Origin of the sequence: Streptomyces sp. NPDC001717, from assembly GCF_042892775.1 — a bacterium.
GTDB lineage: Bacteria > Actinomycetota > Actinomycetes > Streptomycetales > Streptomycetaceae > Streptomyces.
In genome coordinates, this window is record NZ_JBIAUK010000026.1 from 55,276 (window position 1) to 112,946 (window position 57,671).

Here is a 57,671-nt window from a genome sequence, read left to right on the forward strand (position 1 = left end):
GGATGGGCCGGACCGTGTGCCGGAGGTCTTCGACGTAGTCCTCGACGCGGGCGGCGGCGTCGTTGGGGCGGGCGGCCGGAAGCATGAGCCGGGCCAGGGCGACGATCACCGCGTGCAGACCGCGGTCCCGGGCACGCACCGAGAAGGGGGTCACGCTGGTGGACTCCACCTCCCGGTACAGGGCCGAATGGAAGTGCTGGAAGTCCTCGTAGTGGGAACGGTCGCGCGAACGCGCGGAGTTGAGCATGACCGCGACGAGGCCAGGGTGTCGGCGGCCGACGCGGCTCGTCGCCTGGATGTACTCGGCGGTCGTCTGCGGCTGGCCCATCACGGCCATCAGCCCGAGCCGGTCCACGTCCACGCCCACCGAGATCATGTTGGTGGCGAGGAGGACGTCCAGCACGTCCGACATCGGCAGGTGCCGCTCGACTTCCTTGAGGCGCCTGGAGATGTCGCTCGCGTTGGCCCGGCTGCTCAGCTCCGTGAGACCGGTGACCGGCCTGGGCTTGGTGCCGTCGCGCGAGGCCAGGTGTTCGAGGCGGTCCTGGACGTCGTCGAGGACCTGGAGTTCCGCGGAGGACAGGAGGCGCAGGCTGTTGAAGTACCCGACCAGCGTCCAGTAGGCGTCCTTCACCTCGGGCGTGGCCTCGCAGGTCATCGCCCGGTGCAGCAGGGCCGCGTACACCCGGATCAACAGCGTGGACTGGCTGGTGCTCGACGTCAGCAGTCCGACGTACCGGCGCGCGGCCTTGCGTTCGCGCGGGGTCTCCACGGCGAACCAAGAGTCACGCGCGTCGATGCCGGCGGGCGGGAACTGGTCGACCGAACGGGCGAAGAGCCGGGTTCCCTGCTCATCGGCACGACGGATGGTGGCGGTCGAGGCAATGATCTTCGGGCGCTCCGCGAGCGCGTCCACCGCCGTCTCGTAGAGCCCCGTCAGCGTGCCGAGGGGCCCCGAGATCAGGTGGAGTTCGTCCTGGACGATGAGCTCGGGCGGTCGCGTGCCGTCCTCCCGGTCACGGTTGAAGAGGGCCGCCGTCGCCGGCCGCCACGGCATCGACGCGAACTTGTCGACGGTGGCGATGACCAGGGTGGGACGGGCCCGGTAGACGGCCTCGTCGACCAGATGCACGGGAAGGCCCGAGCCGAAGTCGCAGGACGCCGCCGGACAACGGATGTCCATGCGTTCGGCGGCCTCGTCGACCGCGTACGCGTCCGGGGAGAGGGACTCGCCGCACCAGGGGCAGCTGCGCAGCTGGACCGGGTTCTCCGTCTGGATGCCCTTCAGCGGATTGGCGCGGAGCTCGGCGATCCGCTCGGCGGCGACGGCCAGCGTGTTGGGCGTCGCCGACCGTCCCACCCACATGCCGATCGAGATCTCCTCGCGGCCGAGGGCGGCCGGGTCGGCCGCCCGCAGCCGCTCCATGGCACAGATCAGCGCCGCGGCACGCTCGAACTGCTGCAGGGTCAGCAGCCGCAGCGTGTAGCGCATGAGCACGGTCACCCCCGCCCCGGCCTCCCCGTCGCGCAGGCGACGGTGGAAGGCGGTGAAGGCGATCAGTCCGAGGTAGGCCTCCGTCTTGCCGCCACCGGTGGGGAACCAGAGCAGGTCGGACACGTCGCGGTCCTCGTGGCCGGGGTCGACGATCCCGGCGAGGCACAGCAGTACGAAGGACACCTGGAACGGTCGCCACCGGCCCGCGTACACGTCGGGCGTCCCCTGCCTGCCGTCCTTGATCCAGGACGTTCGGGCTCGCTGGTCGGCCATGGCGATGTTCGCCAGCCGGAAGGCCTTCAGGATCTCCGGCCGATCGCCGTCCGCCAGCAGGTCCACACCGGCGCGCATGCGCTCCAGGGCCCGGCGGCAGCGCCGGATCTGGTCCCGGGCGACGGCCTCGTGCTCCGTGCCCGCCAGCAGGTCCGTCTGCCGGGCCTGGTCCTCGATCCACCGCTCGTAGTCGGACAGCAGCCGGCGCAGCGCCCCGACCACCTCCTCGGCGGGGTTCGTGCCGAGCCCGTACATGGTCAGGGCACGGTCGTCGATGTGCGGATTGGAGTCCGTCAGGAGCACTTCGTGGGACGGTACGAACTCGGTGCGCACGGACGTGACGGCCGGCGGCCGCGGGTCGACGGTGCCGACGGCGGGAGGCGTCCAGTCCCAACGTGCCGCGCAGCCGTGCCCGGTGGCGAAGCTCGGTGCGTGGCGGTGCAGGAGCCGGCTGAGGGCCTGCTCCGCGTCGACGGCGCCGAGGGACACGGGCCGTACGACGAAAGCGGCGCGATCGGCGTCCTCGGCGGTCACCTCCAGTGTCGGCTGGTAGAAGCAATGCGCGTCGCGGAGGTCGAACAGGCCGACCTGGAGGCTGTTGACGACCGTGGCCGTCACGGAGACGGTTCCGTTCGGCCCGGATGCGGGACGGACCAGCACCCTCAGTTCCAATCCCGGCTCGTGCAGTGTGACCGCTTCACGCGAGCCCGGATCCGAGACGTCCACGAAGACCGGTTCCGGACGCAGCGTGACCCGACGCCAACGCTCCCGCTGGGCCCGGGTGCTGCGTGCCTCGGTCCGCTTCGCGGCGATCGGGTTGCCGTCGGCGTCCTCGGGCAGGTAGACGGCGGCCCGGACGTCGAAGCGGATCCGCCGGGACACCGCGGGATCCACGGCGAAGGTCAACCCGAACGACGAGGGCATGCGCACGTTGGCCAGGGAGACGCCCAGGTCGCCGGCGTCCTCCTCGCCGCCCCGGCGGGCGGGCTCCGGAGCGGAGTCCTGCCCGTCGCGTACGGATTCCAGCTCGCCCGGTTCGGCCGCGAGGTTCTCGGGCCCGGGGCGCGGGAACAGGACGCCGACGGGATACACGGTGATCGGGGCGTCGTCGACGAGGATCTCGTCCTCGCCGCCCACCGGACCCATCAGGTCGTCGCGCAGGGACTCCACCAGCGCGTCGCGCACCTCGTAGTGCGCGTGGTGGACCGTCCTACTCATCGTTCTCCCCCTCGGTGCCGCCGAGCTCGGTGGCCTCGTCGTCGTACCAGTGGAACCGGCCCAGTCCGCACAGGCGGGGCGCCAGCCACACCCCGTGGGGGCCGAGGCCGGCCCGCTCCGTCACCGCGGGGCTCCCGGCCACGCTCTCCACGCCGTCCACGCGCAGCCCCGAGATCCGAAGCGGCCAGCGGTCGACCTCGCCGTGCGCCGGGCGGCGCAGCATGCGGTGCAGGTCCGTGCGGAACCGCTCCGAGACGACGGCGACGGGGTGCCCGTCGACCAGCACCGCGTACGGCGGGGACTGGTCGGCCGCGACGGGGATGCCGTGCAGCAGCTCCAGCTCCGCGGGCATCCCCCGCTCCACCGCGACGGTCAGGTGGTCCAGCAGGGCCGCCGGGTCCGGGGCGATGTCATCGACGCCGGGGGGCTGTTCGTGGCACACGTCCGGTGCGAGCAGTTCGATCCCGTTGCGCGCCCATGCGCTGCGTCCCCCGACGTACCAGCGGTCGAGGCGCTTGTCCTTGCGGACCAGCCAGGAGTTGGGCGCGTCCAGCACGTACAGGTCGTCCCGGGCCCGGGTCATGGCGACGTAGAGCAGGCGGGCCTCCGCGGCCGGGTCGTAGTCGTACCGCTTCCTGTCCACCCGTCGGGGTTCCTTCAGCACGCGCGGCTCGACGAGCAGGACCCGGTCGAACTCCAGCCCCTTCGCGCGGTGCACCGTGGACACCACCAGGGGTGACGGCTGCGCCGCCGTGAGTTCGTCGGGCAGCCGTCCCTCGGCGACGGCCCGGTGCAGCGCCGCGACGTCCACCGTGGCGCGCGTGCCCCGGGCGACCTTCCGGATCGAGCGCCACAGCGCCTCGGGGGTGCTTCCCTCCGGGACCGGGAGACCGGCCGCCAGCTCCAGGAACCGGTCCTGGCCGAGCATCGAGGCGCCGGTGGCCGCCAGCAGGCCCGTGATCCAGGCGGGTGCCGAGCGTTCGCGGGCGGAGCGTTGCAGGGTGTGCGGGACATCGGCGTCCGCGAGCATCCCGGAGAGCGTGAGGGCCTGCCCGTTGTCCCTGCACAGGATGGCGGTCGTGCCCGGGAAGTCGCGCAGCGCGGACCGTACGTACTCGTCGTCCAGGCTGCCGAAGTTCGGCTCCTCCAGCAGGAGCGAGCGCAGATCGCCGTGGATCCGCTCCGCCTCGCCCGCGGCCTCGGCCGGGTCGCGGGACACCCGCTGCAACCGGGGGCCGTAGGGGAGCGCGACCCGGGCCGCATCCGTACGCGCCCGGAAGTTGTCCCCCAGGTGCAGCTCGACGAGGTCATCGCCGAAGGTGGCGCGGACCCAGTCCAGGAAGCGGTCCGTCTCCTCGGCACGCCGGTCCGGGTCGGAGACCTGGAAGCCGTAGACGGCCTGGGCGGAATCCCCCACGACGGTGAAGCCGCTGTTCTCCTGGAACCGGTCGAGCAGCGACTCGACCATCTCCCGGCGGACCCCGACCAGGTCCTGGACCTCGTCGATCACCACGTGCGCGGGCACGCCCTGCTCGCCGACCTCGACGGCGCCGCGGTCGATGGCGGTCGTGGCCGCCTCGATCCGCTCGTCGAACGTGTACGCGCGCCAATCGGTGTCCGGGTAGGCGCGCGTCAGCAGCGACGACGCCCAGGCATCGAACGTCTGGGCCCGCACCCGCTGCGCCGCGGCGGCGTGCCGTTCGATCCGCTCGCTCAGTTCGCGCACGGCCGCCCGGGAGAAGCTGAGCACCAGGATCTCCCCGGCCTCCAGCTCCTCCCGTTCCACCAGCGCGTCGAGACGTCGCACCAGGGTGTGGGTCTTGCCCGCTCCGGCGCCGGCCGTGACCAGGACGCGGGCGTCCCAGGGCTGGTCCACGACGGCCTGCTGCCCGGCGGTGAGCCGGTGCTGCGCCAGTACCGGTGACGTCATCGGTTCTCGCTCCACAGGTACTCGAACTCGGTGAAGGCGAGCTCCTCGCCGAAGTTGGTGACGTTGTCGCGCACGTTGAGGATCAGGCAGGTCGGCTTGCCGCCGTTCTTCGGCCCGCGCAGGCCGCGTCCGATCATCTGCTGGTAGACGTTCGGGCTGTAGGTCGGCCGGGCGACGACCACGACGCGGGTCGCCGGCGCGTCGAAGCCCTGGGTGAGCACGCCGTAGTTCGTGAGCACCTGGATACGACCCTTGCGGAAGTCGTCGATCCGCTTGCGTCGCTCCGCCGTGGGCGTGGCCGAGTCGATCGCGGCGGCCTTGATCTCCCGGTCGCCGAGCTTCGCGGCGAGGAACTTGGCGTGCGCCACCGACGTGGCGAACACCAGGACCGGCCAGTCGTCCGGCATCGCGGCGATCTCGTCGACGATGCGCTGGTTGCGGTCGTGGTCGTCGGCGAGGCGCTGTTCGGCCCCCTTGGGCAGGGTGGCGAACCGTTCGGAACGCTTCAGCTCGTCGGGCGTCAGCACGATCTCTCCACCGTGCAGCTCCCGGTGCTTGACCTGGGCCAGTACGCCGATGTCCTGCAACTGCCGGATCGCGTCGGCGAGGTCGCCGTCGAACACCCCGGTGTCGAGCCGGTTGCCGAAGCGCTGGACGAGCAGCCGGGTGAGCTCCTCGTTGTTCCGGTAGGGCGTCGCGGTGAGACCGACCAGGTGCCGGCTCGTGCGGTGGTGGGTCAGGTCCAGGTGCGCGAGCAGTTCCGTGTACCGGGGGGACATCGCGGTGTGGGCTTCGTCGACGATGATCAGCGACGCCGTGTCGCGCAGCCAGGCGTAGTCGTCCGTGCCCAGGCAGTGTTCGAGCTTGGCGTCGGTGGCGACGACGAGGTGGGGCCTGCCGTCGACGGGCGTGGCCTCGTTGGTCGTCCAGAGCCGGTTGATGACGAGCGGCATCTCGGGTCCGACCTTGTTCCAGACGAACCTCCAGCTCTGCACCGCCTGCTCGCACAGTTCCTCGGTCTGCGCGATCCACAGGACGGGGCCGGGGAGCTCGTCGCTGTCGCGCATCCAGCGGATGACGCCCTCGGCCGTCACGCGCGTCTTGCCACCGCCGGTGGGCAGGCTGAGCATGCCGCGCTGCGGCACCGGGTTCGTCAGCAGGCCGAGCAGCGCCTGGGCGAGCTGCTCCTGGTACGGGTGCAGGGCGGGGAACTCCGACGGCCCCTCGACCTCCAGCCGGGGTTCGAGGGCCGGTACCCGGGAGCCGGCGAAGGAGTCGGGGAAGCCCAGGTCGGTGACGAACCTGAGCGCCTTGTCGTTCCCGGTGAAGGAACTCGGGGCCCGGGTCGGGAACTCCAGGGAGAGGTCACGCGTGTGGACGCGCAGGATCGACTCTCCGTGGGCGTTGAAGGCCATCTCCGCGACCCGACGCGCGTCCGGCTCGGAGCCCTGTTCGTTGAGCTCGCTCTCCATGAGGCCCGGCGGAAGCTCGCCGCGCAGCGCCTCCTCGCCGATCAGCAGGGCGATCTTGTCGATGATGCTCTCGCTCTCGCGGACCGCGCGCAGCCGGGCCTGGAGCTCCTTGTCCTGCGCCTGGCGCTCCTGGAGCGCGAGCGCCTGCTCGCAGCCCTTGACGCCGAAGCCCCATTTGAACTCCTCGTCGGCCGCCCGCAGGACCTGCAGGCTGTTCAGCGAGTCCAGAACGTAGAGGGTCTGGCCCTTGCGCGCCCACTGGAGGGGGTTCGGCTTCACGCCCATGGGCGTGCGCACGACCTGTTCGAGCTCCGAGCAGCGCTGGATCTTGATGCCGCTCCCGGTGTTGCCGATACGGGTGCGGACGGTGGTGAACTCGTCGAAGAGCGGAGTCGACGGGCCCGCCTTGACGTGGGAGATCTCCTTGGCGATGACGTCCGAGACCTTGAGCATCCCCCATTCCTCGACCATGGCCTTGGCGCTCGCGGCGTCCGACTTGTCGGCGACGAGCAGAGCGGGCAGGCGTTCGCGGACGAGCTCGTTGAAGTCGGCCGCGGTGGTCGCGACGGCGATCTTGGAGTCGGGCTGCTCTTCCCAGGTGCCGCCCACCCGGCACCGGGTGGCGACGCCCTCCGGGAACTCGAACTCGACCCGGAGCAGCAGGGCGTAGGCGCGCCCGATGAACGCGTCGTCCTCGCTCTCCAGGACCCGTTCGAGCAGCTTGCCCCAACGCGCAGCGGGGACCCCCTCCGGCGTCGTCGGCATCCTCAGCCCCTTGGCGATCTCCGGGCCGACCTCCGCGACGGGGAGGATCGCGGCGAACTCCTTGAGCTGTGGGCCGACGGCCTCGGAGACCCGGACCAGCCCCAGGGACGTCCTGACCAGACCGTGCTTGGAGATCATCCAGCGCAGCGGGGAGACGATCGCCTGCCGGGAGGCGGCGGCCGTGCCGTACTGGCTGCTCCAGTTCTGTACGACACCGGACTCGGGCAGCGCGGCGACGAAGGCCGCTCGGCCCTCCTCCGAGAGGCTGGGGAGCAGGTGGAGCGGGCCCGCCGTCGCGGCGCCCTCGACGGTCAGCCGAGCGATGCCGGGGCGCGGCGAGTTCGGGGGGAGCGAGCGCAGGTGCCGTGCGTGGACGGCCTCGCGGTACTCCTCGAACCACCACTCGTTGCCCGGCCGGTGACCGACCGTCGGTCGGTCGGCGAGTCCGAGGTCGCGGAAGACCGGCCGGTCGCCCTCGTGGAACCCGAGGTCGACCGCGATCGACGCGTCCCGGCTTCCGTCCCCGGGCACGACGGGGCCGGGCAGCATGCAGTCGCGCATCGGTCGGTAGCGCCCGTCGACGGTCCGGACGTGCAGCACCTCCGCGTGCCGGGGGACCTTCGCGCGGATGCGGTCCACCTGGGCGTTGCCGCCGGCGCCGCGCAGCAGGAGCCAGAAGTTGGACCAGGCCTGGTCGTCGTAGTGCGCGAACCCCTGGTCGAGGACGCCTTCGAAGCGGCCCTGGGCGTCCGCGACGCGGATGCCGATGTTGTGCAGGTGCCGTCCCATCTCCGGGCGTTCGGAGATGCGGGGGTCGACGTAGTCCATGTCGTCGCGCAGCGAGTCCGCGGCGGTCCGGTGGAAGATCTCGCCCGCGGCGGGGGCCATCATGCCGTTCTTCTCGGTCAGCACGATCTTCGCGAGCCGGGCCTCGGCCGTGATGTCGGAGTCTCCGCGCAGGCGGCCGGCCTGGTCCTTGATCACCATGGAGGAGAGGATCTCGATGGCGTGGCACGAGGACTCGGGGGTGCCGTCGGCCACCAGGGCCTCCAGCCAGTCCTTGACGCTCTCGGGCTTCTTCCCGGCGGCCTCCAGTATGTGGTTCACCTTGCCGCGGCGGAGCCCCTGGGCGTCGGCGTCCACGGAGGGGTGGAGCCATCCGGCGGGTCGGCCCTCGTACTCCGACCAGATCTGCAGCCACTGCTTTTCGAGGCCGGCCGGCGTGACGAAGAGCTCCTTGGGGCGCTGCAGCCGGCCGTCCTGGTCCGGCAGGGAGGGCAGCTCGGCCGCCAGGGCCCACACCTGGCGCAGGAAGTAGTCGTCGGCCCAGTTCAGCCGCTCCTTGCTGCGGCCCGGGAGCAGCGGAAGGTAGGCGGCGGGGTCCTCGGCGGGCGCGAGCGCGGGCAGGGTGTCGACGACCAGACGGGCCGCGGCGTGGAGCAGCTCCCGGTTGAACGGGCTGCCGTCGAGCAGGTGTTGACGGTCCTCGTTCGTCTTCCACGGGGCGTTGAGGATGCCGGTCAGCGACACGTCGTACTTGGTGGGGAAGAAGGCCCAGAAGGCCCCCTTGCCGACGGGCACGGTGTGGAGGCCGTTGCGGATCGTGTATTCCGGCACGGCCCAGGAGATGTCGAGCACCGGGCGGTTGTGCAGCTCGCCGGCACTGGCCTCGACCTCGGCGGTGGGCGCGTGGGCGACGGTGAAGACCTTCCACTCCTCGATGGCCTGCTTCGCGCCGGTGGCCACTTCCTTGAGGGTGCGGTGGACTCCGTCGGACTCGACCGAGATGTCACGCCGGACGGGGGGAAGCGTGCGCTCGTCGTGGAGGAGGACCTGCCCGACGTGCGAGGAGAAGAGCTGGAAGTGCGAGGGGAACGCGTCCGTCTCCCGACCGTCGCGGGCCTTGTGGCCCTTGATGTCGCGGGCGAGTCGGGCGGCGGTGCCGGGGAGGAGCGGGAGGCGGACGACCGTCGTGGCCCACCGGAGCAGCCGGTCCAGATCGGCGTCGTCCGCGCGCTCCTGCTCGACGTCGAGGGGGCGGGCCATGCGCAGCACCGGGGTGTCCATGTCGATCTTGCCCTCCGCGCCGAGGGCCTGGGCGATCTCGGCCGCGGACCAGTCGCGGTCGAAGCCGAAGCTGCCGCTGCGGCTGAAGAACTGGGGGGTGTCGCTGACCGAGAGGACGGACTTCACGCCGACGCCGAAGCGGCCGATCTGACCGCCGCGCTTGCGGGAGACGCTCATGCGCAGGATCGTCTCGGCTCCCTCGGGGGTGACCGGCGAGCCCTCGTTCGCGCAGTAGAGGTGCCGCTCCGTGAGGACGACGTGCAGCTTGCCGCCCGGGCTGGCGGCGATCTCGTCGGCGGCGTTCTGCACGAGCTCGAACAGCTGACGCTCGCCGTATCCGCCCTGGGTGATGCGGCGTTCGCCGTTCGCGTGTTCCTGCACCAGCCCCGGATCGACCTTGTACGTCTGCAGGACCACCGAGGACTGGCGCAGAACGGTGGCGATCACGGGGGACAGCGAGGGGTCGGCGAACTGCCGGTCAGTCATGGAGCACCTGTCTCGAGAAGAGGATCCGAACCGATGACGAACTGCGTTGGATGGGTGGCGGGTTGCGGAAAGCCGGCCCCGGGGTCCGGGCGTCCGCTTCTATTGGGACGTGCGCTCCCCTCCGGAGCACGTACTTCACGATGTGGAATTCGGCATGGCTCCGCCCCGACCGAATTGCCGCCGAATTCGTCCAGCCGCTCGAAAGGGCGACTGCCACTGGTGCCAACTCGCTGTGGTGCGGTCGAGATCCCCTTGGCCCAAGGGGTGTTGGTAGGGAGAACCGGCCGTGGCCGACATGTGGACATGGCTCCGCCCGGTGGGATTGTGTCCCCTCTGTCCGCCCCGCGACAAGGAGGGACGTGACCGAAGGTATGTCGACGATCATGGTCGCGTCCACCCACTTCGCGGAATCGCTCTCCGCCCGGGCATTCCTTTCGAATCGACGTCTGCTGGCGCGGACCGCAGGGGTGTCGTCAAATGGCGTTTGACGTGATCTTGATCGTCAAATCCTGCTGATAGGCTGGCCGTTGTTCACATGGGACGGACTGGGAGGGGCCGCCATGGACGACATCGAGGACTTCGGAGCCTGGCTCGGACGCCAGCTCCGGCGGAGCGGACTGACGCAGGCGGAGTTCGCCGAGAAGCTGGGGCTGACGCGTGCCGCCGTGTCCGCGTGGGTGACGGGGAGGGCGCAACCGCGGACCGAGATGGTGCTCCGGATCGCGGAGTTGCTCGACACCGACGTCTCCACGGTCATCAACCGGCACACCGACGCCGGGTCCGCGCGACCGATCGGATGGCACCACCGCCTCGCCCACCGCGACGGCGGGCGCGAGTACGGCAACGCCGCGGCGTTCGCGTTCGAAGCCGGGCTGGCCGTGCTCGCACGCGAGACCGTACAGAACTCCCTGGACGAGCGGCTCGATCAGACCCGCCCCGTGCGCGTCCGCTTCACCCTGCACGAACTGACGGGCGAGACCCTCGCGGCGTTCCTGGCAGCCTTGCGGTGGAAGGAACTAGAGGCCCACTACGAGGCGGCGGCGCGGTCCCGGCAAAAGGTCGGCCGGGTACTGGAGGAGGGGCTGCGGGCCCTGCGCGACGAGTCCTCGCTGCTCCTCCTGAGGGTGGACGACTACAACGCGGCCGGGCTCACCGGTCCGGAATACGGGGACGGCCGGTTCGCCGCGGTGGTTCGGCGCCAGCTCGACAGCCACAAGCGGAACGATCGCGCGGGCGGGTCGTTCGGACTCGGCAAGGCCACTCTCTGGGCGGCCAGCCGGCTCGGTCTGGTGCTGATGAACAGCACCCTGTCGGAGAGCCACGAAGGGCGCACGGCCCGTCGTGTCATCGGCCGGCTCGACCTCCCGTGGCGAGAGGTGGACGGTGTCGCCTACGCCGGACCGGCCTGGCTCGGCGAGCCGGACACCGAGAAGGAGCGCGAGAGCGTGTCCCGGTCCTGGTGGGCGGACGAGCAGGACGTCGCCGACCTTCGGCTCGACCGCGACAGCGACGATCCCGGTACGTCGTTCCTCGTCGTCGGTGCCCATGACGCGGCCGGTGCCGGCGACACGCTCCAGGAGATGGCCGAGGCCCTGAACACGGCCGTCGCCGACAACTTCTGGGCCGCCATGACCGCGGGCCGCTCGACCGCGGCGACGCTGGAGGCCTCCGTCCGCGCCCTCCGCAACGACGAGACGGTCGTTCCCGAGCGGCGCATCGATCCGCACGAGCGACACCCCGCGCTCGCACGCGCCTTCCGCGCCTATCTCGACGGTGAGACCGTCACCGAACTCACCGCCGCGGACCAGGTCGCCGAGGCCTTGGTACGGCTGGACGTCCCCCCGCTCCGGTCCGAGGGGCGGGGGGCCTCGCCGGTCACCCACCGGGCGGTCCTGCTGGTGACGCCCGCGGCGGACTCGGACGAGGAACACAGCCGCATCGTGTGCATGCGCGGCACCCGCATGACGGTCACGTCCCGTCGCCCCCGGAGCCTCGGCATGGGGGTCGACCCCTTCCAGGCCGTACTCCTCGCAGGGTTCGCCACCGGAGACGACGGCGACGCGGTCCACGCCGCCGAGGCCTTCCTCCGGGCCGCCGAGCCTCCGGAGCACGACCGGTGGGGCGTCACGGAGGAACTGTCCGCGCTGTATCCCAACGCCCCGCGCCGACTGACCGAGTTCAACGCCGGCATGGACGCGGCACTGCGCGGCCTCATCGGTCGTCGCGCCGCCCGCGAGGTGTCCGCCGGGCCCGAGGTGCTCCGCAGTCTCCTCCGGCTCGACCCGCCCGCGGCGGCCGCGGGCCGGCGCGCGCACGGGTACCCGGTCGTCGACCGGGTCACCGGACGCGTCGATCCCGAAGGTGCTTGGACCCTCGACGTGACGGTGACCGTGCCGCAGCGCGAGGACCCGTGGCACCTCGTTCCCGTCGTCCGGTTCGACGTGCGCTCCGGCGGGAGGCCGGCCCTGGAGTGGGCCGAACTGACCGGGAAGGAGAACTGCGCCATCGTCGACGGCACGGTCGTCACGGCACCCGACGTGCGCACCGTCCGGTTCGGCGGGGTCACCGCCGTCGCCAGCCATCCCGTCGCCGCCGCCATGGCGGGCGTGATCGTGGACATCCAGCAGGCACGGGAGGCCTCCGCATGACCACCGTCTACCCCTACCCGACCCTCGTCGGAAAGACCGATGTCACCGTCCGGCAGGCGAGCATCGACGGAGTGCCCCTCCAGCTCTCCCTCGTCTCCCAGCGGGAGCGTGTCGTCGCCTTCCACCAGGTCGAACGCGACGACTGGGTGGAGGGTGTCCTGGAGCTGGAGGTCTCCGTCCCCAACGACGAACTGGCCGACGGTCCGTGGGCCGGAGTCACGTGCGTCGCGGTGCTGACCGAGGGAGCCACGAACACCCGTGTCGTCAGCCGCCTCCGGCGGGACCGCGGCGAGAAGCACTGGCACGGCGAAGTGCGCATCCGGCGTTCGGAGCACCTGGCCCGCGCCGTGCTCGACGTACGCGTCGTGGGCAGCCACGGGGGTGTCGACGGCCGGATCATCGGCGCCTGCGACACCCCGTGGGTCATCGACTTCCTCGCGCGGACGACCGCACGCCGGCGCGAGACGGAGATCGTGGAGGAGGACTTCCGGGACGGCCCGCGGGAATGGCTCCGCCCGTTCAAGGACGCCGCGTGGTTCATCGACACCACCGGCGACATGCCGACCATCCTGCTCAACACGTCCTTCGAAGGGTTCACCGGTTTGCTGGGCGGCGCCCGGGGACCGCTGGAGAAGGCCACGGCGGGGCTGGTGGCGGCCCAGATCGCCGGCGAGGTCTGGGCCACGATGTTCCACACCGCCCTCGGCGATCTCGAACCGGACGAGAACGGGACGCCTCAGCTTCCGGGTGGATGGCGGGAGTCCGTCCTGCGCGCCATGCTCCCCGACGTCCTTCCGGGCCGCCCGATCGCCGATGCCCTGACCGAGGCGTACGGCCGGCGCGGGGAAGGAGCCGGCTGGGACGAGCTCCTGCCCCGGATCCAGTACGCGGCCTCGCGACGGGCCCAGATCCCCAAGAACCTCACCGCGGCGCTCCGAGCCGTGTCGCGCGCCCAGGAAGGACCGGTCCGATGATGCGGTACGAAGCCCCCGAAAGGCTGGCGACGCTTCCCTCCGCAGCCGTCTCCACGTACCTGACCAGCGGGGTGCGAGCGGGGCAGGAGCGGCTGCCGCAGGTGGCGGTACTGCGCGCGAGCACGGCGATCGCGGACGACTCGGCCCGCTGGGACACCGCTCCCGTCCGGGAGCTGCTGGACGAGGCGATGCACCGGTTCGCCGGTTCGCGCGCCGCGGCGGACGCCTGGCTGGCGCCCAGGCTGCACGCCACCCTGCGCATGACCCGCGCCGAGGCGGCGCGGCCGGAGCTGTGGAACTTCCTCGCGCTGGCCGTCGCGCCGGACTACGTCCTGTGGCGGCACCTCGCCCCGGGCGAGGCCGGGGACGACACGGCGGGGCGGGTCAGTGCCCCGAGGTTCTCCGGGCCCCACTACACGCAGGCCTTCGCCCGGTTGTGGTGGGCGGCCGAGATGTTCCGCGACGGGCACGACTACCGACCGGTCGAGATCGCGTGCGGCAGTCAGGACATGATCAACACGGCTCTGCGCCTGGACGCCATCGACCACAAACCCACCGCGTTGGCGATGGTGCGGGTCCTGAAGGGACTGGCCGATGCGAGGGCGACACGACTGGGCGACCGCGTCAACGCCCTGTGCGCCGCGGTGAACGCGGCGGGCAGCACGCTGATGTACGACGTGATCGCACCGCACGACGCGGCCGACCACGACGCCCTGGCCCGGTGGATCGAGGACGCCGAGGTCGCGCCGGCCGTCCCGTGGGACGGGTTGCCGGACGGCCCCGAGGACGGCGCCGCGCGGCGGGCCTCCCTCGATCTCCTCACGGTGATGTTCGAGAGGTTCAGCTCCGCGGCGCCCCTTCGGGACCGTGACCGGGCACGACCGTCCGAATCCTGAAGCCGTCCGGGGTGCGTGTCCGCCGGTGGGAACCGGTGGACACGCACCCCGTTCGACCCGCCGGTCAGCCCCCGTCGACGGCCGGGGTCAGCCGCAACGAGATGCTGTTGATGCAGTAGCGCTGGTCCGTGGGGGTCGGGTAGCCCTCGCCCTCGAAGACGTGGCCCAGGTGGGAGCCGCACTTCGCGCAGCGGACCTCGGTGCGGACCATGCCGTGCGAGGTGTCGGCGAGCAGCTCGACGGCCTCGCTGTCCTTCGGGTCGAAGAACGACGGCCAGCCGCAGTGCGATTCGAACTTCTCCGAGGAACGGAACAGTTCGGCGCCGCAGCCGCGACAGGAGTAGACGCCCTCCGTCTTGGTGTCGGTGTACTCACCGCGGAAGGCGGGCTCGGTGCCCGCGAGGCGGAGCACCTGGTACTCGGACGGGGTCAGCTCGGCCTGCCACTGCTCGTCCGTCTTCTGGACCTCGTACGACATGATGTGATCGCTCCCTCAGCTCGACAGGCGGGCGAGACCCAGCTTTTCCAGGATGTGCGGTCCCAGATCCGTGACGTCGCCCGCGCCCATCGTGAGAACGAGATCACCGGGCTTGGCCATTCCCGCGATGACGTCGGCGACGGCTTCCTTCGAGTGCTCGGCGGTGACGTCGGCCCCGGCGGCGCGGGCGGCGGCGATGATGATCTCGCTGGTGACGCCCGGGATCGGGTCCTCGCGGGCCGGGTAGATGTCCAGGACCACGGAGGCGTCGGCCAGGGAGAGGGACTGGCCCATCTCCTTGCCGAGCTCCTGGGTGCGGGAGAAGAGGTGGGGCTGGAAGACGACCAGGATCCGGGAGTCCCCGGCGGCGCCGCGGATGGCCTCCAGGTCGGCGGTCATCTCCGTCGGGTGGTGCGCGTACGAGTCGATGACCTGCACGCCGGCCGCCTCGCCCTTGAGCTGGAGGCGGCGCTTGACGCCGGTGTACTTGCCGAGCGCGGAGGCCAGGTTGTGCGCCGGGATGCCGAGGGCGACACCGGCGGCGAGGGCCGCGACGGCGTTGTGCGCGTAGTGGCGGCCGGGCACGGAGACGGTGAAGGTGAGCATCCGGCCGTCGATGACGACGGTGACCTCGCTGGTCAGACCGCGCGGGGTGATCTTGGTGATGCGTACGTCGGCCTCGGGCTCCTCGCCGTACGTGACGACGGTGAGGCCCTCGCGGCCGGCGACGCGGCGGGCGATCTCCGCGGCGCCCTCCTGGCCGTGGGCGACGACGAGGGTGCCGCCGGGCACGATCCTGCCGACGAAGGTCTCGAAGGACTCGTGGATCTCGTCCATCGACGCGTAGTTGGCGTGGTGGTCGAGTTCCGCGTTGAGGATGATCGCGACCTGTGGGGCGTACTTGTGGAAGCTGCGGTCGCTCTCGTCCGCCTCGGCGACGAAGATGTCGCCCTCGCCGTGGTGCGCGTTGGAGCCGGGGGTGTCCAGGTCGCCGCCGATGGCGTACGAGGGGTCCAGGCCCAGCGCCGAGAGGGACACCGCCAGCATCGAGGTGGTGGTGGTCTTGCCGTGGGTGCCGGCGACCGCGATCGGGCGCAGCCCGTCCATCAGCCCGGCGAGGGCGTCGGAGCGGTGCACGACGGGGATGCCGAGCTCGGCGGCGCGGGCCAGCTCCGGGTTGTCGGCGCGGATGGCGCTGGAGACGACCACGCAGGTGGAGTCCTCGGCGAGGTGGTCGGCGGCGTGCCCGATGTGGACCGTGGCGCCGTGGGCGCGCAGCGCCTGGGCGGTCTCGGAGTCGCGGGAGTCGCTGCCGGCCACCTTGGCGCCGCGCTGGGCGAGGATCTTCGCGATGCCGGACATGCCGGCGCCGCCGATGCCGATGAAGTGGGGCCGTTCCATGGCGGTCGGCAGGCCGGGCTTCATTCAGGTCGCTCCAGGATCGAGTGCTGGGTGTGGTGCTGTGCGGTTGACGCTTCGGGCTGGGCCCTGCGGACCCAAGCCTATTCGTTGTGGGCGAAGAGCTTGAGCACGGGAACGCCCACCTTGTGACGGGCCCGGGACGCCCAGTCCCGGTGGAAGAACTCCTCCACGAAGTGCGGGGCCGTCAGGACGATCACCTCGTCGGCGCCGGTCTCCTCCACCACCGACTTCAGTTTGTCGAGCGGGTGGCGCTCGATGATCTGCCCGATGACGTTGGCGCCCTTCTTTCTCAGGGCGTCCATGGAGTAGGCGAGTGCCTGTTCGGCCGGGCCCCGTGCCGCCTCGCCCTCGGGTTCGTCACCCTCGTGGATGGCCTCGGGAAGCTCACCGAGCGCTACGTCGTCGATGGCGCGCAGCAGTCGGTCCTGGTCGCCACGGGGTTGCATGAGGACGACGAAGGAGACCGAGTCGTCCCCGTGCAGGGTGGTGACGAAGTCCACGTCCACCGCGGTCAGGGGCTGCTCGATCATCAATACGCTCGTGAACACGGACGCCCTCTCCTTCATGGGCCGAGGCCGGCCGGCCGGCCCCCTGCGGAAACCATCCTGCCCCGCTCCCACGCGGGGCCATACGCAGATATACGTGCCCAGGCATGTGCCCTCTGGAAGCTAAACGGAACTAGAAATTCCGCCTTTGTGTCAGATCCGACGGTAACGCGTGAAGAGGAACCCGGCCTCTTCCAGTACGCAGGCGGGCGCGAGCCGGTGCGGAACCGTGACGGAAGGCCCACCGGCGATCCGCTGCGCGTCACCCGCGGTGAGCATCGGGGAGATCGTCAGGCACAGCTCGTCGAGGACGTCGGCGGCCACGAACTGGCCCAGGAGCCTCGGCCCGCCCTCGGTGAGCTGGCGGCGCAGGCCCCGCGCGGCGAGCTCCCGTACGACGCGGGCCGCGTCCACGCGCGCGCCCTCGCCCGCCACCACGACCTCCGCCCCGGCGGCGGTGGCCTCGGCCACCCGCCCGGCGGGCGCGGCGGCGCCGGTGAGCACCAGGGTGGGCACCAGGGGGGAGGTGAAGAGGGGCAGCGCGAAGTCCAGGTCCATGCTCGCGGTGACCACGGCGATGACCGGGGCGGGGCCCTGACCGGCGGCCGCGCGGCGGGCCGCGAAGACCTCCCGGGCCCGGGCCGGGCGGTAGCCCTCCTGGCGAACCGTTTCCGCTCCGACGACCACCACGTCGGCCAGGGCCCGCAGGGTGCCGAAGATCCGCATGTCGGTCTCGCCGGAGATGGGCTGCGAACGGCCGTCGTGCTGGCCGGCCCCGTCCAGGGTGGAGACCATGTTCGCCCGCAGCCAGTGCTCTCCCGGCCCGAGCGCGGGGTACGCGTACGCCTCCGCGAGCTCGTCCAGGGACCACTCCCGGTCGGCCGGCGCCTCCGGGGAGACGGATGTCTGATCGGTCACAGGGAACAGGCGTCGCATCGGTGCAGTCTGACACGCCCCGTAGAGTTAAGGGCTGTGCCGACATCACTCTCCGCCCCCGGTTCCGCCTCCCGGCCCCCGATAGCCGACGCGGGCCCGCAGGCACTGTGCGCCCGCGAGCCGCACGTACCCGCCGAACGGCTGGTGGCCGAGATGGTCCCGCCGCCGCGTTTCGACTCGGTGCGCTTCGACACGTACAACCCGGATCCGACCCAGCCGAGCCAGGCCGAGGCCGTCACCGTGCTCAGCGGCTTCGCCGCGGGGCTGGGCGGGGCGCACGCGAGCGGCGCCGCGAAGAAGCGCTGGTTCTCCAAGAAGCCGGCGGCACCCGCCGGCCCGCGCGGGGTCTACCTCGACGGCGGCTACGGCGTCGGCAAGACCCACCTGCTGGCCTCCCTGTGGCACGCCACCCCGGCCGAACCCGCGCTGAAGGCCTTCGGCACCTTCGTGGAGCTGACGAACCTGGTCGGCGCGCTCGGCTTCCAGCAGACCGTGCGGACCCTGGGCGGGCACCGGCTGCTGTGCATCGACGAATTCGAGCTGGACGACCCGGGCGACACCGTCCTGGTGTCCTCCCTGCTCAGCCGCCTCGTCGAGCAGGGCGTGGCACTGGCCGCGACCTCCAACACCCTGCCCGGCAAGCTCGGCGAGGGCCGCTTCGCCGCCGCCGACTTCCTGCGGGAGATCCAGGGCCTGTCGGCCCACTTCCGGCCGCTGCGCATCGACGGCCAGGACTACCGCCACCGCGGCCTGCCCGAGGCCCCCGCGCCGTTCTCCGACGAGCAGGTCGCCAAGGCCGCGTACGCGACCCCGGGCGCCAGCCTCGACGACTTCCCGCACCTCCTGGAGCACCTGGCGAAGGTCCACCCGAGCCGCTACGGCGCGCTGACCGACGGGATCACCGCGGTCTGCCTGACGGACGTGGGCGCGGTGCCGGACCAGTCGACGGCGCTGCGGCTGGTGGTCCTGGCCGACCGCCTGTACGACCGCGAGATACCCGTGCTCGCCTCGGGCGTCGCCTTCGACCGGCTGTTCAGTGAAGAGATGCTGAACGGCGGCTACCGCAAGAAGTACTTCCGTGCCATCTCGCGGCTCACCGCGCTGGCACGCGACGCAAAGCCCCTGGTGTCCCAGTAGGTTGGGGACAGCCGGGGCGCTGTTGCGGCCCGGCCGTTTCCACTTCCTTGAAGGGATCACCATGGCCACCACGCGCACGTCCCACACCGTCTGGGAAGGCAACCTGCTCAAGGGTGCCGGCACCGTCTCCCTCGACTCCTCGGGCCGGGGCTCGTTCGAGGTCTCCTGGCCCTCGCGCGCCGAGGCCGCCAACGGCAAGACCAGCCCCGAAGAGCTGATCGCCGCCGCGCACTCCAGCTGCTACTCGATGGCGCTCTCGCACGGCCTCGACGGTGCGGGCACCCCGCCCACCCGCGTGGAGACCAAGGCCGACGTCACCTTCCAGCCCGGTGAGGGCATCACCGGCATCCACCTGACCGTGCGCGCCGAGGTCCCCGGCCTGGACGCGGAGGGCTTCGCCGCCGCCGCCGAGGACGCGAAGAAGAACTGCCCCGTCAGCCAGGCCCTGACCGGTACGACGATCACCCTGAGCGCCGAGCTCGTCTGACGCGCTTCCCGGCACCTCGCGGCCGCCACCGGGGCAACGGCTCCGGCGGCGGCCGCGGCCGTCCCCGGCGCCGCGGCCCGCGTCCCGCCACCAGCCGGGTGACCCGGTGGTCCGGTGCCTCGCGGCGGCGGCCCGGCCGGCGCGCCGCGTGGTAGGACGACCCGGTCACATGTCCTGCGCCACCGCCGGGAGTTGCCGATGTCCGTCACCCGACGCAGTCTGCTCGCCGCCGGCGGGATCGCCTTCAGCGGCGCGCTCGGAGCCCTGTTCACCGGCGACGCCGGGACCGCCCGCGCGCGCGAGCGGGGGTACGGGCCGCTGCTGCCCGACCCGCGCGGGCTCCTCGACCTGCCGGCCGGCTTCTCCTACCGGGTGCTCTCGCGCGCCGGTGATCCGCTGCGCTCCGGCGAGGGCGCCGTCCCCTCCCACTGCGACGGCATGGCCGCGTTCGGCGCCGGGGGCGGGCGCGTGCGGCTGGTGCGCAACCACGAGAACCGGGTCACCGCCGCGCTGCGGGTGCCCGCCGTCGAGGGGATGACGTACGACCCCGAGGCGCTCGGCGGCTGCACGGTCCTGGAACTCGGCGCGGACGGGCGGGTCACGGCCGAGCGGGTCGCGCTGGCCGGCACCGCCGTCAACTGCGCGGGCGGCCGGACCCCCTGGAACACCTGGCTGAGCTGCGAGGAGACCGAGGACCGGGCGGGCACCTCCGGCTACACCCGCGACCACGGGTACGTCTTCGAGGTGGACCCCGCCGACCCGCCGCGCTCGGGGGCCGTCCCGCTGACCGCGCTGGGGCGGTTCGCGCACGAGGCCGTCGCCGTGGACCCGTACCGGGGGGTGGTCTACCTGACCGAGGACGCCTTCGTACGGCCGTTCGGGCTGTTCTACCGCTTCCTCCCGCGGCGGCCGCTCGGCGGACTCGGCTCACTGCGGGCGGGGGGCCTGCTGGAGGCCATGCGGGTGCCCGGGCTCCCGGACCTGTCGGTGGTGGAGGAGCCCGGGGCGGAGTTCCCGGTGGAGTGGGTGCCGGTTCCGGACCCCTCGGCGGCCGGGACCCCGATCAGGCACCAGGACTTCGGGGCGGGTGGCATCACGCACGCGCAGAAGCTGGAGGGCTGCTACTGGGGCGGCGGGCCCCTCGGCGGGGTCCACTTCGTCTCCAGCTTCGCCCGCAGCGGCGAGGGGGCGGCGGCCGACCACCACGGCCAGGTGTGGTTCCACGATCCGGTGCGCGGCACGATCCGGCTGGAGGTGCGCTTCGGGCCGTCCTCGGACGTGACGCTGCCCGGGGACTCCCCGGACAACATCTGCCTGGCCCCGGACGGCGGCCTGATGGTGTGCGAGGACGGCGGCGGGGACCAGTACGTCTTCGGCCTGACCCCGGCCGGCGAGGTCTACCCGGTGGCCCGCAACGCGCAGGGCATCGGACGGCCGGGGGGCGCCGCGGAGTACGGGGAGTTCGCCGGGGTCACCTTCTCCCCCGACCTGCGGACGATGTACGTCAACCAGTACGTGCCCGGGACGACGTTCGCGGTGACGGGGCCCTGGCGGCGCTGACCCCCGCTCCGGGTCGTGCGGCGGCGGGAGCGCGTGTGCCGGAAGGGTGACTTCGGCCGGCGGGAGTGCCGCAGACGAACACTCAGCACATAGTCATATATTTTGCCTGCGTGACCATTTCTGTGCGCAAAGCGGCGGTCGCGGCCGCCCTCGGTGCCGCCCTCGGTGCCTGCCTCGCGGGTTGCGGGGGCTCCACCGGTACGGCCGGCGCCGGCCCCCAGGCCCGCATGGGCACTCCCGCGGCGTCCGGCTCGCCCGCGAGCCCCTCGGGGGCCCCCTACGCGGCCGCCTCCTCCGCCTCCCCGCAGGCCGGCGCCCCCGCCAAGGCCCCGGTGCTGGCGCCCGGCCCGAACGGCCTGACCCCGGTGTTCGAGCGCGCCAAGCAGCACACCGAGAAGACCGTCGCGCTGACCTTCGACGCCGACATGACCTCCGATCAGGGGCCGCGCGCCGACGCCGGGGAACACTTCGACAACCCGCAGCTGATCTCGACGCTGCGCGCCCTGAAGGTGCCCTCGACGATCTTCATGACGGGCCGCTGGGCCGAGGAGTACCCGGACCAGGCCAAGTCCATCGGCACCGACCCGAACTTCGAGATCGCGAACCACTCCTACAGCCACCACGCCTTCAAGTCCCCCTGCTACGGGCTGCCGGCGCTCGACGAGGCCGCCGCCCGGGCCGACGTGGACCGGGCCTTCGAGGCCTTCCGCAAGGCGGGCGCGGTCAACACCGTCCCCTACTTCCGCTTCCCCGGCGGCTGCTACGACGACGCCGCGCTGCGCGCCCTGTCGACGGCCAAGGTCACGGCGGTCCAGTGGGACGTGGTGAGCGGGGACGCCTTCGCGAAGGACCCCGGCGCGGTGGCCGAGCAGGTGCTCGCCGGGGTGAAGCCCGGCTCGGTGGTGGTCATGCACTGCACGCGCAGCGCGGCCCCCGTCACCGAGGAGGCCATCCAGAGGATCGTCCCGGAGCTGCGCAAGCGGGGCTACCGGTTCGTGAAGGTCTCCGAGCTGATCGGGAAGTAGGTCGGGCCGGGAGCCTCCCCGCCAGGGCGGAGCGCTCCCGGCCCGGGGTGGTACGGCTCGGTTTAGACCGACTGGTCCGTGCGGGCCGGTGTCCCGCACTGCCGGAGTACTGGTAGGAAACTTTCCTTCCTGTTACTGTCCCCGGCGGCGGCTTGGCGCGGTGCCGGTTCCTCCCTCGGCATGACGCGCTCAGTGAGAGCTCTGACCCGGCCGCCTGGCGCCGCCTCCCGCCCGCCCCCGGGCGGGGCGCGGCGTCCCGCACCGGTGTCCAGCTCTCGCCGCCCCCAAGGCCAGGGAGTCCAGGTATGCACCTGAAGACCTTCCGCACCAAACTCCGCGTCCTCCTCCTCATAGGCGCCACCGTCCTCGCGCTCACCGGCGGGCTCCTCCTCTCCTGGCCCGAACGGGCCGGGGCGGCCGGGACCTCCGGAGCCGCCGCCGACCCCGTCATATCGCGCGGGAAACCCGCCACCGCCTCCTCCACCGAGAGCTCGTCGCTGGGCGCGAAGAACGCCTTCGACGGCGACACCGCCACCCGCTGGGCCAGCGCCGAGGGCAAGGACCCGCAGTGGATCCGGGTCGACCTCGGCTCCCCCGCCACCGTCTCCCGGGTCCGTCTGACCTGGGAGGCCGCCTACGCCAAGGCCTACCGCGTGGAGATCTCCGCCGACGGCGCCGCCTGGAGCACGCTCGCCACCGAGTCCGCCGGCAACGGGGGCACCGACGACTGGACCGGCCTGTCCGGCAAGGGCCGCTACCTGCGCGTGTACGGGACCGCGCGCGGCACCTCGTACGGCTACTCGCTCTTCGAGGCCGAGGTGTACGGCACCACCGACGGCGGGCCGCAGCCCGGCGGCGCCTTCACGGTGGTCGCGGCCGGCGACATCGCCGCGCAGTGCACGGCCTCCGACAGCGGCTGCGCGCACCCCAAGACCGCCGCGCTCGCCCAGCAGCTGAACCCGCGGTTCTATCTGACGATGGGCGACAACCAGTACGACGACGCCCGGCTGTCCGACTACCGCGCCTACTACGACAAGAGCTGGGGCGCCTTCAAGGCGAAGACCCGGCCGGTCCCGGGCAACCACGAGACGTACGACCCGGCCGGCTCCCTCGCCGGGTACAAGTCGTACTTCGGGAGCATCGCCTTCCCGCAGGGCAAGAGCTGGTACAGCTACGACGAGGGCAACTGGCACTTCATCGCCCTCGACTCCAACTCCTTCGACCAGGCGGCCCAGATCGACTGGCTCAAGGCCGACCTCGCCGCCAACGGCAAGAAGTGCGTGGCCGCCTACTGGCACCACCCGCTGTTCTCCTCCGGCGGGCACGGCAACGACCCGGTCTCCAAGCCGGTGTGGAAGATCCTGTACGGCGCGAAGGCCGACCTCGTCCTGAACGGGCACGACCACCACTACGAGCGGTTCGCACCGCAGGACCCCGAGGGCCGGGCGACCGCCGACGGGATCGTGGAGATCGTCGGCGGAATGGGAGGCGCCGAGCCCTACCCGATCGAACAGGTCCAGCCCAACAGCCAGAAGCGGATCAGCGGACCGTACGGCGTCCTGAAGCTGGACTTCACCGACACCGGCTACGGATGGAGCTACGTCGGGACCGACGGACAGGTCAAGGACACCGGCCCGAAGTACAGCTGCCACTGATGTACCTGGCCGCCAACGGCCGCCCGGACGCGCCGCCCCGCACCCCAGGGGCCCGGCGGCGCGTCCCCGCCGTCGTCCTCGCGCTCGGCACGGTCAGCCTCGTCACCGACGTCTCCTCGGAGATGGTCACGGCGGTCCTGCCGCTCTACCTCGTCCTCGGACTCGGTCTGTCCCCGCTCCAGTTCGGCTTCCTGGACGGCATGTTGGGCGGCGCGACCGCCCTCGTACGGCTGCTCGGCGGGCGGCTCGCCGACCGCGGCGGCCGGCACAAGCGGGTCGCCGGGGCCGGCTACCTGCTGTCCTCGCTGTCCCGGCTCGGCCTGCTCCTCGCGGGCGGCGCCACCGCCGGCATCGCCGCCGCGCTCGCCGCCGACCGGCTGGGCAAGGGCATCCGCACCGCCCCGCGCGACGCCATGATCTCGCTCAGCGGCCCCCCGGAGACCCTGGGCCGGTCCTTCGGCGTGCACCGCGCCATGGACACCACCGGCGCCCTCCTCGGCCCGCTCGCGGCGTTCGCCGTGCTCTGGGCCACCGCCGACGCCTACGACGCGGTGTTCGCCGTCAGCTTCTGCACCGGCCTGCTCGGCGTGCTCCTGCTCGCCGCGTACGTCCCGGCCGCGCCCCCGGCCGCGCCCGGGCCCCCGGCCGCCGCCGCCCGCGGGCCCGCCCCGGCGCGCACCGCGCTGAGCGACCCCGCCTTCCGCCGCATCCTGTACGCCGCGGCCCTGTTGGGCGCCACCACCATCGGCGACGCCTTCCTCTACCTGCTGCTCCTGCGCGGATTCGACCTGTCGCCCGCCCTGTTCACGCTGCTGCCGCTCGGCGCCGCCGGCGTCTACCTGCTGCTCGCCGTCCCGGCGGGCCGGATCGCCGACCGGACCGGGCGGCCCGCGGCCTTCCTGGTCGGACACCTCGCCCTGCTGGGCGCGTACGGCCTGCTGCTCGCCCCCGTCGCCTGGCCGACCGTCGTGGGCGTACTGGCCCTGCTGGGGATCTTCTACGCCGCCACCGACGGGGTCCTGATGGCGCTCGCCGCTCCCGTGCTGCCCGCGCACGGCCGCGCGGGCGGCCTCGCCGTGCTGCAGACCGGCCAAGCGCTGGCCCGGCTCCTCGGCGCCGCCGGATTCGGCGCGGCGTGGACCTTCTGGGGGCAGCGGCCGGCGCTCTGGGCGGCCGCCCTCGCGCTGGCCGGGGCACTCGCGGCCGCCCGACGGATCCTGCCCGACCGTACCGCCGCCCCCGCCTCTCCCGTGGAGCCGTCATGAACCCCCGCCCGCGCCGGCTGCGCCTCGCCTTCGTCATCACCGCCGTCCTGCTCCTCGCGGGCGGCTCGCTCGGCTACGTACTGCACGCGAGGCACCGGGCCGGGCCGCTGCCGCAGGCCGGCGCCGAGGCCTCGTTCGACACCGGGCAACCGGGCCTGTACTTCCGGGACGCGACCACCGGACGGGTCGCGCGGCAGAGCGGCGACGGTGCGGCGCGCGTGGCCGGCGGGCCCTCCTGCGAGCGCTTCCACGCCGCCGGGGAGCACGCCCTGTGCCTGCGCAAGCTGCCGGGCACGCCGGCCCGGACGGAGGCCGTCGTACTCGACCGGCGGCTGCGGGAGGTCCGCCGGGTGACCGTTCCCGGCATCCCCACCCGGGCCCGCGTCTCCGCGTCGGGGCAGGTCCTCGCCTGGACGACCTTCGCGGCGGGCGACTCGTACGCCGCCTCCGGCTTCTCCACCCGGACGTCGATCCTGGACCTGCGCACCGGCTACCTCGTCAAGTCCATGGAACAGATCCCGCTCACCCTCGGCGGGGCCCGACACCACAGCCCCGACGTCAACTACTGGGGCGTGAGCTTCGCCGGCGACGACAACCGCTTCTACGCCACCGTCTCCACCGGCGGCCGCACCCACCTCGTCGAGGGCGACCTGCGGAACTGGTCGGCGAAGGCGCTGCGCGAGAACGTCGAGTGCCCCTCCCTGTCACCGGACGGCACCCGCGTCGCCTTCAAGAAGAAGGTCTCCGACGATCCCCGGGAGCCCTGGCGGTTGTACGTCCTCGACCTGGCGACGATGACCGAGCACGCACTGGCCGAGCCGCACGGCGTCGACGACCAGGCCGCCTGGCTGGACGATTCGACCGTCGCCTACGCCCTGCCGGGGGCCGACGGCCGTACGAGCGACATCCGGTCGGTCCCGGCGGACGGCACAGGGGCACCCGTGCTCCTCGTGCCGAACGGCTCGTCGCCGGTCGCCGTGTCCTGATCACCCCCGCCGGGCGGCGACCAGGCAGGCCGCCGCGGCCGCGGCGCCCGCCAGCAGCAGCGCCCCCGCCAGGGCGCCCACCGGGGGCCGTACCGAGCCGGTGACCAGCGCGGACACCGCCACGCGGGCCGGGGAGCCGGCGAGGACCCAGGCGAGCAGCGAGCCGAGGGCGCCGGCGAGCACGGCGTAGCCGCGCCGCCGGATCAGCGGCCGGCTGCACAGGGCCCCCACGGCCGCGCCGGTCAGCGCGCAGACCGCCACCGCCGAGGCCCCCGCGACGGCCGCCCGCGCGGGGCCGGCGCCCACCCGGGCGCCGAGCAGCAGCGCCACGGCGGCCCCCGCGGCCCCGGCGAGCAGTGCCCCGGTGAGGGCGACGGTCAGGGCCGCGGCGTGGACCCGTACGGGACCGGCCGCGGCGGCCGCGCAGTCACGGGCCGCGTCGGGCTCGTTGGTGACGCAGATCCGCACCAGCCAGGCCGCCTGCGGGACCAACCCGGCGGCGGCGAAGCCGAGGGAGTCCGGCACCGGATCGCCGGGCCGGATCCCCGCGGCCACGAAGGCGGCGTACACGACCAGCGGGGCGATCCACCGCTGGGAGCGCAGCAGCAGCGCCCCCTGGTAGCGGAGCAGAGCGGTCACTTCGGTTCCTCCACGGCGCGGATGTGCCAGGACGGCCGGGCGGTCAGCAGGGTGCGGAGCACCTCGTCGGAGCGGGCGGCCTCCACGGTGAGCAGGACCCCGCCGTCGGGCGCGGGCGCCCCCGCCAGGCCGGGTGGCAGCTCCTGGCCCGACGGGGCTGCGGCGTGGATCCGTACGAAGGGGCCGGCCGCGCCGGACACCGGGGTCAGGGCGCCGCCCCGGATCCGGTGGTGCGCGTCGGCGACGCCCGCGAGCCGCCGCGGGTCGTGGTCGACGAAGACCACGCAGGCCCCGGCGGCGGTGCGTTCGGCGACGGCGCGGTCCAACTCGGCGCGGGCCGGGGCGTCGAGGCCGGTCCACGCCTCGTCGAGCACGAGCAGCCCCGGCTCGGCGAGCAGGGCCTGGGCCACGGCCACCTTCTGGCTGGTGCCCTTGGACAGTTCGGCCATCGGGGTGCGGGCGTGCCCGGCCGCCCCGAACCGCTCCAGCCACTGCCCCGCCCGCCGGGCCGCCCCGGCCCGCGACAGGCCGTGCACCCGGCCCAGGTGGGTCAGGTAGGCCTCGGCGGTCAGCGGCAGGGCCGCCGGGAAGCGCTCGGGCACGTAGGCCGTGCGGCGGGGGCGTCCGCTGATGCGCCCCTCGCTCGGGGTGTCGATCCCCGCGACGAGGCGCAGCAGGGTGGACTTGCCGCCCCCGTTGCCCCCTTCGATCCGGACGAGGGCGCCTGGCGGCAGCTCCAGCGAGACCCCGCGCAGCACCCAGGGGCGGCGGGGTCCGTAGCGGCGGCCGACGGCGGTGAGCTTCAGCGCCGGCCCCTCGGGTGCGGGGCCGTTCGGTGCGGGGCCGTTCGGTGTGCGGTCGTTCGGGGTGCGGCCGTTCGGCGGGAGGCCGTCGGGCCGGAGGCGGGAGGGTCACTCTGCATGCCGCTGATCCTCGCCCGGTCGGGGCACCCTCGGCATCATCCTGGAGGGGGAGCCTGGCATCCTTGGCCGGATGAGCAGCCAGCACGCGCACGACGCTTCACAGGTACCCGCGGTCGGGGCGGACAGCCCGTTCCGGCAGGAGCACGTCCTGCGCGACGAGGCCCCGCAGTTCGTCCTCCCGCTGGTGGTCCGGATCGAGAAGACCGCGCCGCCCGCCCGGACGGACGCCCTGGAGACGGCGGCCCGCGCGGTGCTGGTGCTGCTCTCCGACGAGCGGGCGCTCGGCGAGGGCGAGTGGGCCGAAGCGGTGCGGGACTGGCAGGACGCGCGGATCCGCAAGGTGGTCCGGCGGGCGCGCGGGGCGGAGTGGCGCAAGGCGGAGACCCTGCCGGGTGTCACCGTGCACGGTGACGCGTCCGAGGTGCGGGTCTTCCCGCCGGTGCCGCTCGACGGCTGGCCCAGGGAACTGGCGAAGCTCCAGGTGTCGGGAACCGACCTGGACGACCCCGAACCGGTCGGCCCCGAAGCCGAGCCGGGACTGCCCGTGCTGTGGCTCAATCCCGACCTCGACATGTCCGCCGGCAAGGCGATGGCCCAGGCCGGGCACGGGGCCCAGCTGGCGTGGTGGGAGCTGACCGGCGCGGAGCGGGGACTGTGGCGGGCGTCCGGCTTCCGGCTGGCCGTACGGACCGCCCCGCGCGAGCGGTGGGCGGAGCTGAGCGGGAGCGGACTGCCCGTGGTCCGCGACGCCGGCTTCACGGAGATCGCCCCCGGCTCCTGCACGGTGGTCGCCGACCATCCCGCGCTGCGGGCGCGGCTGTAGCCGCAACCTCAAATGTTGCTCTGAACGTCCCCTCCGGCGGATTGGCCCGGCTTCGGCGGGGCCATCACACGGATGACCGGTGACATCGGATCACGGCCGGACGAAGGGGGCGGGGGACATGAAGCCCATGGAACGACTGGGAGTGGGGATCGGCTGGCGGCCGGAGATCGCGGACGCCGTCGAGCGGCTTCCCGGCCTCGACTGGGTCGAGGTGGTGGCCGAAAACATCTGCCCGGGCCACCTGCCCGAATCCCTGGTGCGGCTGCGCGAGCGCGGGGTCCGCGTCGTGCCGCACGGGGTCTCGCTCGGGATCGGCGGCGCCGACCGCCCCGACCCGGCGAAGCTCGCGGCGCTCGGCGAGCGGGCGGTGGCGCTGGGGGCGCCGCTCGTCACCGAGCACATCGCCTTCGTACGGACCTCCTCGCCCGCGCTGGAGGCCGGCCACCTGCTGCCGGTGCCGCGCACGCGGGACGCGCTGGACGTGCTGTGCGAGAACGTGCGGATCGCGCAGGACGCCCTGCCGGTGCCGCTGGCGCTGGAGAACATCGCGGCGCTGATCTCCTGGCCCGACGAGGAGCTGACCGAGGGGCAGTTCCTGACGGAGCTGGTCGAGCGGACCGGCGTCCGGCTGCTCATCGACGTGGCGAACCTGCACACCAACCGGGTCAACCGCGGCGAGGACCCGGCCGCCGTGCTCGACGCGATCCCGCTGGAGGCACTGGCGTACGTGCACGTGGCCGGCGGAGTGGAGAAGGGCGGCGTGTGGCACGACACGCACGCGCACCCGGTGCCGCGGGTGGTGCTCGACCTGCTGGCCGGGCTGCGCTCGCGCGTGGACCCGCCGGGGGTGCTGCTGGAACGGGACGACGACTTCCCGCCGGAGGCCGAGCTCGCGGCGGAACTGACGGCGATCCGCGCCGTGTCGGCGGCCCCGGGCGCCGAGGTCGTCCGGGAGCCGCGCGAGGAGGCCGGGACCGGGGCCGGGTTCGACGCGGTGGCCGGACGCCCCGGCGCACCCGCCTCCCCCACGGAACCGGAGGTCGACGAGGCGGTCCGCACCCGGGTGGGACTCGGGCAGGCCGCGCTGCTGTCGGCACTGGTGGCCGGGACGCCGGTGCCCGAGGGATTCGACCGGCGGCGGGTCCGGGTGCAGGCCCGCGCCCTGGCCGCCAAGCGGGCCGACGTGGTGGCCAAGGTGGCGCCCGAGCTGCGGGAGATCCTCGGCGGCGCCGAGTCGTACCGCGAGGCCTTCCTCGCGTACGCCAAGGGCCGGCCGATGACCGGCGGTTACCGCCGTGACGCGCTCGACTTCGCCGAGCACCTGTTGGTACGGGACCTGCCGGCCGATCCGGCGGCGAGGCGCCGGCTCACCGCCTGGTGGCGGGAGCGGGCCGGGGTGCGGCCGACCGGCCGTGTGGTGCGTTGGGCCCGGACGCTCGTGGGGAGGGCGGCATGAGTTTCACGAATTGGCTGGCTGTCGCGGTCTGGGTGGGAGTCGTCGGCTCCTCCCTCGTCCTGGTGCGGGGGCTGCGCGGCCCCCGGCCCCGGTCCGGCGGGTCCTCTGCCGGACTGCACGACCTGTCCGAAGCCGCGTTCCTGGTGGGCGGGCCGGGAGGCGTCGTGGACGCCGCGCTCGCCGCCATGCTCACGGACGGACGGCTGATGGCCGGCGGTCCCGGCATCGTCCAGGTACGGCCCGGTGCACGGGCCGGCGACGTCGCCGAGCGTGCCGTCCTCCGGGCCCACCAGGAGGCGCCCTCGGGGTGGCTGTACCAGGTGCGGTACGCGGCCATGCGCGACCCGGCCGTGCAGGAGATCGGGGACGTCCTCGCGGCCCGCGGGCTGATCTCCCCGCCCGGATCCGGCCCGTCCCGGCGGCGCTGGGGCGTGGTCCAGGCCGTCGTGTGCGGGCTCCTCGTCCCGGTGTCGATTCCGCTGACCATCGTGGGGATGGTCGTGCTGGACGACTCGGTGCCCTTCATCGTGGTGGTCCTGCCCGCGCTGGTGGGCGGCATCGTCATGGGCGTGATCGGCGCACGCCGGGGCGGGAGCCGGCTCACCCCGGCGGGGGCGCGGGCGCTGTCCGCGATGCGTCGGGGCCACCAGAACGACCAGAGCCCGCACGTGCGGATCTCGCTGTCCGGGCTGCGCGGTCTGCGGGACCCGCACCTGCGGCAGCAGCTGGTGCCGGCCGCCCGGGGCACCCGGCTGGCCGCGGCCCAGGCCGGCAGCCGTACGCCCGGCTCGCCGGGTTCGCGGGGCTCCCACCACTCGCACGACTCCGACTCCTCCTCCGATGCCCTCGTCCCGATCGTCTGGTGCGCGGGCGGTGACGGCGGCGGGAGCGGTTCGAGCTGTGGCTCGGGGTCGAGTTGCGGCTCCTCCGGCAGCAGTTGCGGCTCCTCGGGCAGCAGTTGCGGCGGCAGCGGTTCGAGCTGTGGCGGTTCGAGTTCGAGTTGCGGCAGTTCGAGTTCGAGCTGCGGCGGCTCCAGTTGCAGCAGTTCGTCCAGCTCCAGTTGTTCCAGTAGCTCCTGACGGCCCATCACGGTCCCATTACAAGCTGTTCGCACCCCCTGACCAGGCACATCATCAGCTTGTAGAAAGCGGGAATGTTCTGGGTCCTGTTCCTGCTGGCGGCTTGGGCCGGGGTGCTGGTGTCGTGCACCCGTCTCCTGGTGGCCGCCACCCGGGCGGCGGAGCCCGCGCCGGGCTCCGCCTCCTCCTCGCACCACCACACCGAGCTGAGCCTGTACGAGGCCGCCTACCTCGCCGGCGGCCCCCTGCGGGTCGCCGACCTGACACTGCTCTCGATGCAGCGCGAGCGGCGGCTGCTGCTCGCGCACACGGGCTGGGCGACCGTCGTCGATCCCGTCGGGCGCGATCCGCACGAGCGGTCGGTGCTGGGGGCGTTCGGCCCGGACGGGCAGTCGCCCGTACCGACGCTGCGGTACACCGTGGCGCAGGACGACGCCGTACGGGACCTCGCGGACCGGCTGGGCGAGGCGGGGCTCGCGCTGAGCGAGGGCGTACGGGGCGGGATCGGCGAGGGGGTCCGGGCCGTCCAGGGGGCCACCCTGCTGGTGCTCGCGATGGCGGCGGCCGCGCTCGTCGTACCGCCCGCGGCGACCTCGACCACGATCGTCGTGGTGTGGTTCCTGCTGCCGCTGATCCTCTCCTTGAGCTGCCTCGGGATAGCCCGCTTCGACGGGCACCTGCACTCGTCCTGGGCCTCTCCGGCCGGGCAGCGGCTGCTCCTCGCCCTGGACGAGGAGCGGGGCGAGGAGGAGTCGCTGACCGCGGTGGCCGTACGGGGCGCACGCGCGCTCGGCGACCCCGGACTCCGGGCGGCCCTCGGGTACGGCAACCGGGGGCGGATCCCGGGGCAACGGGGCCAATGAGGCCGACACCGGCCGCCGATCCTTTACACGGGCACCACCCGACCCTTTAGTCGGCTCATCGGACGACCCGAAGGGCCGACCCCATGCGCACCACCACGACCGCCGCAGTCCTCACCCTGGCCCTCCTCACCCCCACCGCCTGCCCGGCGGCCGAAGCCGCCGGGGCCGAACCCGCGGCCGGCCGCCCCGCCGCCGGCCCGGCACCGGCCGCCGCCCCCGGCGAATCCGCCCCGCCCGTCGCCCGCACCGGAGGCGAGGCCGCAGCCCCTCCCGGACATCCCGCCGGCGGCGGAGCCCCGGCGGCCGAGGCCGCCGGGGCCGAGCTCGTGGCCCGCCGGGCGGCCGCCGCGGCCCGCGCCGGAGCCGCTCCTCCCGCCCACCCCGCCGCAGGCTCAGCCGCCGGGGCCACCCGTCCCGTCCGCCCCGCCGCAGGCGCGCGCGCACCTCTGGAGTTCGGGGCGTGCCCCGCGGTCGAGGGGTTGCCCGACGGCGTGCGGTGCGCCGTGCTGCGCGTGCCGCTCGACTACGCGCGCCCCGACGGCCCGCAGATCACCCTGACCGTCAGCCGGGTCCCGGCGACCGGGGAGGGCGGTGCGCGCCGGCAGGGGGTGCTCGTGAACAATCCCGGAGGCCCCGGGGCCTCCGGGATGGCGTTTCCGCTCGCCGCCGGGCTCCCCGAGTGGCGGCGGGTCGCCGCCGCCTACGACTTCGTCGGGTACGCCCCGCGCGGCGTCGGCCGCTCCGCCCCGCTGTCCTGCCAGGACCCCGCCGCCCGCAAGGGCCCGACCCAGGTCCCGGTCGTCCCCTCCCCCGCCTACAAGCGGCAGCGCGTAGCCGCCGCCCGGGCCTACGCCCGGGGTTGCGCACGGCACGCCGGCGCGTCGCTCCCGTACTACACGACGCTGAACAACGCCCGGGACCTGGACGTGCTGCGCGCCGCCCTCGCCGAGCCCCGGCTGACCTTCATGGGCGGCTCCTACGGCACCTACCTCGGCGCCGTCTACGCCACCCTCCACCCGGACCGCGTCCGGCGCATGGTGTTCGACTCGGCGGTCGATCCCGATCCGGCCGGCATCTGGTACCGCTCCCAGCTCGGCCAGGCCGCCTCCTTCGAGCGCCGCTGGCACGACTTCCGCTCCTGGGTCGCCCGCCACCACTCCGCGTACCGCCTCGGCACCACTCCGGCGGCCGTGCAGGCCTCCTACGAGCGCGTCCGGGAGGCGTTGGCCCGTACCCCCGCCGACGGCGGGGTCGGCACCGGCGAGCTCCAGGCCGCCTACCTGCGGGCCGCGTACTACGACGACGTGTGGCCGGAGCTGGCGGCGGCGCTGGCCGCGTTCCTGCGCGGCGATCCGGCGGAACTCGTACGGCGGGCCGCCCCCGACCCGGAGCGGGCCGCCGAGGGCGAGAACGCGACGGCCGTCTACACGGCGGTGCTGTGCAACGACGCCCCCTGGCCCGGGGAGTGGGCCGTCTGGGACCGGGACGGCACCGCGCTGGCGCGTACGGCCCCGTTCGAGGCCTGGGCCAACACCTTCCTGAACCTGCCGTGCGCCTACTGGCCGGTGCGCGAACGGCAGCGGCCGGTGCCGGTCGGCCGGGGACGCGCGGCGGCGCTCCCCCGCACCCTGATCGTGGCGGCGGAACGCGACGGGGCGACCCCCTACCGGGGCGCGCTGGAGCTCCAGCGGCGGCTCGGCCCGGAGGCCGCGCTGGTCACGGAGGAGGGGGCCGGCTCGCACGGAGTGGTCGGCGGACGCAACGACTGCGTGGACCGGCACGTGGAGCGGTATCTGCTGACGGGTGACACCTCAGGGTGGCGTGTCACGTGTGCGCCGCATCCGGAGCCCGCACCGGTGTCGCTGGACGACCGGACGGCGAGCACCCTCGGGGCAACCCCCGGGGCACTGCGGTCGCCAGTCGTCTGAACTTCCGGGCGGGATCTCCGGCTGCGTCGTTTCGGGGGCAGGGCCTCCCGATCCACCGGAGGAACTCACCGAACGGTGTGGTCGTCCTCCGGTCCTTCCCCCCAGGGGAGGTATCAGGCGAGCCCGGCCACCAGGTCGGCGACGGACTTGCGGCGCCCGGTGTAGAAGGGCACCTCTTCGCGGACGTGCATACGGGCCTCGGAGGCGCGCAGGTGACGCATCAGGTCGACGATGCGGTACAGCTCGTCGGCCTCGAAGGCCAGCAGCCACTCGTAGTCGCCCAGCGAGAAGGAGGCGACGGTGTTGGCGCGCACGTCCGGGTAGCCGCGGGCCATCTTGCCGTGGTCGGCGAGCATGCGGCGGCGGTCCTCGTCGGGCAGCAGGTACCAGTCGTAGCTGCGCACGAAGGGGTACACGCTGACGTACTCGCGCGCGACCTCGTCGGCCAGGAAGGCCGGGATGTGGGACTTGTTGAACTCGGCCGGGCGGTGCAGGGCCATGTTCGACCACACCGGCTCCAGCGCGCGGCCCAGCTTGGTGCGGCGGAACAGGTTGTAGGCGGTCTGCAGCTCGTCCGCCGTCTCGGCGTGCCACCAGATCATGACGTCCGCGTCGGCGCGCAGGCCGGAGACGTCGTAGGCACCGCGGACGGTGATGTCCTTGGCCGCCAGCTGGTCGAAGAGCTCCTGGACCTCGTCGGCGTAGCCGCTGCGGTCCTCCGGAAGAACGTCCTTCAGCTTGAAGACGGACCACAGGGTGTAGCGAATGACCTCGTTGAGGTCCTTCGCCTTCTTCCCCGCGTTGGGAATCTTCTCTGGTGCAGTCATGTTCCTATTGTCCCGTGTGCTGATCAGTGGTCTGTGCCAGGGGTGCCGAACGCGCTCCGAACGAGCCGATCACCGCGTGCACCGCCTTGCCGGCACTGGCGATGCAGGCCGGAACGCCCACTCCTTCGTACACCGCTCCGCACACCGCGAGGCCGGGCAGGGCCGCGACCGCGCCCCGGATCCGCTCGACGCGGGAGAGGTGCCCGACCGGGTACTGGGGCAGACCGCCGTCCCAGCGGGTGACGGTGGAGGCCACCGGCCGGGCGGCGAGGCCCACGGCCTCGCCCAGGTCGGCGCGGGAGACCTCGACGAGCTCCCCGTCCTCGCGTTTCAGATCGGCTTCGTCGCCGTACCGGCCGACCGAGGTGCGCAGCAGGAAGAGCTCCGGATCGGCCCCGGACCAGGCCCACTTGTTGCTGGAGAAGGTGGAGGCCTTGATGGTCCGCCCGTCGACGGGCGGTACGAGGAAGCCGCTGGCGCCGCCGCCGGTGACGGAGGCCGGCAGGTCGCAGCGGCGGAAGGCCATGGTGACCAGGGCCATGGAGGCGTACTCGACCCCGCGCAGTTCGGCCGCGGCGGTCGGCGCGAGGTCGCCGAGCAGCCGGGCGGCGGGCCCCGCCGGGGTGGCCAGGACCACGCCGTCGGCCTTGATGACCTCGCTGCCCGTGACGACCCGCCAGCCCTCGGCGGTACGAGCGACCTCGCGTGCGGGGGCGCCGGTGACCAGGCGGGCTCCGGCGGCCCGGCAGGCGTCGGCCACGGCGAGCGGGAGCCGTCCGATGCCTCCCTCGATGCCGGCGAAGAAGGCACCGGTCGCGGCGGCGCCGGTGACGGTGGTCCGCTCCGCGGCCGCGCGGCTCGCGGCCCCGGCCTGCAGGGCGCGGACGCTCTCCGTCAGCGTGGGGTGGGTGCGCACGGCCTCGTAGAGGGCGGGGACGGCGGCGCGCATCGAGATGCGGTACGCGTCGCCGGCGTAGACCCCGCCGAGCAGGGGCTCGACGAGCCGGTCGACGACCTCGCGGCCCATGCGGGCGGCTACGTACTCGCCGACGGCGACGTCCTCGCCGACCTCGGTGGGCGGCAGTTCCCGGTCGGCCTCGATCCGGGCCAGCCCCTCGGGGGAGAGCACTCCGGAGGCGGCGAGCGGTGCCGTGTCGCCGGGGACGCCCATGACGTGCCCGCGCGGCATCGGCCGCAGTTCGCCCCGGGTCCACAGGTGGGCGGTGGCGGTGGCGGGCGGCTGGAGGGCTTCGCCGAGGCCGACGGCGCGGGCGAGTTCCAGGGCTTCGGGGCGGCGGGCGAGCAGGGATTCGGCGCCGAGGTCGACGGGGGCCCCGGCGAGCTCACCGGCGTACAGCTTGCCGCCGAGCCGGTCGCCGGCCTCCAGCAGCGTGACGCGGACGCCTTCGGCGAGCAGCCGGTGGGCCGCCGCGAGGCCCGCGATGCCGCCGCCGATGACGACGACGTGCCGGCTCCGGCCGGGGCGATCCGTACGCATGTCCGCTTCGTGCATGGACACATCGTCTCAGACCGATCTCCGTGGCCGGAACGTGACCGCATCGGGACCGGCCCGGAACCGCGGAGGCGAAACCCGGGAGGGGACGACGCACGTCGAAACGGCAACACCGGCCGATCCTCGGGGGTTTCAACGATGCGCGCACCACTCGGACACCGTTCCGCGGCCACCCTGGCCGCTCTCTCGCTCGCCGGGGCGCTCGCCCTGACCGGCTGCGCGGGAGGCTCGGGCGACGCATCCGCCGACAAGGCGGCGGTGGCGCCTCGCGAGGGCGCGGCCCAGGCCCCGGCCCCGGCGTCCCAGGGCAAGGGGGGCGCGGGCGCGGCGGCGCCGCCGGCGGCGGACAAGAACGGGCAGCAGCAGCCGGCCGCGGTCCGCCCGAACGTCATCCGCACGGCGACCCTCGGCATCGAGACGGCGGACCCGCAGAAGACCCTCGCGGCGGCCCGCACGGCGGCCGACGGGGCGGGCGGCTTCGTGGGCAGCGAGTCCACGAAGCGCGACGGGGACGGCCGGATGACCTCCACCCTGACCCTGCGGGTGCCCGGCGAGCGCTACGACGCGGTGCTCGGCGCCCTGGAGGGCAGCGGGAAGCTGCTGCACCGCAAGGTCGAGGCGCAGGACGTCACCGAGAAGGTGGCGGACATCGGCAGCCGGGTCGCCTCGCAGCAGGCCAGCGTGGCGCGGGTGCGGGAGATGATGGGCAAGGCCTCGGCGCTGAGCGACGTGGTGATGCTGGAGGGCGAGCTGAGCCGGCGCCAGTCGGACCTGGAGTCGCTGCTGGCGCAGCAGACGGCGCTGAAGGACCAGACCTCGATGGGCACGATCACCCTGGAGGTCTCCGAGCCGGCCGCGAAGCCGGCGGCGGGGAAGAGGGAGAAGGAGCCCACGTTCCTGGGGGCCCTGCAGGGCGGCTGGGACGTCTTCACGACGCTCCTGCGCTACCTGATGGTGGCGATCGGCGCGCTGCTGCCGTTCGCGGTGGTCGCCGCGGTGGCCGGGCTCGGGTACCGGTCGTACCGGCGGCTGCGGCCGGCGGCGCCGAAGGCCGCCCCGACCTCGGCGAGGGTCCCGGTGCCGGCGGCCCGCGCGGCGGGTACTTCGGAAACGGGAGCCGAGGTCCAGGACTGAACGCACGTTCGCACGTAGCGTGTCCACCATCTGGCGGGCGGCTGCGAAGGGGCGGTAGGGACCATGGCGAGGGAACGACTGGTGGTGGTCGGCGGGGACGCGGCGGGGATGTCCGCCGCGTCACAGGCCCGACGGCTCAAGGGTCCGGCGGAGCTGGAGGTCGTCGCCTTCGAGCGCGGGCACTTCACCTCGTACTCCGCGTGCGGGATCCCGTACTGGATCGGCGGTCGGGTCGCCGGGCGGGACGAGTTGATCGCCCGCACCCCCGAGGAGCACCGCGCCCGGGACATCGACCTGCGCACCCGCACGGAGGTCGTGGAGCTCGACCTGGCCGGGTCGCGGGTGCGCGCCCGCGATCTGGACACCGGATCCGAATCCTGGACGGGCTACGACAAGCTCGTCCTGGCGACGGGCGCCCGCCCCGTCCGCCCCTCGCTCCCCGGCATCGGCGCGCACGGGGTCCACGGCGTCCAGACCCTGGACGACGGGCAACGCCTGATGGACACACTGGAGCGGACGCAGGGCCGCCGGGCGGTCGTCGTCGGCGCCGGCTACATCGGCGTGGAGATGGCGGAGGCCCTGGTCGGGCGGGGCTACGAGGTCACCGTCCTGCACCGCGGCGAGCAGCCGATGGCCACCCTGGACCCGGACATGGGCAGCCTGGTGCACGGCGCGATGAACGACATGGGGATCGTCACGGTCTCGCGCGCCGAGGTGACGAAGATCCTCACCGACGAGGAGGGCCGGGCCCGCGCGGTGGCAACGGCGGCGGGCGAGGAGTACCCGGCGGACGTGGTCGTCCTCGGCATCGGCGTCGAGCCGCGCACGGCCCTCGCCCGCGCGGCCGGGCTCCCGCTGGGCCCCTCGGGCGGCATCCTCACGGACCTCTCGATGCGGGTCCGGGGCCACGGGAACATCTGGTCGGGCGGTGACTGCGTGGAGGTCCTGGACCTGATCTCGGGCCGCACGCGGCACATCCCCCTGGGCACGCACGCGAACAAGCACGGGCAGGTGATCGGCTCGAACGTGGGCGGCGGCTACGCGACCTTCCCGGGGGTCGTCGGCACGGCGGTGAGCAAGGTCTGCGACCTGGAGATCGCCCGTACGGGGCTGCGCGAGAAGGACGCCCGGGAGGTGGGGCTGCGCTTCGTGACGTCGACGATCCGCTCGACGAACACGGCGGGGTACTACCCGGGCGCGGCGGAGATGACGGTGAAGATGCTGGCGGAGCGGCGCACCGGCCGCCTCCTGGGCGTCCAGATCGTCGGAGGCGCCGGTTCCGCGAAGCGGGTGGACATCGCGGCGGTGGCCCTCACGGCGGGCATGACGGTCGAACAGGTCGTCTCCCTCGACCTGGGCTACGCGCCCCCGTTCTCCCCGGTCTGGGACCCGGTCCTGGTGGCGGCCCGAAAGGCCGTCACCGCGGTGCGGGCGGCGGGGGTCTAGCCAAGCGCCCTGCGGGCAGCTCCCCGGGCTCCGCCCGGACCCGGTCCTCAAACGCCGGACGGGGCGCGGGGTCCGGGGCGGAGCCCCGGGAAACGGAGGAAGGGCGGGGCGGTGAGCGGCTCCGCGCAGCGGCTGCCCGGAGGGGTCAGCGGGCCGCCGGCTCGGAGCGGACCAGTTGCGCAGGGCGAAGAGGCCGAGATCGGCCGGCCATCCCCGCGGATACACGGCCTCGTGGAGGACGATCGGGGACTGCGGGGCACCGGTCGGATCGTCCGCGTGGTGTACGGCCTGCCGAAGCTCCGCTCGTTCGACGGCGTCGTCCCCGTCGGTGAAGTAGTCGCGGGCGGCCTGGTGCATCTGCTCCGTGACCACCGGACCGTCCCCGTCCACGGGCTGCCCGACGTCGGTCGTGAGGATCCGCAGCGGTCGGTCCTGCCGGTCCATGTCACCGAGGACGTACACCCGTAGGTGGGCCGGGACGGCGAGGTACGCGTCCCGGAGCCGGGTCCGCCCGCTCTCGGTCGTGTCGCGTCGGTATGCGCCGACGGCCTCCCACAGCAGGTCGCGGGCCCTGGGCCGGCCGGCGAGGGCGGCGATCTCGTCGGCCACCTCCAGGAGGAAGGACCCGTCCGTCACCGGCTCCGGCCGGCGGGACTCCCACTTCGAAGCCGGTGGCTCCCAGCGCTCCGCGTCCGGCGGGGTGATCACGACCTTGCCGGAGGCGAGTCGTCCGCCGAGCCCGGCCGGCTATGCGAAACGTCGGTCCGTGCCATGTCATGCAGGGCACGGTACCGACGTTTCGATCTTGTCCGAAGCGGCTTTCCGGGTCAGCGGGCCGTCTTGGTGTGGACGTAGTCGACCAGGCGGGTCAGCGCGTCCGGGTTCGTCGTCGGGAGGACGCCGTGGCCCAGGTTGAAGACGTGGCCCTCCAGGCCGGAGGCCGCCGCCAGGACCTCGTCCGTCTTCGCCCGCACGGCCTCCTCGGTGGAGAAGAGGACGGCCGGGTCCAGGTTCCCCTGGAGCGCCTTGCCGGGGCCGACCCGGCGGACGGCCTCGTCCAGCGCGACCCGGTAGTCGACGCCCATGACGTCGGCGCCCGCCTCGCCCATCAGGCCGAGCAGCTCGCCCGTGCCCACGCCGAAGTGGATCCGCGGGACGCCGTACGAGGCGACGGACTCCAGGACCTTCGCCGACGCCGGCATCACCGACCGGCGGTAGTCGGCCGGGGCCAGCGCGCCGACCCAGGAGTCGAAGAGCTGGATCGCGGAGGCGCCGGCCTCGATCTGGACCTTCAGGAAGGCGGAGGTGATCTCCGCGAGGCGGTCCAGCAGGTCGGCCCACAGCTGCGGGTCCCCGTACATCAGGGCCTTGGTGTGCTCGTGGTTCTTGGACGGGCCGCCCTCGACGAGGTAGCTCGCGAGGGTGAAGGGCGCGCCCGCGAAACCGATCAACGGCGTGGAGCCCAGTTCACTCGTGAGCATGCCGATCGCCTCGGTGACGTACGTGACGTCCTCCGGGGTGAGGTCGCGCAGCTGTGCGAGGTCCTCGCGGCGGCGGATCGGCTGGGCGACGACGGGGCCGATGCCCGGCTTGATGTCCAGGTCGACGCCGATGGCCTTCAGCGGGACCACGATGTCGGAGAAGAAGATCGCCGCGTCCACGTCGTGCCGACGCACCGGCTGCAGGGTGATCTCGGTGACCAGGTCGGGGCGCATGCAGGACTCCAGCATGGCCGTGCCTTCGCGCACCTTGCGGTACTCGGGGAGCGAGCGCCCGGCCTGCCTCATGAACCACACCGGGGTGTGCGGCACCGGCTCGCGCCGGCACGCCTTCAGGAAGGCGGAATCGTACGTCTTGCTCGGCTGGCCCTGGGGCGTCTCGTTGGCACTCACGACCCAAATCTTCGCACGTATGAAGAAGTGCCCGGCCCGGCGCGGGTGTGGCTGCGCCGTACGGGCGCTCGTTCCGCCTAGTCTTCCCGGCATGGCTGCGGCTCAGGGACGATTTTCAGATGGCGCTGACGGTACGGACAGCGCGAAGGAGAGCTCCGTCCCGCTCCCGTTCCGGCGGGCGGTCGACGGCTTGAAGAAGGCGCGGCTGCGCACGGGGATCGAGATCGACCCCACCAAGCCGCCGCAGAGACTGGCGCCGTACGCCTACGCGCTGGAGGCGGCGGTCGTGGACGGGGAGGACGATCTGGCCGACGGCCGGCTCATCCTGCTCCACGATCCTTCCGGGCACGAGGCCTGGCAGGGGACCTTCCGGCTGGTGACGCTCGTACGCGCCGAACTGGAGCCGGAGATGGCCGCGGACCCCCTCCTCCCCGAGGTGTGCTGGTCCTGGCTGACGGGGGCGCTGGAGGCGCGCGGGCTGGCGTACGGGGAGGCGAGCGGGACCGTGACCATGGCCGGCTCGCACTACTTCGGCGGGCTCGCGGAGCGGCGTCCCGCGACGCAGATCGAGATCAGGGCCTCGTGGACGCCCCGCGAGGGGGTGGGCGGGGTGCCGGACACCTCGGCGCACCTGTCGGCGTGGTGCGAGCTGCTCTGCCAGATCGCGGGGCTGCCGCCGGTGGGTCCGACGGACACGGTTACGGGAGTGGTCTCCCTGCCACAGCGGCGGGGTCCGCACCACCCGTAGGCCCGGGGCCGTACGGACGCGCGAGGCGCTGCGTACGGATGTACGGAGCGCCGGGGAACAACCTGTCGAAGCCCGCAACAAGGTGTCGGAACGCGGCATCCGTTGCGGGCTTCTGATCACCCTATGATCGATCGTGCGTCCGAATTGCCCGAATTGTTACTCACCAAATCGTGATCATTCCCTAAAGCCGGGCGGGTGACGTGCCGAAGGAGTCAGTGACCATCCGCACGGTTCGCACCGGCTTCCTTCCCCGAGCCGGCCGTCCCGCCACTCCCCCAGGAGGCCTAGGTGTCCGTTCTTCTCGAGCAGCCCGCAAGCCTGGTCGCCTACCGCCCGAACAAGCCGACGGCCATGGTCGTCGTGGCCGACCCGCGCGTCCGTTCCACCGTGACCCGCCATCTGTGGGCGCTCGGAGTTCGTGATGTGATCGAGGCTTCGTCCATCGCGGAGGCCCGCCCCCGCGTCGGCAGCCCGCGCGACATCTGCGTGGCCGACGTCCACCTGCCCGACGGTTCCGGTCTCACCCTGCTCTCCGAGACCCGCGCCGCCGGCTGGCCCAACGGCCTGGCCCTGTCCGCCGCCGACGACATCGGCGCCGTCCGCAACGCCCTCGCGGGCGGAGTGAAGGGCTACGTCGTCACCGGCACCCGGACCAACATCGGGCTCCCCACCCGGCCCGGCGCCGCCCCCATCGGTGCCGCCGCCGCCCGTATGCACCGCCGCCCCCCGGGTGCCCCGAGCCACCCGGGCGGCTACCGCGAGCTCTCCGGCCGCGAGGTCGAGGTCCTGCGCCTCGTCGCGGAGGGCCAGTCCAACAAGGCCATCGGCGTCTCGATGGGCCTGTCCGCCCTGACCGTCAAGTCCCACCTGGCCCGGATCGCCCGCAAGCTGGGCACCGGCGACCGCGCCGGCATGGTCGCCGTCGCCCTGCGGACCGGGATCATCCACTGAACGCGGGCGGCCGGAACCCCCGGATAGACGGCCGGGAAGCCCCCGACGGACTCCCCGTGGACTCCCCGCCAACTCCTCGTATATCGATCGCGCCCGTCGACGGAACGTTCCGGCGACGGGCGCGGCGCATCCACGGATACCCTTGAGCGGTGACCGACGCCCAAGAGACCGCAGCAGACCTGCGCACCACCACCGGGGGCGGCCCCCCGGACGAAGTCGTCAGTTCGTCCGATGGGCCGCCGATTCCGTTGCTCGAACCCCGTGAGGGCATCCCTCCCGTCGTCGCCGACGCCGAGGCCCTCGCCTCGGTGGTCGCGGCCTTCGCCGCGGGCACCGGACCCGTCGCCGTCGACGCCGAGCGCGCCTCCGGATACCGCTACGGCCAGCGCGCCTACCTGGTGCAGCTGCGCCGCGAGGGCGCGGGCTCCGCGCTGATCGACCCGGTGGGCTGCCCCGACCTTTCCGCGCTGGGCGAGGCCCTGTCCGGTACCGAGTGGATCCTGCACGCCGCCACCCAGGACCTGCCGTGCCTGCGGGAAATAGGCATGCGGCCGACCTCGCTCTTCGACACGGAGCTGGCGGGCCGGCTGGCCGGCTTCCCCCGGGTCGGACTGGGCGCGATGGTCGAGAGCGTGCTCGGCTACGCGCTGGAGAAGGGCCACTCCGCCGTCGACTGGTCCACCCGTCCGCTCCCGGAGCCCTGGCTGCGCTACGCCGCGCTGGACGTGGAACTGCTGGTGGACCTGCGGGACGCGCTGGAGAAGGAGCTCGACCGGCAGGGCAAGCTCGAATGGGCCCACCAGGAGTTCGACGCCATCGCCTCGGCCCCGCCCGCCCCGCCGCGCAAGGACCCGTGGCGGCGCACCTCGGGCATGCACAAGGTGCGCCGGCGCCGGCAGATGGCGGTCGTACGGGAGCTGTGGGAGTCCCGGGACCGGATCGCGCAGCGGCGTGACGTGTCGCCCGGCAAGGTGCTGGGCGACGCCGCGATCGTCGAGGCCGCGCTGGCGCTGCCGGTGAACGCGCAGGCGCTGTCGGCGCTGCCCGGCTACGGCCAGCGGATGGGCCGGCGTCAGCTGGAGCAGTGGATGGCGGCCGTGGACCGGGCGAAGGCCCTGCCCGAGAACGAACTGCCGCAGCCGGGGGCGAGCCCGGCCGGTCCCCCGCCGCCGCGTTCGTGGGCGGACAAGGACCCGGCCGCCGCGGCCCGGCTGGCGGCGGCCCGTACGGCCGTTTCGGCGCTCGCGGAGGGGCTGAACCTGCCCCAGGAGAACCTGATCACCCCGGACACGGTCCGCCGGCTGTGCTGGGAGCCGCCGCAGCGCGTCGGGGCGGACTCGGTGTCCGCGGCCCTGGCGGGCTACGGCGCCCGCCCGTGGCAGATCGAGCAGGTGACCCCGGCCCTGGTCACGGCCTTGGCCGCGACCGCCTGACCGGCCGGCACGTCCGGGAACGCGTGCGGGGTCCTCACTCCAAGGGGGTGAGGACCCCGTCCTGGTCCCTCTCGTAGCTGCCGGAGGTCGCGCCCTCGACCTTGCCGAACTCCAGCCAGTGGTAGGACATGGTGTGCAGCAGCTTCGACGCCTCCTTCTCCCAGACGGCCTGGTGCCCTGCACAGGCGATCTTGAACATCAGTTTGTTCGGTCCGGGGATGGCCTTGTAGAGCTCGGGCACCGAGAAGTACAGCAGGCCCAGATTGGGCGCCGTGTTGACGGTCGAATCGTGCTCCCCGTAGACGATGCACACGGGTACCGAATCCCCGAGCACCCCGTGCAGCGGCACCGTGGTGGAGTTCCAGCCCCACCAGAATGAGTTCCGGATCCGGTTCAGCCCCTGCGGGGGCCCGGCAGGGCCTCCCCACCCGGCGCCGACCGTGTCGGCGGCCATCATCGCCTTCCACACCTCGTCGACCATGGCGCTCTCACGCTGGTCGGTGCACTTCACGTCCTTGTCCCACGCTGCGCGCAAGCCGTCCTTCGTGCCGACGCTCATCGGGAAGCCGAAGGTGGCCGGCGGCTTGGACACCGGCAGCGGCACCGGCGCGCCGAAGTCGGTCCCGGGCGCGCTCGCCCTGCCGTTGGGAGGGAAGATCGGCGCGAGCAGGAAGAGGCTGCGGACCTTGCCGGGATTCTGGATCGCGTAGGGACCGAACACCTGGGAGGCCGCCGACCAGCCGATGAGGTCGACCTGGTCGGCTCCGGTCTTCTCCAGGATGAAGTCGACGACCGTGTCCACCTCGTCCCAGTCGCTCTGCGAGTTGTTCAGCTGGGAGGCGTAGTTCACGGGGCCGTCGTACCGCACGGCGTCCGGGTGGGGCACCAGGAGGCCGCGCTGTGCTTCCGTCGGCTGGACGTTCTTCGGGTCGTCCATCTTCGGGCGGGTCGAAAGCCCGGAGCCCTGGAGTTCCATCACGAAGACGTCGTAGTCCTTCTTCGCGAGCTCCTCGGCCCAGCTGTACTTCTTGTACTGCAGGTCGAAGCCCGCCAGGGCCGGGACGCTCCTGCCGTGCAACATCAGGACGGGCCTGCTCTGATCGCCCCCCGGCGTGCCGTTGCGCCTTCGAACGAAAAGCTTGACGGGGTCGCCCGCATTCGCCGGCATGGTCGATGTGTGGTCCACGTAGTAGTCCTTGAGCGTGGGTGTCGCCACAGCCGTGCTCCGTTCCGTCGGTCGGGTCCGGGGCGGACGCCCGAGACCGGGGCCAGAATCCGCAAGCGTGTGCGCCCGACGTCCTCGACGTGGCCGTGGGGACACATGTCCGACCCGTTCGGGTAGCCCGGGGCGCGCCGATCGGCCGGGCGCACCCCGGGGGCGCGAGGGGCTCACGGGGTTTCTGCCGGTGTGACCTTCGCCGCTGTTCGGGGAGGGGGTGTGCACAAGGGTTACCCGCAAGTAGCATGGGCCGGGTGAGCGGGCGCTCAGTGACGTAAGCCGAGCATGCCCCCGCGCAGCAGCGCCATCCCGTACCTGGAGGAGAGCCAACGTGCCTCGTACCGTCAGGGACGTCGTCTTCGTCGACGGCGTCCGCACCCCGTTCGGCAAGGCGGGCCCGAAGGGCATCTACCACGAGACCCGCGCCGACGACCTCGTCGTGAAGGCGATCCGGGAGCTGCTGCGCCGCAACCCGGACCTGGACCCCAAGAAGATCGACGAGGTCGCCATCGCCGCGACCACCCAGATCGGCGACCAGGGCCTGACGCTGGGCCGCACCGCCGGCATCCTCGCGGGCCTCCCGCAGTCCGTCCCGGGCTACTCCATCGACCGCATGTGCGCCGGCGCGCTGACCGCCGTGACCGCCGTCGCGGGCGGTGTGGCCTTCGGTGCGTACGACGTCGCCCTCGCCGGCGGCGTCGAGCACATGGGCCGCCACCCCATGGGCGAGGGCGTCGACCCGAACCCGCGCTTCGTCTCCGAGAAGCTGGTCGACGAGTCCGCCCTGTTCATGGGCATGACCGCCGAGAACCTGCACGACCGGTACCCGACGATCACCAAGCTCCGCGCCGACGAGTACGCCGTGCGCTCGCAGGAGAAGGCCGCCAAGGCGTACGCCGACGGCAAGATCCAGCAGGACCTGGTCCCGATCTCGGTGCGCAACACCAACGAGGCGGCCGGTGAGACGGGCTGGGGCCTGGTCACCACCGACGAGCCGATGCGCCCGGGCACCACGCTGGAGAACCTGGCGAACCTGAAGACCCCGTTCCGTACGCACGGCCGGGTCACCGCGGGCAACGCCGCCGGTCTCAACGACGGTGCCACCGCCGCGATCATCGCCTCCGAGGACTTCGCCCGCGAGAACAACCTCCCGGTCAAGATGCGCCTCGTCTCGTACTCCTTCGCGGGTGTCGAGCCGGAGGTCATGGGCTACGGCCCGATCCCGGCCACCGAGAAGGCCCTCGCCCAGGCCGGCCTGTCCATCGAGGACATAGGCCTGTTCGAGATCAACGAGGCCTTCGCGGTCCAGGTCCTCGCGTTCCTGGAGCACTACGGCATCGCCGACGACGACGCCCGCGTGAACCAGTACGGCGGCGCCATCGCCTTCGGTCACCCGCTCGCCTCCTCGGGCGTGCGCCTGATGACGCAGCTGGCCCGTCAGTTCGAGGAGCAGCCGCACGTCCGCTACGGCCTGACCACCATGTGCGTCGGCTTCGGCATGGGCGCCACGGTCATCTGGGAGAACCCGAACTTCAACGCCGAGGGAGACTCCAAGTGAGCACCACCGCTGAGCTCCTGAAGGGCGCGGCCGAGCTGTTCCCGGACGAGGTCGTCACGTCCGCGCACGTCCGTCACCTGGACCTGCCGTTCGGCGCCGGGCGCTTCGCGCTCATCACGCTGGACAACGGCTTCGACCACACCAAGCCGACCACCTTCGGCCCGCAGTCCCTCGCCAACCTGAACGCGGCGATCGACCAGGTCGAGCAGGAGGCCCTCGCGGGCTCCATCGTCGGTGCGGGCATCACCGGCAAGCCGTTCATCTTCGCGGTCGGCGCCGACCTCAAGGGCGTCGAGCTGCTGAAGAAGCACGACGAGGCGCTCGCCATCGGCAAGGGCGGCCACGACGTCTTCAAGCGCCTCGCCGCGCTGGCCGTCCCCACCTTCGCGTACTACAACGGCGCGGCGATGGGCGGCGGTGTCGAGGTCGGTCTGCACTGCTCGTACCGCACCGTCTCCAAGGCCATCCCGGCCTTCTCGCTGCCCGAGGTCTTCCTCGGTCTGGTCCCGGGCTGGGGCGGCTGCGCCATCCTCCCGAACCTGATCGGCGCGGAGCGCGCGGTCTCGGTCATCATCGAGAACTCGCTGAACCAGAACCGCCAGCTGAAGGGCAAGCAGGTCTTCGAACTCGGGATCGCCGACGCGATCTTCGAGGGCGCCGACTTCCTGGAGCAGTCCCTGCTGTGGACCGCCCGCGTCCTCACGGGCGAGACCGAGGTCGTACGCGCCGAGGTCGACCGCGGCGAGGCCTGGGACGCGGCCGTCGCCAAGGGCCGCGCCATCGCGGACTCCAAGGTGCACGGCGCCGCTCCGGCCGCCTACCGCGCGCTGGACATCATCGCCGCGGCCAAGGACGGCGACCTGCAGGCCGGCTTCGACGCCGAGGACAAGGCCCTGGCCGACCTCATCATGGGCGGCGAGCTGCGCTCCGGCATCTACGCCTTCAACCTGGTCCAGAAGCGCGGCAAGCGCCCGGCCGGCGCCCCGGACAAGTCCCTGGCGCGCCCGGTCACCAAGGTCGGCGTCGTCGGCGCGGGCCTGATGGCCTCGCAGCTGGCGCTGCTCTTCCTGCGCCGCCTGGAGGTGCCGGTGGTCCTCACCGACATCGACCAGGAGCGCGTGGACAAGGGCGTGGGCTACGTCCACGCCGAGATCCAGAAGCTGCTCGGCAAGGGCCGCATCAACCAGGACAAGGCCAACCGCCTGACCGCCCTGGTGACGGGTGTCCTGGACAAGGCCGAGGGCTTCGCGGACGCGGACTTCATCATCGAGGCCGTGTTCGAGGAGATGTCCGTCAAGCAGAAGGTGTTCGCGGAGGTCGAGGCGGTCGCCCCGGCGCACGCGATCCTCGCCACCAACACCTCCTCGCTGTCGGTGTCGGAGATGGCCTCGAAGCTCCAGCACCCGGAGCGCGTCGTCGGCTTCCACTTCTTCAACCCGGTCGCGATCCTCCCGCTGCTGGAGATCGTCCGCGGTGAGCAGACCGACGACGCCTCGCTGGCCACGGCCTTCGGCGTCGCCAAGAAGCTGAAGAAGACCGCGGTCCTGACGAAGGACGCCCCGGCGTTCGTCGTGAACCGCATCCTGACCCGCTTCATGGGCGAGATCCAGAACGTCATCGACGAGGGCACCCCGGTCGTCACGGCGGAGAAGGCCATCGAGCCGCTCGGCCTGCCGATGTCCCCGCTGGTGCTGCTGGAGCTCGTCGGCCCGGCGATCGGTCTGCACGTCTCCGAGACCCTGAACCGCGCCTTCCCGGAGCGCTTCACCGTCTCCCCGAACCTCGCGGCCGTCGTCAAGGCCGGCAAGCGCGGCTTCTACGTCTACAACGCGGAGAACGGCTTCAAGCCGGAGCTCGACCCCGAGGTCGCCGCCCTCCTGGTGCAGGGCGACTCCGTCCTGACGGAGGAGCAGGTCCGCGACCGCGTCCTGGACGCGGTGGCGCAGGAGATCGGCCTGATGCTGGAGGAGGGTGTCGTGGCCGAGGCCCAGGACATCGACCTCTGCCTCATCACGGGCGCCGGCTGGCCCTTCCACCTGGGCGGCATCACGCCGTACCTGGACCGTGAGGGTGTCTCGGAGCGCGTGAACGGCAAGAAGTTCCTGGCCCCGGGCGTGGCGAGCGTTCCCGCGTAACCACGGCCCGGCCACACGGAAGCGGGGGGGGGGGGGGGGCGGGCGGGGGGGGGGGGGGGGGGGGGGGGGGGGGGGGGCCGGCCCCGGCGCCCCCGCCCCCCCCCCCCCCCCCCCCCCCCCCCCCCCCCCCCCCCCCGCTTCCGTGTGCGCCTGCCGGTCGGCCCGGGGTTGCCGTCACACGGCGGGGCGCAGGCTGAACCGGGCCTTCATCATGGCGTGGTCGGACTCGGGGAAGGTCGTCACCCGGGTGGGCTCGGCCCTGGTGAGGTGCCAGGCGTCCGCGAAGATGTAGTCGATCTTGCGTTCCTCGGCCGTCGGCGCGCCGTTTCGGCACCGGTCGGTCGTCTCCGGCCGGCAGACCACTCCGCCGGTGGAGCCCTTGGTGAACCACTCCTTGTTGTTGTCGTCCGCCTCGAAGAAGCGGCTCTCGTAGAGGTAGGTCAGCGCCGAGGAGTTGGGCTGCTGGTTCAGGTCCCCGGCGATCAGCGTCGGCACCCCGCGCGGGAAGGACTCCTCGTCGTCGAGCCATTCCCGCAGTTCCGCGATCTGGTTGGGCGACTTGGCGTTGGTGTGGGTCGTGCAGGCCTTCAGGGGACGGCCCGCGAGCGTCGTGGTGAGGCACAGCAGTCCCCGGCGCACCTCGACGGTCCGGCCGCGACCGGTGTAGGTCTCGTTGCCCGTGTCGGCGTAGCGCCGGTTCTCCGTGACGGGCTTCTTGGCCGCCTTGCGGACCAGGAGGGCGGCGCCGAAGGCCCCGGAGCCGCCGCATTTGTCGACGTTGTTCTGGGCTTCGCCGAATCCCCCGTCCATGGGGGTGCCCATGGCGTCGAGCTTGCGCCGCAGCGCCTGGTACTGGCTCTGGCAGATCTCGTTCAGGCTGATCACGTCGGGCGAGAAGTCCGCCGCCTCGCGCAGGACCCGGTCGACGGAGGTGCCGCTGCCGCTGCCGCCGGCGTTCCACGGGCAGCCTTCGGCGGCGCCGCACATGTTGTAGTGCATGACCCGTACGTCCTGGTCCTGCGCCCTCGGGGTCTGCTGCCGCGGCCGGGGCAGGGCCGCGGCGTCGACGCCGTCCGAAGGCGGAACCAGGAGGATCGCCGCGATCAGCGCCGCGGACAGCGCCATGGCCGCGGCGATCCAGCCGATCCAGCTCTTCGGGACGGCTCCGGCGCTCACCAGGCCCCGAGGAACGGCCGGTGCGGGCACACCGGCTCCGCGCAGTGGTGACGGGAGGCGCCGGCGGCGCGTACGGGGCTGTGGTCGGGCAGGCCGACGACCTTGAAGTCCCGGACGGCGGCGGGCGATTCCAGGGCGCCGAACAGGGCGATGGCCTGGACCTGGAAGTGGCCGGCCTTCCACTGGTGGTTGTGGGTGAAGGACCAGTCGCCGTTCTCGTCGACGGCGGTGGCGCCGATCAGGGTGCCCCGCTCCATCAGGACGATCTTCTTGACGCCCTTGGCGGCCTTGCCGCCGAACCGGACCTTCGGGCCGCTGAATCCGCCGGCCTTGGGCGCGGTGATCGTGGGCGCCGGTACGTCGGTCATCACCGAGAAGGACACCTCGGCTACCGGGGTGCAGCCGTCGCCGCGCAGGCCGACGCACTGGACCACGTGCTCCCCGGCCGTCCAGTTGACCGACCTGCGCCAGATCCACTGGCCGTTGGCACCGACCCGGGTGCCGCCGATGTACTGGCCGTGCTCGAAGAAGAGCAGGTAGTCGGTGCCTGGGGCGGCCATGCCGGAGAACTTGGTCATCGGGCCGACCAGCCAGCCGTTGCCCGGCTTGGCGATGGCCGGGGCCACGCCGCTGCGCTGGGCGTAGTGCAGCGCCGACTCCGGGGACTGGATCAGGAACTCCTGCGACACGGGGGGCATCACGGTCGGCTCCATGAGGCGCGGTACGTCGACGTCCTCCTTGGCCAGGACCTGGTTGTGCACCAGGCCGGTGACGACCATCCGGGCCACCTCGTAGGCGCCGGGGTGGTTCAGGTGCGAGGAGTCGATGTTCCCGTCGGGGTGCAGGGGGTGCTCGCCCGCGTCGACCCAGCAGAAGTACTGGCGCAGCCGGCTCGGGCCGATCTGGGCCCACAGCTCGGTGGTCTGGCGGAAGAGGTCGATGAACGGCACGCCGATCTCGGCGGCCACCGCGGCCATCGCGGCGGGGTAGTCGCCGCGGGTGTTGAGCACCTCGCCATGGGGCGTGAAGGCGTAGCGGGAGATCGCGCTGGCGAAGACCGGGATGCCGCCCTCCTCGCGGATGTACTGGACGAAGAGCCGCAGCAGCTCCTGGTACTCGGGGACCGGGACGTACCGCATGCCGTTGTGGATCATGTGGTCGACGCCGCCGAAGCCGATGATCACCACGTCGCCGCGCACCATGCGGTTGAGCAGGGCGTAGAAGCGCTCCGTGTAGTACTTGCGCGTGGTCATGGCGCTGCGCGCGTAGTTGGCCACCTCGATGGGGCCGACGAGGAGCTCCTCGATCTTCTGCCCCCACCCGGCCATGGGTGCCTCCTCCTCGGTCCGAGGAGCGGGGACGGAGTCCCCGAGGACGAATATGGTGCGTTTCATTCCGTTCCAATCCGAAGGAGCGTCCGGGCACGCCCCGGCTAGCGGTCGACCACGTTCATGGCCATGGCGCCCGACATCGACGTGTAGGGCCGGACCCGTACCGGGCGCGCCGGATGGACGACGAGCCAGGGCGAGGCCGTGTCCCCCGGCAGGGGAACGGCCGGGTACGCCAGCGAGCTCTTGACGTCCGGGTAATCCTCCAGCAGGCGGCAGACGCGGACCTTGCCGGGGGTGTCGGGATCGGGCTGGAGCCACCAGTCCCAGTCCTCCCAGCGCTCCAGACGGTAGTCGACCGCGCTCTGCAGCGGCACCTCCGCGTGGAAGGCCTGGTTCCCGAGCAGGTGCACCGGTACGTCGAACTGGGCCCGGTGCTCACCGCGCCGCGCGATCACGAAGCGCGCCCCGGACAGCAGCGGCTGCGCGCCGCACACCACGCCCGTGACGCCGATCGACTCGTCGAGGACGTGGACGCCGGTGCTCTCCACGTGGACGTCGCGCAGGACGGTACGCAGCATCAGCTTGCCCGAGGGCTGGGCGTAGGGGAGGTTCCAGCCGATGGCGGGCACGAACGGGTCGGCGAGCAGCTGCTCGCGGGCCTCGATCAGGACCCGGGTGTCGCGGATGCCCGCCTTCAGGTGGACGGTCTCGCCGCGGTCGTTGCGGGCCATGACGCGCCAGCGGCCGTCGCCGAGGTGGTCCAGGGCCTCGGGCCCGATCGCGGCCTCGTAGCGGATGCCGCCCTGCGGGAGGTCCTTGTCGGTGGTGCGCAGTTCCAGGTCGGGCCGTGCCGTGCCGTCGCCGGCGCTGTGGCGCAGCACGTAGTTCCACTCGTGCCGTTCGTCGGGTCCGTCGGTGGAGAAGCGCAGCCGGCCGCCCGGATCGGCGGTGACGTGGCACAGGGCGGTCTTCAGGGAGGACGGGGGTGCGGTCTCCCCGGAGGGGCGGCCGAGCGGCTTGGCCGTCGGGGCGCGGTACTTGGAGTTCGCGGCCCGCTTGGCGGCGACCTTCTCGAACAGCTCGACGTACCGTCCGGCGACGGCGGAGGGGTCGTAGCGGGCGGAGTTGCGCAGCGCGGCCTGGCTCATCCGGTGTCGCAGCACGTCGTCTGCCATGAGGCTGCGCAGGCCCTCGGCGATGGCGTCGACGCTGCCGTTGGCGACGAGGAGGCCGTCCTCGCCGTGGCGCAGGATCTCGCGGGGGCCGACGGGGCAGTCGGTGGAGACCACGGGCAGGCCGCAGCGCATCGCCTCCACCAGCGTCATGCCGAAGGACTCCTCGCTGGAGGTGACGGCGGCGATGGAGCCCTTGGCCCACTCCGACTCGATCGGCGAGAAGCCCCCCATGAGCAGGGCGCGGCCCGCCAGGCCGAGTTCATTGACCAGCCCCCGCATCTTGGCGGCCTCGCCGCCGTCGCCGTAGATGCGCAGCTGCCAGTCCGGGAACTCGGCGGCGAGCCGGCCGAAGGCGCGGATCAGCAGGTCGTACCGCTTGACGTGGTGCATGCGGCCGGCGCTGACGATGATCTTGCCGAGCCCCTGGGAGGGGGCGACGACCGGCCGGGGCACGCTGTTGGGGATGCCCACGACGGGCAGGCCGGGGATGGGCGTGTGGGCGCGGAAGGACTTGGCGTCGGCGTCGGTGACGGTGGTCACGGCGTCGAGCCGCGGGTACACCCGGGCCATCTCGGCGCGTACGGCCGCGGGGATGGCCAGGTGCGTCATGTGCTCCTGGGCGACGCGCAGCGCGGAGTCGCGGGTGTACTGGGCCACGAACAGGTTGAGGCTGGGCCGGGTGCCGATCACCACGTCGGCCTTGGTCTTGGCGAGGTCGGCGATGATCCGCTCGTCGGAGAGCCGGCTGTACTGCGCGAAGAACTCCTCCTGGCGCGGTACGACGGTGCTGGGCTCCTTCAGGCCCGGGTCCCCCTGGTCTGCTCCCGCCTTGCCCGCCCTCAGGTCGAGCAGGGCGCGGACCGTGACCTGCGGGGAGATCTGGAACTTCGTCGCTCCGGCGCGCCGGAAGACGGAGACGATCTCGACCTCGTGGTCGGCGGAGAGCGCTTCCGCGAGGTTGATGACGGTCCGGTTGGTGCCGCCGATGCCGTAGATGTTGTTGATCAGGAAGGAGATCTTCACGGGGTACGGGACTCCTTCCGCTCGAAAGAACTGGGTATCGGGTAGTACGCGTCGAGGAACCGGCCGACCATGCGCTCCTGGCGTTCGGTGTCGCGGCCGTCGGAGACGGTGTCGTTGATGCAGAACGCCTGCCGGTCGCGGGCGGCCAGCAGGATGCCGAGCCGCCGCTCGATCTCGGGCCGGGCCAGGTCGAGGTAGGCGAACTGGATGTCCGAGGGGACCGCCCGGCCCGTGAAGTACGCGTAGTAGTGGTAGAGCGAGGACGGTATGGAGATGTCGGTGGCGCTGCGGAAGCGGCTCATCGTGGTGGCCCGGTGCCAATCGGCGAACTCGGCCTCGATCTCGTAGAGCACGCTGCGGCGCAGCGGGTACGGGGCGTGGCGCAGCTTCTGCACGATGGTGGGGCCGAAGCGCTGCTCGATGAGCGTGCGGTTGTTCTTGCCCGCCGCGTCGACCGGGCGGTCGGCGTGGTTGACGTCCCGCTGCGGGACTTGGGACGGGGACCAGAACAGCCGGGTCGAGCCGTTGGACAGGAAGAAGTCCTGGGGGGTGACGGGCCGTCCGAGGAACATGTCGTCGTTGAAGTAGAGGAAGTGCTCGGACAGTCCCTCGATGTGGTGCAGCCGGCTCTCGATGGCGTGCGAGTTGAAGGTGGGCAGGGCCCTGGGGTCGTCGAAGATCTCGGAGTGGTCGACGACGGTGATGCGCGGGTTGTTCTCGTCGAGCCAGTGGGGCCGCTGCCGGTCGGTGACGAGGTAGATGTGCCGGACCCACGGCGCGTGCTGCTCCAGCGCGCGCAGGGAGTAGCGCAGCTCGTCGCGGCTGATGAAGCGGGCGGCGTTCGCCGACTCCTCGTGGTAGCCGCCGAATTGGACTTCCTGCTTGCGGCGCTGCCAGGCCAGGTCGTTGCCGTCGACCCACGTGTAGACCACGTCGATGGGGAAGCGGACGTCTTCGGGCAGGGCCGCGGCGTACGGCTCGATGGTGCGCACCGCGCGGGTGCGACGGGTGTGGCGGGAGGCGAAGCCGGTGAGGCTGCTGACCGGCACCGAGACGCGCGGGGCCCCCTCGGCGACCTCCTCGGTGACGCGGTTGGGGCGGGGCGCGACGAGCAGGCCGTCCTCGGGCGTCCAGAACTCGATGTCGCAGCCGTATTCGAGGCCGAGGGCCAGGGAGCCGCCCGGGTCGCGCCAGACCATGCCGACGCGGACCACGGAGGCGCCGTCGTAGATGCGCCGGCCGCGGCGAGAGCCGCTGAGCACGGGGGTTTCGCCGGTGGCCCGGTCGCCGCGCTTGACGTACAGCGGGGAGAGCCGCTCGCTGGCGACCAGGGCGTCGCGCACCCGTGCGCGGTCGTGCGCGGAGACGGCGAGACAGGCCCTGAAGTCGCTGGCCCCGCGGACGGCGAAGTAGTCGATCCCGGCGTCTTCGAGCATCCAGACGGCCAGTTCGAGGTTGGCCTCGCGCAGCCCGAGCGGGGAGGCGGTCGGGCGGACCAGGGAGATCAGGGCTCCTTGGTCCAGCAGGGTCGCGAGCCTTTCGTCGCCGTTGAACAGGTGCGGCCAGCGCCGTCGGGCCTGGGCGGCGCGCAGCGCCCGGCGGATGCCGAGGCCCGTCTGGAGGCGGCGCAGGAGCCGCTTGACGAGGGTGCGCAGCCGCATCGGGACGCGCGCCGCGATCTTGCCGCGCAGGGAGGCGGACAGCAGGGTGCGGTAGAGCCCGACGGCGGCCGAGGCCTCCGGGTTGATCACTGCCACGGGTCGCTCCCGCCGGTGGGGGCGTATTGCTCGGGTGCCCGGTCGGATGGCTGCTCGAACGGGCTGGGCACGGGGAAGTACCTCTGCAGGAAGTCCACGACCAAGGAGGTCCCGCCGGCCGTGCGGGCTTCGGCGGAGCCGAGGCCGGACAGCTGCAGGCACTGGGTGTCCCGGCGTACGAGCAGCCGCTCCAGGTGGCGCTTGATGCCGGGCAGGGCGGCGTGCAGCGTCATGATGGGTTCCCCGGAGGGGTCGGCGAAGCCGGACGAGTGGGCGGCGTGGTGGATCAGCCCGTCCAGGGGGTGGGTGCCGGCCAGTTCGGGGGCGACCTGGGTGTCCACCACGTACGCGGCCGGGTCGAGCGTGTCGGAGAGCGCGGCCAGCACCTCCCGCGCGTACGGCTGGGGGCCCGAGGCGTAGCCGTGCCCGACGACGGTGTGGGTGTAGGAGTACGCGGTCAGGGACCAGGGCGCCTCGGCCTCGGCGGCGTTCCACGGACCGCGCCGGGGCCGGGTCCCGCCGAGCGGGGAGAAGAAGTCGAAGGCGCGCACGGGGCGGGTGAACAGGGCGCCGGGGCGCATCAGCAGGAACTGGTCGGAGAGGCCGGGGATCCGGTGCAGTCCGGTCTCGGCGTTCCAGTCCGCCGACCAGACGGACAGCCGGTCGTCGATGCGCACCCAGTCGGGGAGCGGCGCGAGCGCCACCACGTGGACCATGTCGATCCAGGGGGCGTTCTGGTGGATGGAGCGCAGGGCGGCGCGCAGGAGTTCCTCGGCCCAGGGGGTGGCGTGCTGCCACAGCAGGACGGCGTCCACCCCGAAGGTGATCTCTTCGATGCGGGGGATGTCGAAGCCCTCGTGGGTGACGGTGATCTCGCCGTCGCTGCCGATGTCGGCGTATCCGGTCAGACGGTCCAGGGTGACCTCGGTGCGGCCCCCGCCCTCGGCGGGGACCACGCGCTGCACGCGGTTGGGGCGCGGGCCGACCAGGCGGGGAGTCTCCAGGGCGTTGTTGACGGTCCAGAACTCGATCTCGATGCCGAGGTCGTCGCCGATCCACAGGGTGCGGGTGGGGTCGGTGCGCAGCCAGGTGAGGCGGATGACGCGCTGCTTGGCGTAGTTCGCCCAGGCCTTGACGTGGCTGCCGGGGATCTTGGCGCCGTCGGTGTTCGAGGGGGACACGCCGACGACGTACCCGGTCTGGACCTCCAGCAGGGCGCGCATGACGCGGCTCACGGCGGCCTTGTGTTCCTGGGGCACGGCGATGGCGATGCGGCGGTCGTCGAGGGCGGGCACCGCGAACCACGGGATGCCCTCGTTGTCGAGCACGCTGGAGACCAGGTAGTGGTCGGTGCGGCGGGAGAGTTCCGGCGTCAGCCCGGGGTGGATGTGGGCGACGCGCCCGTCGGGGGCGGTGGTGGTGCCCTCCGGCAGGTAGCTGAAGTCCTCTTCGCGGACGCGCTTGAGGGCCCGCTGGTGGTGGCGGGACTCGCGGTTGGCCAGCGTCCGCGCGAGCCGGCGCTTGACTTTGCCCCGCACGCTCGGCGGGACCTTGCTGGCGGCGACGGCGCGCACCGGTTGGGGTACGAGCTTCTGGTAGATGTTCGCGGCGGAGCCGACCGAGCCCGGTTCAGCCATGTCGATCGCTCCTTGTCAGTTCGTAGGGGCTTGGGGTGGGGAAGTACGCGTTGAGGAATCCGTCCAGGACCTCCGTCTGCGCCTCCAGGTCCTCCGGGGTGGAGAAGGCGTCGTTGAGACAGAAGGAGTCCTTGTCCCTTCCGTCCAGCAGCCGCTGGAGCCGGTCCGCGAGGTCGGGCACCGCGAGCTGGAGGTAGGTGAAGGGCATCGAGCCCGGCTGGGCCCGTCCGCTCAGTGCCGCGTAGTAGAGGGCGAAGGACGAGGTGGGCGAGAGGTCCGTCATGGCCCGGAAGCGGCTGGCGGACGTACGGGCCCACGCCTCGGGGAAGTCGGCCTCGGCCTCCTCCATGGCGCTCCTGCGCAGGGCGTAGGGGATGTGCTCCATGGGCTGGGTGATGACGCGTCCGAACCGGCGCAGCAGCAGCGCCCGGTTGTTCTTGCAGGCCGCGTCGACCGGGGTGTCGGTCTCCACGACCGGTCCCTGCGGGATGCGGTTGCGGGAGGGGAAGTACTTCGCGGTGCCGGTCGGGGTGAAGAAGGCGTGGGGTGCGACGAGCCGGCCCATGAACATGTCGTCGTTGAAGTAGAGGAAGTGCTCGGCGAGGCCGGGTATGCGGTGGAGCTGGCTCTCGATGGAGTGCGAGTTGAAGGTCGGCAGGTCGGCCGGGTTGCGGAAGATCTCACGGTGGCTGACGACGCGGATCCCGGGGAGGTCCTGGCGCAGCCAGGCCGGCACCTGGTCGTCGGTGACGATGTAGATGTTGCGGATCCACGGGGCGAACAGGTACAGCGAACGGATCGAGTAGCGCAGTTCGTCGCGGCTGATGAAGCGGGCGTCGCTGGCGGACTCGGCGTGGTAGACCTCGCCCTTGGCGGAGGCCTTGCGGGCCTTCCAGGCCGGGTCCTCTCCGTCGACCCAGGTGTACACGGCGTCGACGGGGAAGGTGATGTCCTCGGCTCCCGGAACCATGAACTCGGGCCGCGTCGTCAGGGCCGGGGCGGCCTCGTCGGAGCGCACGCCGGAGACGAAACGGCTGAAGAGGCGGGCGGCGCCGAAGATGCTCGGGCCGTCCGCCGCGATGGACCAGGCCACCCGGTTGGCGCGGGGGGCGACGAGCCGGTCGCCCTTGCGGGCCCAGAACTCGATGGCGCAGCCGTACTGGTGGCCGAGGACCAGGTGGCCGCCGGGGTCGGTCTGGTACCAGCTGATCTGGATGCCGATCGCGGTGCGGACCTCGTTCCAGGCCTCGGGGCTCTCGCTGCGGCGGACGGCGGGCGCGCGCAC

Annotated in this window: 42 protein-coding genes (2 of these 42 only partly in view); 23 read left to right on the top strand and 19 right to left on the bottom strand. The window is 72.7% G+C overall.

The window, feature by feature from the left end; all coding sequences use genetic code 11:
• The 3 genes in view from ACFYZL_RS30780 to ACFYZL_RS30790 are tightly spaced (each overlapping or abutting the next) and all read right to left on the bottom strand, a layout consistent with a single transcriptional unit that may run on beyond the window.
• Positions 1–2,986, bottom strand: the 5' portion of a protein-coding gene (locus ACFYZL_RS30780) for a helicase-related protein (RefSeq protein ID WP_388683490.1). 248 nt of this gene lie to the left of the window's left edge; 2,986 of the gene's 3,234 nt are visible here — the first part of the coding sequence; it begins with the start codon at positions 2,984–2,986; the stop codon falls past the left edge of the window.
• Positions 2,979–4,916, bottom strand: coding sequence for a UvrD-helicase domain-containing protein (locus ACFYZL_RS30785; protein WP_384745987.1), 1,938 nt, complete (start codon positions 4,914–4,916; stop codon positions 2,979–2,981). Before ACFYZL_RS30785 ends, ACFYZL_RS30780 begins: the two co-directional genes overlap by 8 nt.
• A complete protein-coding gene (locus tag ACFYZL_RS30790; RefSeq protein ID WP_388683492.1) occupies positions 4,913–9,706 on the bottom strand; it encodes a sacsin N-terminal ATP-binding-like domain-containing protein in 4,794 nt (1,597 codons plus the stop codon). The genes ACFYZL_RS30785 and ACFYZL_RS30790 overlap by 4 nt, the downstream gene beginning before the upstream one ends.
• Positions 9,707–10,266: 560 nt before the next feature.
• Here ACFYZL_RS30790 and ACFYZL_RS30795 point away from each other — a divergent pair.
• From ACFYZL_RS30795 to ACFYZL_RS30805, 3 genes are read left to right on the top strand one after another with little or no spacing between them, the layout of a single operon-like run.
• On the top strand, positions 10,267–12,354 hold the full coding sequence (locus ACFYZL_RS30795; protein ID WP_384745985.1) for a helix-turn-helix transcriptional regulator: 2,088 nt from the start codon (positions 10,267–10,269) through the stop codon (positions 12,352–12,354).
• Positions 12,351–13,328, top strand: a complete 978-nt coding sequence (locus ACFYZL_RS30800; protein WP_388683495.1) for a hypothetical protein — start codon at positions 12,351–12,353, stop codon at positions 13,326–13,328. Before ACFYZL_RS30795 ends, ACFYZL_RS30800 begins: the two co-directional genes overlap by 4 nt.
• Complete coding sequence (locus ACFYZL_RS30805) at positions 13,325–14,224, top strand: DUF6339 family protein (RefSeq protein WP_388683497.1); 900 nt, start codon at positions 13,325–13,327, stop codon at positions 14,222–14,224. The genes ACFYZL_RS30800 and ACFYZL_RS30805 overlap by 4 nt, the downstream gene beginning before the upstream one ends.
• 64 nt (positions 14,225–14,288) lie before the next feature.
• Here ACFYZL_RS30805 and msrB read toward each other — a convergent pair whose 3' ends face one another.
• The 4 genes from msrB to ACFYZL_RS30825 all read right to left on the bottom strand — a co-directional run bounded on the left by msrB (position 14,289) and on the right by ACFYZL_RS30825 (position 17,605).
• Positions 14,289–14,702: a peptide-methionine (R)-S-oxide reductase MsrB gene (gene msrB, locus ACFYZL_RS30810; protein ID WP_388683500.1), complete on the bottom strand. Its 414-nt coding sequence runs from the start codon at positions 14,700–14,702 to the stop codon at positions 14,289–14,291.
• A gap of 15 nt (positions 14,703–14,717) precedes the next feature.
• Positions 14,718–16,127, bottom strand: coding sequence for a UDP-N-acetylmuramate--L-alanine ligase (murC, locus tag ACFYZL_RS30815; RefSeq protein WP_388683503.1), 1,410 nt, complete (start codon positions 16,125–16,127; stop codon positions 14,718–14,720).
• A 77-nt stretch (positions 16,128–16,204) separates the two neighbouring features.
• The gene (locus ACFYZL_RS30820; RefSeq protein ID WP_384745981.1) at positions 16,205–16,672 is read right to left on the bottom strand and encodes an indole-3-glycerol phosphate synthase; all 468 of its coding nucleotides are present in this window, start codon (positions 16,670–16,672) and stop codon (positions 16,205–16,207) included.
• Positions 16,673–16,822: 150 nt separating this feature from the next.
• The gene (locus ACFYZL_RS30825) at positions 16,823–17,605 is read right to left on the bottom strand and encodes a pyrimidine reductase family protein (RefSeq protein WP_384745980.1); all 783 of its coding nucleotides are present in this window, start codon (positions 17,603–17,605) and stop codon (positions 16,823–16,825) included.
• A gap of 36 nt (positions 17,606–17,641) precedes the next feature.
• Between ACFYZL_RS30825 and zapE the strand changes: the two genes are divergently transcribed.
• From zapE to ACFYZL_RS30860, 7 genes are all read left to right on the top strand, one after another.
• Positions 17,642–18,742: a cell division protein ZapE gene (gene zapE, locus ACFYZL_RS30830; protein WP_384745979.1), complete on the top strand. Its 1,101-nt coding sequence runs from the start codon at positions 17,642–17,644 to the stop codon at positions 18,740–18,742.
• A 61-nt stretch (positions 18,743–18,803) separates the two neighbouring features.
• On the top strand, positions 18,804–19,229 hold the full coding sequence (locus tag ACFYZL_RS30835) for an OsmC family protein (protein ID WP_356222648.1): 426 nt from the start codon (positions 18,804–18,806) through the stop codon (positions 19,227–19,229).
• 198 nt (positions 19,230–19,427) lie between these two features.
• Entirely contained in the window at positions 19,428–20,789 is a 1,362-nt protein-coding gene (locus ACFYZL_RS30840; protein ID WP_384745978.1) for an alkaline phosphatase PhoX, read from the top strand.
• Positions 20,790–20,899: 110 nt separating this feature from the next.
• Positions 20,900–21,814 (top strand): polysaccharide deacetylase family protein, encoded by a 915-nt coding sequence (locus tag ACFYZL_RS30845; protein ID WP_388683507.1) that lies wholly within the window; start codon positions 20,900–20,902, stop codon positions 21,812–21,814.
• A gap of 305 nt (positions 21,815–22,119) precedes the next feature.
• Positions 22,120–23,469 (top strand): discoidin domain-containing protein, encoded by a 1,350-nt coding sequence (locus ACFYZL_RS30850; protein WP_384758406.1) that lies wholly within the window; start codon positions 22,120–22,122, stop codon positions 23,467–23,469.
• Positions 23,469–24,734, top strand: coding sequence for an MFS transporter (locus ACFYZL_RS30855; RefSeq protein WP_388683509.1), 1,266 nt, complete (start codon positions 23,469–23,471; stop codon positions 24,732–24,734). The genes ACFYZL_RS30850 and ACFYZL_RS30855 overlap by 1 nt, the downstream gene beginning before the upstream one ends.
• Positions 24,731–25,720, top strand: coding sequence for a hypothetical protein (locus tag ACFYZL_RS30860; protein WP_388683511.1), 990 nt, complete (start codon positions 24,731–24,733; stop codon positions 25,718–25,720). The genes ACFYZL_RS30855 and ACFYZL_RS30860 overlap by 4 nt, the downstream gene beginning before the upstream one ends.
• Here the strand turns inward: ACFYZL_RS30860 and ACFYZL_RS30865 are convergent, their stop codons facing one another.
• Both ACFYZL_RS30865 and ACFYZL_RS30870 read right to left on the bottom strand, forming a co-directional pair.
• Positions 25,721–26,359, bottom strand: a complete 639-nt coding sequence (locus ACFYZL_RS30865; RefSeq protein ID WP_388683514.1) for an ABC transporter — start codon at positions 26,357–26,359, stop codon at positions 25,721–25,723. It abuts the gene before it with no gap.
• Positions 26,356–27,165: an ATP-binding cassette domain-containing protein gene (locus ACFYZL_RS30870; protein WP_388683548.1), complete on the bottom strand. Its 810-nt coding sequence runs from the start codon at positions 27,163–27,165 to the stop codon at positions 26,356–26,358. Before ACFYZL_RS30870 ends, ACFYZL_RS30865 begins: the two co-directional genes overlap by 4 nt.
• Positions 27,166–27,352: 187 nt before the next feature.
• On the opposite strand from ACFYZL_RS30870, the gene ACFYZL_RS30875 reads away from it, so the two are divergent.
• From ACFYZL_RS30875 to ACFYZL_RS30895, 5 genes are all read left to right on the top strand, one after another.
• Positions 27,353–28,105, top strand: a complete 753-nt coding sequence (locus tag ACFYZL_RS30875; RefSeq protein WP_388683516.1) for an aminoacyl-tRNA hydrolase — start codon at positions 27,353–27,355, stop codon at positions 28,103–28,105.
• A gap of 118 nt (positions 28,106–28,223) precedes the next feature.
• Positions 28,224–29,561, top strand: coding sequence for a DUF692 family multinuclear iron-containing protein (locus tag ACFYZL_RS30880; protein WP_388683518.1), 1,338 nt, complete (start codon positions 28,224–28,226; stop codon positions 29,559–29,561).
• Positions 29,558–30,640, top strand: a complete 1,083-nt coding sequence (locus tag ACFYZL_RS30885; RefSeq protein ID WP_388683520.1) for a TIGR04222 domain-containing membrane protein — start codon at positions 29,558–29,560, stop codon at positions 30,638–30,640. The genes ACFYZL_RS30880 and ACFYZL_RS30885 overlap by 4 nt, the downstream gene beginning before the upstream one ends.
• A 74-nt stretch (positions 30,641–30,714) precedes the next feature.
• The gene (locus ACFYZL_RS30890; RefSeq protein ID WP_384758999.1) at positions 30,715–31,503 is read left to right on the top strand and encodes a TIGR04222 domain-containing membrane protein; all 789 of its coding nucleotides are present in this window, start codon (positions 30,715–30,717) and stop codon (positions 31,501–31,503) included.
• 83 nt (positions 31,504–31,586) lie between these two features.
• A complete protein-coding gene (locus ACFYZL_RS30895; protein ID WP_388683523.1) occupies positions 31,587–33,431 on the top strand; it encodes an alpha/beta hydrolase in 1,845 nt (614 codons plus the stop codon).
• Between the two features lie 113 nt (positions 33,432–33,544).
• On the opposite strand, the gene hemQ is transcribed toward ACFYZL_RS30895, so the two are convergent.
• A complete protein-coding gene (gene hemQ, locus ACFYZL_RS30900; protein ID WP_384578331.1) occupies positions 33,545–34,258 on the bottom strand; it encodes a hydrogen peroxide-dependent heme synthase in 714 nt (237 codons plus the stop codon).
• 4 nt (positions 34,259–34,262) lie between these two features.
• On the bottom strand, positions 34,263–35,771 hold the full coding sequence (gene hemG, locus ACFYZL_RS30905) for a protoporphyrinogen oxidase (RefSeq protein WP_388683526.1): 1,509 nt from the start codon (positions 35,769–35,771) through the stop codon (positions 34,263–34,265).
• Between the two features lie 138 nt (positions 35,772–35,909).
• Between hemG and ACFYZL_RS30910 the strand changes: the two genes are divergently transcribed.
• From ACFYZL_RS30910 to ACFYZL_RS30920, 3 genes are all read left to right on the top strand, one after another.
• On the top strand, positions 35,910–36,905 hold the full coding sequence (locus ACFYZL_RS30910; RefSeq protein WP_388683528.1) for a DUF4349 domain-containing protein: 996 nt from the start codon (positions 35,910–35,912) through the stop codon (positions 36,903–36,905).
• 63 nt (positions 36,906–36,968) lie between these two features.
• Entirely contained in the window at positions 36,969–38,351 is a 1,383-nt protein-coding gene (locus ACFYZL_RS30915) for an FAD-dependent oxidoreductase (RefSeq protein ID WP_384758255.1), read from the top strand.
• A gap of 231 nt (positions 38,352–38,582) precedes the next feature.
• Positions 38,583–38,819 carry a hypothetical protein gene (locus tag ACFYZL_RS30920; protein ID WP_388683531.1) on the top strand — a complete coding sequence of 79 codons (237 nt, stop codon included), beginning with the start codon at positions 38,583–38,585 and terminating at the stop codon, positions 38,817–38,819.
• 359 nt (positions 38,820–39,178) lie between these two features.
• On the opposite strand, the gene hemE is transcribed toward ACFYZL_RS30920, so the two are convergent.
• A complete protein-coding gene (gene hemE / locus ACFYZL_RS30925) occupies positions 39,179–40,243 on the bottom strand; it encodes a uroporphyrinogen decarboxylase (protein WP_384743953.1) in 1,065 nt (354 codons plus the stop codon).
• A gap of 91 nt (positions 40,244–40,334) precedes the next feature.
• Here hemE and ACFYZL_RS30930 point away from each other — a divergent pair, with 91 nt between their 5' ends.
• The 3 genes from ACFYZL_RS30930 to ACFYZL_RS30940 all read left to right on the top strand — a co-directional run bounded on the left by ACFYZL_RS30930 (position 40,335) and on the right by ACFYZL_RS30940 (position 43,375).
• Positions 40,335–40,991 (top strand): DUF3000 domain-containing protein, encoded by a 657-nt coding sequence (locus ACFYZL_RS30930; RefSeq protein WP_384578325.1) that lies wholly within the window; start codon positions 40,335–40,337, stop codon positions 40,989–40,991.
• 288 nt (positions 40,992–41,279) lie between these two features.
• Complete coding sequence (locus ACFYZL_RS30935; protein WP_007267191.1) at positions 41,280–41,942, top strand: response regulator transcription factor; 663 nt, start codon at positions 41,280–41,282, stop codon at positions 41,940–41,942.
• A 149-nt stretch (positions 41,943–42,091) separates the two neighbouring features.
• The gene (locus tag ACFYZL_RS30940) at positions 42,092–43,375 is read left to right on the top strand and encodes an HRDC domain-containing protein (protein WP_388683533.1); all 1,284 of its coding nucleotides are present in this window, start codon (positions 42,092–42,094) and stop codon (positions 43,373–43,375) included.
• A gap of 34 nt (positions 43,376–43,409) precedes the next feature.
• Here the strand turns inward: ACFYZL_RS30940 and ACFYZL_RS30945 are convergent, their stop codons facing one another.
• Complete coding sequence (locus ACFYZL_RS30945; protein ID WP_388683536.1) at positions 43,410–44,591, bottom strand: alpha/beta fold hydrolase; 1,182 nt, start codon at positions 44,589–44,591, stop codon at positions 43,410–43,412.
• A gap of 334 nt (positions 44,592–44,925) precedes the next feature.
• Between ACFYZL_RS30945 and ACFYZL_RS30950 the strand changes: the two genes are divergently transcribed.
• Positions 44,926–46,152: a thiolase family protein gene (locus tag ACFYZL_RS30950; RefSeq protein ID WP_382635862.1), complete on the top strand. Its 1,227-nt coding sequence runs from the start codon at positions 44,926–44,928 to the stop codon at positions 46,150–46,152.
• Positions 46,149–48,287 (top strand): 3-hydroxyacyl-CoA dehydrogenase NAD-binding domain-containing protein, encoded by a 2,139-nt coding sequence (locus ACFYZL_RS30955; protein WP_384758364.1) that lies wholly within the window; start codon positions 46,149–46,151, stop codon positions 48,285–48,287. The genes ACFYZL_RS30950 and ACFYZL_RS30955 overlap by 4 nt, the downstream gene beginning before the upstream one ends.
• A gap of 174 nt (positions 48,288–48,461) precedes the next feature.
• Here ACFYZL_RS30955 and ACFYZL_RS30960 read toward each other — a convergent pair whose 3' ends face one another.
• The 6 genes in view from ACFYZL_RS30960 to ACFYZL_RS30985 are tightly spaced (at most 38 nt apart) and all read right to left on the bottom strand, a layout consistent with a single transcriptional unit that may run on beyond the window.
• Positions 48,462–49,463 carry an endonuclease/exonuclease/phosphatase family protein gene (locus ACFYZL_RS30960; protein ID WP_388683540.1) on the bottom strand — a complete coding sequence of 334 codons (1,002 nt, stop codon included), beginning with the start codon at positions 49,461–49,463 and terminating at the stop codon, positions 48,462–48,464.
• On the bottom strand, positions 49,460–50,857 hold the full coding sequence (locus tag ACFYZL_RS30965) for a GDSL-type esterase/lipase family protein (protein WP_388683543.1): 1,398 nt from the start codon (positions 50,855–50,857) through the stop codon (positions 49,460–49,462). The genes ACFYZL_RS30960 and ACFYZL_RS30965 overlap by 4 nt, the downstream gene beginning before the upstream one ends.
• A 38-nt stretch (positions 50,858–50,895) precedes the next feature.
• Positions 50,896–52,992, bottom strand: a complete 2,097-nt coding sequence (locus ACFYZL_RS30970) for a glycosyltransferase (protein ID WP_384756334.1) — start codon at positions 52,990–52,992, stop codon at positions 50,896–50,898.
• Positions 52,989–54,749: a stealth family protein gene (locus ACFYZL_RS30975; protein WP_384756331.1), complete on the bottom strand. Its 1,761-nt coding sequence runs from the start codon at positions 54,747–54,749 to the stop codon at positions 52,989–52,991. Before ACFYZL_RS30975 ends, ACFYZL_RS30970 begins: the two co-directional genes overlap by 4 nt.
• Positions 54,740–56,386 (bottom strand): sugar phosphotransferase, encoded by a 1,647-nt coding sequence (locus ACFYZL_RS30980; protein ID WP_384756329.1) that lies wholly within the window; start codon positions 56,384–56,386, stop codon positions 54,740–54,742. The genes ACFYZL_RS30975 and ACFYZL_RS30980 overlap by 10 nt, the downstream gene beginning before the upstream one ends.
• Positions 56,379–57,671 carry the 3' portion of a stealth family protein gene (locus tag ACFYZL_RS30985; protein ID WP_384756343.1) on the bottom strand. The gene runs 339 nt beyond the window's last position, so the window shows 1,293 of its 1,632 coding nt (coding positions 340–1,632); its start codon lies off the right edge, out of view; the stop codon is at positions 56,379–56,381. The genes ACFYZL_RS30980 and ACFYZL_RS30985 overlap by 8 nt, the downstream gene beginning before the upstream one ends.

What these genes read in the sequence shown, in the direction of transcription:
- ACFYZL_RS30785 (WP_384745987.1), bottom strand. Translation starts at nt 4,916, where the DNA reads ATGACGTCACCGGTACTGGCGCAGCACCGGCTCACCGCCGGGCAGCAG.
- ACFYZL_RS30790 (WP_388683492.1), bottom strand. Translation starts at nt 9,706, where the DNA reads ATGACTGACCGGCAGTTCGCCGACCCCTCGCTGTCCCCCGTGATCGCC.
- ACFYZL_RS30795 (WP_384745985.1), top strand. Translation starts at nt 10,267, where the DNA reads ATGGACGACATCGAGGACTTCGGAGCCTGGCTCGGACGCCAGCTCCGG.
- ACFYZL_RS30800 (WP_388683495.1), top strand. Translation starts at nt 12,351, where the DNA reads ATGACCACCGTCTACCCCTACCCGACCCTCGTCGGAAAGACCGATGTC.
- ACFYZL_RS30805 (WP_388683497.1), top strand. Translation starts at nt 13,325, where the DNA reads ATGATGCGGTACGAAGCCCCCGAAAGGCTGGCGACGCTTCCCTCCGCA.
- msrB (WP_388683500.1), bottom strand. Translation starts at nt 14,702, where the DNA reads ATGTCGTACGAGGTCCAGAAGACGGACGAGCAGTGGCAGGCCGAGCTG.
- murC (WP_388683503.1), bottom strand. Translation starts at nt 16,127, where the DNA reads ATGAAGCCCGGCCTGCCGACCGCCATGGAACGGCCCCACTTCATCGGC.
- ACFYZL_RS30825 (WP_384745980.1), bottom strand. Translation starts at nt 17,605, where the DNA reads ATGCGACGCCTGTTCCCTGTGACCGATCAGACATCCGTCTCCCCGGAG.
- ACFYZL_RS30835 (WP_356222648.1), top strand. Translation starts at nt 18,804, where the DNA reads ATGGCCACCACGCGCACGTCCCACACCGTCTGGGAAGGCAACCTGCTC.
- ACFYZL_RS30840 (WP_384745978.1), top strand. Translation starts at nt 19,428, where the DNA reads ATGTCCGTCACCCGACGCAGTCTGCTCGCCGCCGGCGGGATCGCCTTC.
- ACFYZL_RS30850 (WP_384758406.1), top strand. Translation starts at nt 22,120, where the DNA reads ATGCACCTGAAGACCTTCCGCACCAAACTCCGCGTCCTCCTCCTCATA.
- ACFYZL_RS30855 (WP_388683509.1), top strand. Translation starts at nt 23,469, where the DNA reads ATGTACCTGGCCGCCAACGGCCGCCCGGACGCGCCGCCCCGCACCCCA.
- ACFYZL_RS30860 (WP_388683511.1), top strand. Translation starts at nt 24,731, where the DNA reads ATGAACCCCCGCCCGCGCCGGCTGCGCCTCGCCTTCGTCATCACCGCC.
- ACFYZL_RS30875 (WP_388683516.1), top strand. Translation starts at nt 27,353, where the DNA reads ATGAGCAGCCAGCACGCGCACGACGCTTCACAGGTACCCGCGGTCGGG.
- ACFYZL_RS30880 (WP_388683518.1), top strand. Translation starts at nt 28,224, where the DNA reads ATGAAGCCCATGGAACGACTGGGAGTGGGGATCGGCTGGCGGCCGGAG.
- ACFYZL_RS30885 (WP_388683520.1), top strand. Translation starts at nt 29,558, where the DNA reads ATGAGTTTCACGAATTGGCTGGCTGTCGCGGTCTGGGTGGGAGTCGTC.
- ACFYZL_RS30890 (WP_384758999.1), top strand. Translation starts at nt 30,715, where the DNA reads ATGTTCTGGGTCCTGTTCCTGCTGGCGGCTTGGGCCGGGGTGCTGGTG.
- ACFYZL_RS30895 (WP_388683523.1), top strand. Translation starts at nt 31,587, where the DNA reads ATGCGCACCACCACGACCGCCGCAGTCCTCACCCTGGCCCTCCTCACC.
- hemQ (WP_384578331.1), bottom strand. Translation starts at nt 34,258, where the DNA reads ATGACTGCACCAGAGAAGATTCCCAACGCGGGGAAGAAGGCGAAGGAC.
- hemG (WP_388683526.1), bottom strand. Translation starts at nt 35,771, where the DNA reads ATGCACGAAGCGGACATGCGTACGGATCGCCCCGGCCGGAGCCGGCAC.
- ACFYZL_RS30910 (WP_388683528.1), top strand. Translation starts at nt 35,910, where the DNA reads ATGCGCGCACCACTCGGACACCGTTCCGCGGCCACCCTGGCCGCTCTC.
- ACFYZL_RS30915 (WP_384758255.1), top strand. Translation starts at nt 36,969, where the DNA reads ATGGCGAGGGAACGACTGGTGGTGGTCGGCGGGGACGCGGCGGGGATG.
- ACFYZL_RS30930 (WP_384578325.1), top strand. Translation starts at nt 40,335, where the DNA reads ATGGCTGCGGCTCAGGGACGATTTTCAGATGGCGCTGACGGTACGGAC.
- ACFYZL_RS30965 (WP_388683543.1), bottom strand. Translation starts at nt 50,857, where the DNA reads ATGAAACGCACCATATTCGTCCTCGGGGACTCCGTCCCCGCTCCTCGG.
- ACFYZL_RS30980 (WP_384756329.1), bottom strand. Translation starts at nt 56,386, where the DNA reads ATGGCTGAACCGGGCTCGGTCGGCTCCGCCGCGAACATCTACCAGAAG.